The organism is uncultured Ellagibacter sp., assembly GCF_934617235.1.
GTDB lineage: Bacteria > Actinomycetota > Coriobacteriia > Coriobacteriales > Eggerthellaceae > Ellagibacter.
On sequence record NZ_CAKTTZ010000022.1, the window covers coordinates 1 to 40,539 of the forward strand.

General features: G+C 53.0%; 33 protein-coding genes. 25 read left to right on the forward strand and 8 right to left on the reverse strand.

The features are described 5' to 3' along the window. Positions 1-826: 826 nt before the first annotated feature. From Q0G85_RS05625 to Q0G85_RS05670, 10 genes are all read left to right on the forward strand, one after another. Positions 827-1,465 (forward strand): TetR/AcrR family transcriptional regulator, encoded by a 639-nt coding sequence (locus tag Q0G85_RS05625; RefSeq protein ID WP_297155551.1) that lies wholly within the window; start codon positions 827-829, stop codon positions 1,463-1,465. A gap of 408 nt (positions 1,466-1,873) precedes the next feature. Next, positions 1,874-2,020, forward strand: coding sequence for a hypothetical protein (locus Q0G85_RS05630; protein ID WP_297155553.1), 147 nt, complete (start codon positions 1,874-1,876; stop codon positions 2,018-2,020). Between the two features lie 146 nt (positions 2,021-2,166). Further along, complete coding sequence (locus Q0G85_RS05635) at positions 2,167-4,851, forward strand: molybdopterin-dependent oxidoreductase (protein WP_297155555.1); 2,685 nt, start codon at positions 2,167-2,169, stop codon at positions 4,849-4,851. A gap of 11 nt (positions 4,852-4,862) precedes the next feature. Next, on the forward strand, positions 4,863-5,657 hold the full coding sequence (locus Q0G85_RS05640; RefSeq protein WP_297155557.1) for a carboxypeptidase regulatory-like domain-containing protein: 795 nt from the start codon (positions 4,863-4,865) through the stop codon (positions 5,655-5,657). Between the two features lie 87 nt (positions 5,658-5,744). Further along, positions 5,745-8,030 (forward strand): molybdopterin-dependent oxidoreductase, encoded by a 2,286-nt coding sequence (locus Q0G85_RS05645; RefSeq protein WP_297155559.1) that lies wholly within the window; start codon positions 5,745-5,747, stop codon positions 8,028-8,030. 11 nt (positions 8,031-8,041) lie between these two features. Next, positions 8,042-8,380 (forward strand): 4Fe-4S dicluster domain-containing protein, encoded by a 339-nt coding sequence (locus Q0G85_RS05650; RefSeq protein WP_297155561.1) that lies wholly within the window; start codon positions 8,042-8,044, stop codon positions 8,378-8,380. A gap of 287 nt (positions 8,381-8,667) precedes the next feature. After that, complete coding sequence (locus tag Q0G85_RS05655) at positions 8,668-9,891, forward strand: MFS transporter (RefSeq protein WP_297155563.1); 1,224 nt, start codon at positions 8,668-8,670, stop codon at positions 9,889-9,891. A 310-nt stretch (positions 9,892-10,201) separates the two neighbouring features. Next, positions 10,202-12,421: a molybdopterin-dependent oxidoreductase gene (locus Q0G85_RS05660; RefSeq protein ID WP_297155617.1), complete on the forward strand. Its 2,220-nt coding sequence runs from the start codon at positions 10,202-10,204 to the stop codon at positions 12,419-12,421. 111 nt (positions 12,422-12,532) lie between these two features. Continuing rightward, positions 12,533-12,766: a 4Fe-4S dicluster domain-containing protein gene (locus Q0G85_RS05665; RefSeq protein WP_367116871.1), complete on the forward strand. Its 234-nt coding sequence runs from the start codon at positions 12,533-12,535 to the stop codon at positions 12,764-12,766. Between the two features lie 235 nt (positions 12,767-13,001). After that, on the forward strand, positions 13,002-14,807 hold the full coding sequence (locus tag Q0G85_RS05670) for a helix-turn-helix domain-containing protein (RefSeq protein ID WP_297155566.1): 1,806 nt from the start codon (positions 13,002-13,004) through the stop codon (positions 14,805-14,807). Between the two features lie 135 nt (positions 14,808-14,942). Here Q0G85_RS05670 and Q0G85_RS05675 read toward each other — a convergent pair whose 3' ends face one another. Then, complete coding sequence (locus tag Q0G85_RS05675) at positions 14,943-15,278, reverse strand: oxidoreductase (RefSeq protein WP_297155568.1); 336 nt, start codon at positions 15,276-15,278, stop codon at positions 14,943-14,945. A 15-nt stretch (positions 15,279-15,293) separates the two neighbouring features. Then, complete coding sequence (locus Q0G85_RS05680) at positions 15,294-17,579, reverse strand: molybdopterin-dependent oxidoreductase (RefSeq protein ID WP_297155572.1); 2,286 nt, start codon at positions 17,577-17,579, stop codon at positions 15,294-15,296. 417 nt (positions 17,580-17,996) lie between these two features. Here Q0G85_RS05680 and Q0G85_RS05685 point away from each other — a divergent pair, with 417 nt between their 5' ends. The 4 genes from Q0G85_RS05685 (at position 17,997) to Q0G85_RS05700 (ending at position 22,505) form a co-directional block, all read left to right on the forward strand. Continuing rightward, on the forward strand, positions 17,997-20,405 hold the full coding sequence (locus tag Q0G85_RS05685) for a molybdopterin-dependent oxidoreductase (protein WP_297155575.1): 2,409 nt from the start codon (positions 17,997-17,999) through the stop codon (positions 20,403-20,405). After that, a complete protein-coding gene (locus Q0G85_RS05690) occupies positions 20,406-20,765 on the forward strand; it encodes an oxidoreductase (RefSeq protein WP_297155577.1) in 360 nt (119 codons plus the stop codon). Between the two features lie 109 nt (positions 20,766-20,874). Beyond that, positions 20,875-22,077 (forward strand): MFS transporter, encoded by a 1,203-nt coding sequence (locus Q0G85_RS05695; protein ID WP_297155579.1) that lies wholly within the window; start codon positions 20,875-20,877, stop codon positions 22,075-22,077. Between the two features lie 2 nt (positions 22,078-22,079). Continuing rightward, positions 22,080-22,505 carry a peptidylprolyl isomerase gene (locus tag Q0G85_RS05700; RefSeq protein WP_297155581.1) on the forward strand — a complete coding sequence of 142 codons (426 nt, stop codon included), beginning with the start codon at positions 22,080-22,082 and terminating at the stop codon, positions 22,503-22,505. A gap of 135 nt (positions 22,506-22,640) precedes the next feature. Here Q0G85_RS05700 and Q0G85_RS05705 read toward each other — a convergent pair whose 3' ends face one another. Both Q0G85_RS05705 and Q0G85_RS05710 read right to left on the reverse strand, forming a co-directional pair. Beyond that, positions 22,641-23,252: a YbjQ family protein gene (locus tag Q0G85_RS05705; RefSeq protein WP_297155583.1), complete on the reverse strand. Its 612-nt coding sequence runs from the start codon at positions 23,250-23,252 to the stop codon at positions 22,641-22,643. A gap of 22 nt (positions 23,253-23,274) precedes the next feature. Beyond that, positions 23,275-23,535, reverse strand: a complete 261-nt coding sequence (locus tag Q0G85_RS05710) for a hypothetical protein (RefSeq protein WP_297155585.1) — start codon at positions 23,533-23,535, stop codon at positions 23,275-23,277. A gap of 215 nt (positions 23,536-23,750) precedes the next feature. On the opposite strand from Q0G85_RS05710, the gene Q0G85_RS05715 reads away from it, so the two are divergent. Further along, the gene (locus Q0G85_RS05715) at positions 23,751-24,023 is read left to right on the forward strand and encodes a type II toxin-antitoxin system RelB/DinJ family antitoxin (RefSeq protein WP_297155588.1); all 273 of its coding nucleotides are present in this window, start codon (positions 23,751-23,753) and stop codon (positions 24,021-24,023) included. Continuing rightward, positions 24,023-24,322 (forward strand): type II toxin-antitoxin system YafQ family toxin, encoded by a 300-nt coding sequence (locus Q0G85_RS05720; RefSeq protein WP_297155590.1) that lies wholly within the window; start codon positions 24,023-24,025, stop codon positions 24,320-24,322. The genes Q0G85_RS05715 and Q0G85_RS05720 overlap by 1 nt, the downstream gene beginning before the upstream one ends. A 575-nt stretch (positions 24,323-24,897) precedes the next feature. Here Q0G85_RS05720 and Q0G85_RS05725 read toward each other — a convergent pair. The 4 genes from Q0G85_RS05725 to Q0G85_RS05740 form a co-directional block, all read right to left on the reverse strand. After that, on the reverse strand, positions 24,898-25,248 hold the full coding sequence (locus Q0G85_RS05725; RefSeq protein WP_297155592.1) for an oxidoreductase: 351 nt from the start codon (positions 25,246-25,248) through the stop codon (positions 24,898-24,900). A 13-nt stretch (positions 25,249-25,261) separates the two neighbouring features. Beyond that, positions 25,262-27,553 (reverse strand): molybdopterin-dependent oxidoreductase, encoded by a 2,292-nt coding sequence (locus tag Q0G85_RS05730; protein WP_297155594.1) that lies wholly within the window; start codon positions 27,551-27,553, stop codon positions 25,262-25,264. A gap of 77 nt (positions 27,554-27,630) precedes the next feature. Then, positions 27,631-28,062, reverse strand: a complete 432-nt coding sequence (locus Q0G85_RS05735; RefSeq protein ID WP_297155596.1) for a peptidylprolyl isomerase — start codon at positions 28,060-28,062, stop codon at positions 27,631-27,633. 62 nt (positions 28,063-28,124) lie between these two features. Then, a complete protein-coding gene (locus tag Q0G85_RS05740; RefSeq protein ID WP_297155598.1) occupies positions 28,125-28,304 on the reverse strand; it encodes a hypothetical protein in 180 nt (59 codons plus the stop codon). A 231-nt stretch (positions 28,305-28,535) separates the two neighbouring features. Between Q0G85_RS05740 and Q0G85_RS05745 the strand changes: the two genes are divergently transcribed. The 9 genes from Q0G85_RS05745 to Q0G85_RS05785 form a co-directional block, all read left to right on the forward strand. Further along, positions 28,536-29,759 carry a CynX/NimT family MFS transporter gene (locus Q0G85_RS05745; protein ID WP_297155600.1) on the forward strand — a complete coding sequence of 408 codons (1,224 nt, stop codon included), beginning with the start codon at positions 28,536-28,538 and terminating at the stop codon, positions 29,757-29,759. A gap of 315 nt (positions 29,760-30,074) precedes the next feature. Then, positions 30,075-31,547 carry a helix-turn-helix transcriptional regulator gene (locus tag Q0G85_RS05750; RefSeq protein ID WP_297155602.1) on the forward strand — a complete coding sequence of 491 codons (1,473 nt, stop codon included), beginning with the start codon at positions 30,075-30,077 and terminating at the stop codon, positions 31,545-31,547. Between the two features lie 554 nt (positions 31,548-32,101). Continuing rightward, the gene (locus Q0G85_RS05755; protein WP_297155604.1) at positions 32,102-34,441 is read left to right on the forward strand and encodes a molybdopterin dinucleotide binding domain-containing protein; all 2,340 of its coding nucleotides are present in this window, start codon (positions 32,102-32,104) and stop codon (positions 34,439-34,441) included. Continuing rightward, positions 34,442-34,789 carry a 4Fe-4S dicluster domain-containing protein gene (locus tag Q0G85_RS05760; RefSeq protein ID WP_297155607.1) on the forward strand — a complete coding sequence of 116 codons (348 nt, stop codon included), beginning with the start codon at positions 34,442-34,444 and terminating at the stop codon, positions 34,787-34,789. A 71-nt stretch (positions 34,790-34,860) separates the two neighbouring features. Beyond that, positions 34,861-35,568 (forward strand): molecular chaperone, encoded by a 708-nt coding sequence (locus Q0G85_RS05765; protein WP_297155609.1) that lies wholly within the window; start codon positions 34,861-34,863, stop codon positions 35,566-35,568. Then, positions 35,561-35,881 (forward strand): DUF1883 domain-containing protein, encoded by a 321-nt coding sequence (locus Q0G85_RS05770; protein ID WP_297155610.1) that lies wholly within the window; start codon positions 35,561-35,563, stop codon positions 35,879-35,881. Before Q0G85_RS05765 ends, Q0G85_RS05770 begins: the two co-directional genes overlap by 8 nt. A 51-nt stretch (positions 35,882-35,932) precedes the next feature. Further along, on the forward strand, positions 35,933-38,302 hold the full coding sequence (locus Q0G85_RS05775; protein ID WP_297155612.1) for a molybdopterin-dependent oxidoreductase: 2,370 nt from the start codon (positions 35,933-35,935) through the stop codon (positions 38,300-38,302). A 3-nt stretch (positions 38,303-38,305) separates the two neighbouring features. Continuing rightward, entirely contained in the window at positions 38,306-38,797 is a 492-nt protein-coding gene (locus Q0G85_RS05780; RefSeq protein ID WP_330033304.1) for an oxidoreductase, read from the forward strand. A 193-nt stretch (positions 38,798-38,990) separates the two neighbouring features. Beyond that, positions 38,991-40,539 (forward strand): FAD-dependent oxidoreductase (locus tag Q0G85_RS05785; RefSeq protein ID WP_297155614.1); only part of this gene is annotated, 1,549 nt, incomplete at its 3' end.

Sequence of the window (40,539 nt, forward strand, 5' to 3'; positions counted from 1 at the left end):
GCCTTGCAGGTATATGGTCCGGGGACGAAGAGCACCTGGTTGGGCTTCTTGTCAAGCTCTTCGACGAGCTGGTCGATGGGCCTGTACTTCATGATACCAGCGAGTAAGTGGGTATTGTGAAATCATGCGGTAAGGCAAACCAAATCGTTGGCTACGAGATGCTTGAAAACTCCTTATAATTCAGAAATCTACGGTGCTACAATACTCCGATATGCGAGAGGGGAGGATAAAGTGTGCTGCCCATGTATTCACTGCGGTAAATGCATTGAAAGACAAGGTCGTTGTATTGTCTGTCATGCGAAATTGCCTAATCTTTTTTCTCCTGTTTGCGTCGAATGCGGCGCATCTCAACCTCCTGCGCCAGGAGTTTCCGCAAAGTCTCTAACTGAAAAACGGAATAGGGGAAAGTGGGGGTGTGCATGAGTGGCCAATCGATCGCCATGCTTGTTGACTATGAGTATTGCCTTGGTTGTCTAGACTGCGAAATTGCGTGCATGAACGAACACGGCGTCGGCCCTGAAAAGGTTGGAATCAAAGTAATGAAACTTGGCCCACTTCGCACTGAGGATGGGTCGTGGCAGTATGATTTCGTTCCTGTACCAACCGATTGGTGTGACGCGTGTTTCACTCGAGTAAGAGGGGGAGGACAAGCAGCATGCGTTCGTCATTGCTCGTACAATATCATTTCTTGCGGAGGGATCGAAGATCTGGCTGACGCGATTAAAGCAAAGCCAAAAATGTCAATGTTTTCGTTGAAGCCACGGTAATTGAATTCATATTCGACGGGGGAGTTTTTGTGGGTAGTCGCGACGATAATAGACGCGCAATGGAACAGCGGATTTACGATGCGGCGTTGTCTTTGTTTTGCGAATTGGGTTATAAGCAAACGACGCTTTCGGATATTGCCGCAGAAGCCGATGTTTCAACTCGAACGCTCTATAATTATTTTCCGACAAAAGAGTCTATTCTTCGAAAATTTGGTCGAGAGAACATTACTGAACTTAAGGTGTTTGCAAGTTCGCTTCCTACAGATATGCCATTAAAAGATAAAGTTCTTGAGACGATGGTCCACGATTACAAGCAGATGTTTGGCCTTTTCGACGTTAGCTACATCCTCCATACTGCTCGTGATGATTCTGGCATGTTTAATCGATTCGAGCTTGAGAATATAATGATTGTCGAATCTCTCTACTGCATGCTCTTTAAGCGTGAGCAGTTGAAGCATGGAATTGAGCCAAATGATATGGTTGCCTTGTGCTCGTCAGTAGTTGTAGGGCTGTACCGTAACTGCACCGATCTCTACCGTTTTCGCAGAAAAGGAGTTTTGGACGAAAAGAGCCTTCGCCAGTTCTACTTGAGCCATCTTGATGTCGTATGGGATTCCCTTGAGGAGTCTTTGCTGTCTCAGCCAAAGGGAAGTTCAAAACTGTTTAGTGCAGATAAACACTTATTCGGTCAGCTTTAATCGTACAGGATGTTGTTGAAGAACTTGCTTCCCCACGTCCTGTTTGCCTATGTCGGCAATGGCCTGGCCCGGCTTTCTGGGCACAGGCCTGCCGCATGATGGACATATGATTACGCCCGAGGGCAAAAGAGCCCGACATATTGGGCAATGACCTGCAAGCTGCCGCGATAGTTCGTGACACTTTCCGCAGTTGTTGCAGCTGTAGCATGCGCCCATTCCTCAAGCTCCCTTCTTTCTTCTAAAATAGCAGAAAAAGAGTAAGTTCAAGCGGCGGTTTCTTTAGGGAGAGATGCCTCGACAAGCACCGGGGTTGATTGAAAGAAAGTCAATCACGTACGCTTCTAAAAAGCAAAACTTACTTTTTGCCTGATAAGCTAAGCCGCAGACGTTTGGACGAGAGGGGGAGAAATGGTTCGTTTTGAAGGGGCTGCTATTAGCGATTATGCAAATCTCGATCGTGCTATCCCGTTCTCATGGCGTGCGGTCGAGCGCGATTTCCACAACGATAACCGGCTTTCCTGGTGGCTCGCTCATCTCTCTTTGCCGCTTAAATAGCGGATTCAGAAAATTAGCCAACTAATCAAATAAGTAGTGAACTATTCACTGGTTCGTTTTAGCGCACCGTTCAAGGAGTAGTCGCTAGTTGATTTGAGCTTCTTTGCGTCAAGAGGTTTAGGCAATCATATCTGAATGAGGAAATCATGAGCGAAATTAAACGTGGGGAAATTACCACAACTATCAAAACCATGGGTTTTTGCGGCCCATGCACCGCGTCGGACTCTGCAGAAATCGATGTTCGTGACGGCCGTATCCTGCGCACGCGCCCGTTCAGCTACGTTAAGCACCAAAGCAAAGACGGACTGAATCCGTGGAGCATCAAGGCGCGCGGTAAGGAATTCAAGGCAAAGGAGAAAACCGAGCTATCGCCGTTTGCCCTGGCGTACAAAGAACGCGTTTACTCACCGAATCGCATTCTGCATCCGATGAAGCGCGTTGACTGGGACCCCGAAGGTGAACGCAACCCGCAAAACCGTGGTAAAAGCAAATACATACGCATCACCTGGGACGAAGCAACTGAGATTATCGCGAAGGAAATCAGGCGCGTAAAGGATCGGTATGGCTTGAATTCCATCTTGGTTCAGTCCGACGGCCATCACTTGATCAAGACCATTCATGGACCGCGTGGTACAGAGGGCTTCTTGCTCGATCAAATTGCCGCGAAGGAAACCGGCATCGAGCTAGTGAATGACTTCTGGATGCACGAGGATGAGCAAGGCGCTGTGCAGACCGGTCGAGCCAAAGGCGGCGGATATACGATGCAGGCCCGCAATCCCGATAGCTGGGAAGGCTGGTACTGGGGTGCCAAGCATATTTGGGGACAGGACCCAGTTGGCGAAGGCGATCAGTACAACCTGTTTTACGATGTGGCGAACAACAGCGATTCGGTTCTGTTCTGGGGATGCGATGTTGAAACTACTCCTTGGGGCTGGGGCGGATGCTTCCCGAGTCGCTACTGCTTTTTCTTAACTGATATTGGTGTTCAACAAATATACATCTGCCCTGACGTGAATTACGGCGCTGCGGTTCATGCTGATAAGTGGATTCCTATCTTGCCGAACACAGATTCCGCACTTCAACTTGCTATTGCGTACGTATGGTTGCAAGAGGATTTGTACGACAAGGAATATATCGACACCCATTCCATTGGCTTCGATTGGTTTGTTTATCATATCAATGGCGGCGATGATGGTATTGTGAAAACACCCGAATGGGCTGAAAGCATTTGCGGAATTCCTGCTCGCATCATCAAAGCGCTTGCTCGGCATTGGGCTAAGCACAATGTCTCTATTGCACACTGCAATGGTGGCTCGATGATCCGTTCGACTTACAGTCATGAGCCTGCGCGTTTGGAGGTTGCGCTTCTTGGCATGCAGGCGCTTGGTAAGCCAGGCCGCAATCAGGTGAAAATGATGGAATGGCAGTTGTTCGGACTGACAAGCCAGATGCCAGCGCCCCGTTCGGAGATTATTCCGACCCTGAATGATATTCTGTGGCCTTATGCCGCAGATCAGCGCGAATCATTCGTTCCGGAAACTCTCATCCCCGAAGCACTAGCGGGCGACTACGATCATGAACATCCATTGGAGTGGTACGGAGTGACATGCGCTGGTCTTCCGACGGAAGATCAGTTCGTCAAGTACCAATATCCGGTTCCTGGAAGCGAGCGCATCCATATGGTATGGACCGACTCGCCGAAATGGACGAGTTCTTGGAACGGCGGAAACGAATTCATGGATGCCATTCGTTCCGATTATATCGAGACGGTTATTGCGCAGCATATTTGGATGGAGGACGATTGCCTTTTGGCCGACATCCTGCTTCCTATCAATACCAAGTTCGAAGAGCGTGATATTAACTGCGATATCTCGTCAGGAAACTACAATGTGCTCATGATCGAAGGACAGTCGATCGATCCACTAGGTGAATCGAAATCCGACTATGAGAGTACGCTCGAAATCGCGAAAAGACTGGGCATGTACGACGACATCACCGGCGGGGAGACGGTTGATGACAAAATTAAACGTGGTTTCATGGGGTCGGGTATTCAGGATCGTATTTCCTACGAGGAATTCGTCGAAAAGGAGTGCTATGTCGTTCCGACGGCGAAGGACTGGGAAGGCGATAAGGCGGGTTTCCAGCGCTTCTACGAAGATCCCGAAGCATATCCTTTGACAACGCCTTCTGGCAAGATCGAATACTATTCGCCTCGCTTGGCAGAGAACTTTCCCGACGACAAAGAGCGTATGCCTTATCCGCGCTGGATCGAAAAGGGCGAAACTCATCCTGATGAGCGTCTCACCACTCCTCGCGCTCAGAAATATCCCTTCTTGCTTGTTTCGAACCATCCCCATTGGCGTTTGCATTCGCAGATGGATGATTGTACGTGGCTGCGAGAGATTGAAACATGCAAGGTTATGGGTCCTGACGGGTATCGTTATGAGCCGCTGTGGATTAATCCTGTTGACGCAAAGGAACTTGGAATCGAACACGGCGACATCGTAAAAATCTACAATGAACGCGGTTGGACCATGGGAGGTGCGTATGTAACCGAGCGCATCATGCCTCATTCGGTGCTGCAGGACCATGGTGCTCGAATCGATCCTATTGAGCCAGGTGTATCTGATCGTGGCGGCACGAACAATCTTATCGCCCCGAAGGCTATTGCGTCGAAGAACTGTGCAGGCGAGGTGACCAGTGGCTATTTAGTTGGCGTCGAAAAAGTCGACGTGTTCGAACTTGCCAAGCAGTACCCCGAGGCATTCAGCAAACCCTACGATCCCGACTATGGCGTTATGCAGGACGCTTGGTTTGTCGAGGGTGAATAAAGGAGGATAAGATGAAAGTTTTCATGGTCGATGTAGCGAAATGCAGCGGCTGCTATAACTGCCAAATTGCGTGCAAGGACGAGCATTGCGAGAACGATTGGGCCCCATATGCCGCGCCGCAGCCACATTCTGGGCAATTTTGGTGCCAGATGAACCAAAAAGAGCACGGGCAAATACCAAAGGTTCGTGTGGAGTATTGGCCAATCTTCGGTGGGCAAAATCCAGCAATTGCCGATTATGCGCCAGAGGTTTTGATGGATCGGGAAGACGGTCTGCAGGTAATTATGCCTGAGAAGGCAAAAGGCCGTCGCGATATAGCCGAGAAATTTGCAGGTGTGTATTTCAACGAAGAGCTCGATATTCCCCAAGCTTGCACAGGCTGTGCTCACTTGGTTGATGAGGGGAAACTGCCCCATTGTGTCGATCTGTGTGCAACGGGGGCCTTGCGTTTTGGTGAAAGAGAAGAGTTCACAGACGAGATTGAAAAAGCTGAGACTCTGTGCGCTGATGGAGAGGGAATCCCTCGTGTGTACTATTTGAATCGTCCCCACTTGTTTATTGCGGGGGATGTTTGGGATCCGGTAGACAACGAGATTGTCGAGGGAGCGGAAGTCGTGCTTACGATGCCGAATGGCGAGATTCGCAAGACCGAAACCGATGATTTCGGGGATTTCTATTTTTATCGCATTGACGAGGGAACATACGATATTGCCATCAAGGCAGAAGGCTTTAAGTCGATAGAGCGTAAAGGCTTCGAATTATCCGAAAGCTTGAATCTTGGCGACTTCCCGCTTGAACGGGTTTAGCTGACTGAAAGACTTGCTTATTGCAATTCTCCAGATGGAAAGTGGTTTGGACGGAATAGTTCAAACTCGACGAAACGGAGAGAGGAAATGCCGACACTTCATTACAACGAATCAGCATCGCCTGTGGTGACGAAGCTGCCCGATGGGACTACGGTGCACCGTACTTGCTCTGCGGGCATCGGGTGTCACAATCTGGGCTGCGGTCTTAAAGTCTATGTAAAGGACGGCAAGCTGGTCAAAGTCGAAGGCGACGAAGAGAATCCCATCAGTAAGGGGCGTCTGTGCGTTCGCTGCTTAACTGCGAAAGAATACTATTACCACAAAGATCGTTTGCTTTATCCCATGAAACGTGCTCGAGAGGATCGGGGCAAGGATAAATGGGAGCGCATTACTTGGGACGAAGCGCTTGACACCATTGTCTCAAAGTACAAGGAAACGGTGGAGAATTATGGCATCGGGGCGGTAAGCGTATGGTGCGGTACTGGGCGCGAGGCAAGTCAGATTCACTTTCAGATGGCTAACGACGTGTTCGGTACCGTAAACGCTATTCACCCGAATAGTGGCTGGTCATGTATCGTGCCTCGTATGGCGGCAATGCTTTGGACCATGGGCAGCTCCTACATTGAAGCTGATAATTCCATTGGCTTCCCCGATCGCTATGAAGATCCGCGCTGGGAATGCCCGAAATATATGCTTGTTTGGGGTCGCGATCCCTTGCGCTCGAACCCAGATGGTCTCTTCGGGCACTCCATCGTCGAGATGATGAAGCTTGGGATGAAGCTCATCGTGTGCGATCCTCGAGTGAACTGGCTCGCGACGCGCGCAGATGTTCATCTGCAGTTGCGTCCGGGAACCGATGGGGCACTCGCCCTCGGTCTTCTTAATGTGGTTATAGAGGAAGGGCTTTATGACCGCGATTTTGTTGAGCGCTGGACATACGGTTTCGAGGCGCTTGCGGAGCGCGTAAAAGAATACCCAGTAGATAAAGTCTCCAATATTACTGAAGTCGATGCGGAGGATATTCGCGCAGCAGCACGATGCATAGCCCAGCGCCCTTCGACCCTTTCGATGGGCTTAGCGGTTGATCAAAACCCCAATACGCTTCAAATCGGTCATGCTCTCCTATCGCTTTTCGCCATCACGGGGAATATGGACATTCCTGGTGGTTGCTTTATGGGCTTGCCTCCAATTTTTGCAGGTATGGCGGAAAATGCTCCTGTGGCTGAAGAAGAGGGGGAGCCTGAAGGCCTCGCAAAGTTCGGCAACATCGGTGTCGAACCACTCGGACATGATCGTTATCCGGCGATGAGCGCTATTGTCAACACAACGCATCCAGATGCGACGCTTGATGTACTTGAGACGAATGTGCCCTATAAAATCCGATTTGCCTACGCATTCGGGCACAACTCCATTTCCTGCATGGTTCCTCAGCCGAAGCGTTGGTACGAAGCTATGCGCAAGATTGATTTCGTGGCTTTTGCCGATCTGTTCATGACGCCAACTATCATGGGTGTTGCCGATATCGTGCTCCCTGCTGCGACTTTCTTTGAGAAGAAAGGCTACGTTTCCAACAATAACGCTTCGCAGCCAGGCCAGATGGGCGCAATTATTCCTATATTGGAACCAGAAGGCGAGTGCCGAGCCGACTTGGACATCATGCTTGAATTACACAGGCGGTTATATCCGAACAGCAAAAAGCCGGGTTGGGCTGACTCTGAAGATTTTATCAACAGCCAACTTTCGAAAATGCGTGATGTTGACGCGACGTATGCCGACCTCGAGCAGTACGTTATTGCGCAGTATGAGATTGAATACAAGAAGTATGAGAAGGGGTTGCTTCGCTCCGATGGGCAGCCCGGTTTCAATACGCCGACGGGTCGCATAGAGTTGTATTCGACGGTGCTTGAACGGCTAGGTGACGATCCTTTGCCGTATTACATAGAGCCAAAGTATAGCGCCGTCTCTCGCCCAGATTTAGCTGAGGAATATCCGCTTACGGTGACAACCGGCGCACGCAGATTCACGTCTTTTCACTCCGAGAATCGACAGATTGAAACATTGCGCGAGATTCATAAATGGCCCACTGTGCAAATCAATCCCGAAACAGCAGCAAGATATGGCATCACGGAGGGTTCGTGGGTGTATGTGGAAAGCCCTCTCGGAAAGGTGAAGATGAGCGCACATCTTACCCCGATTGTAAAAGAGTCCGTGGTGTCTTGTGACCATGGTTGGTGGTTGCCGGAATCTGATTCGGAAAACCTATTCGATGTATTCGACTATAACGTCAACCAGCTAATTCCGCACGAAGAGAATGGCCCGCTTGGCTTCGGCACGCATTATAAAAGCATGCCCTGCAAGATATACCTAGCGTAGGAGAGACGACGATGAGTAGATTTGGCTTATTAATCGATAATCAGTATTGTACTGGCTGCCACTCGTGCGAAGTTGCCTGCAAAAACGAGCGTAATTTGCCACACGGACAATGGGGTATCAAAGTTCTCGAGCTGGGGCCTTGGAAACGCGCCGACGGGAAGCGCTGGGAGTATCGATACGTCCCCGTTCCAACAGCGGACTGTGATTTATGCGCTAATCGCATTAGCGAAGGGAAGGATCCGGCCTGCGTTCACCATTGCCTGGCAAGTGCTATGGAGTTCGGAACGCTCGAAGAACTGGCTGAGAAAATGGAAGCCAAAGAGAAAATGGCCTCGATTTTTATTCCGTAAACGGGAAAAACTCACTTCTCCCAGGCGTGTAAAACTTACCTTTCCCCTTCTACACTTTGTAGAAGGGGATTGGGCTATACGCGATGACGCCTCGCCCTATCTTCCGTAATCGAGCTGTTTTTGCAAAGGAATAAATAGCTTGCGAGCAGCTTTTGCAAAGACTTTCGCCAAGCATAGGCGATTGCGAATGACGGAAGAAGACGGGGCCTCAATCGGAAGGAGGTGGTATTCCTAGTCGTATAGCCTGAATAGATTTCGCAATCGAAACCATCCGAAAGGGGAAAGAAATGTCCGAAAAGACGAAAATCAGTGCTGGTCAGATTGGTGTATTTGTGGCGTTGATGTGCATGTACTTCATCGGCCCTATGCACAGTGCCGTTAATGTTGCTTCTCAAGACTTGATGAATGTTTATGGCGTCGACGCAAGTGCTGTGTCCTATATGGTGTCGATCACCAACCTCCTAGAAATCCCAGCAGCACTTGTTATCGGCCTCGTTGCTGGTCGAAAGCTAAGCTATCGCGTGTGCGCATTGCTCGCTACGGCACTCGTTGTCGTTGGTGGTTTGCCGACAATTCTCGGCTCGGCTCTTCCTTGGTGGGGCATTATGGCGACTCGCTGCATCCTCGGACTTGGTCTGGGCTGCTTTATGCCGATTGTCATGGGCGTTATCTCGCTGATGTTCCAAAAGGAATCCGTCCGCGCGACCATGATGTCCATCGCGAGCGTTTGCTTTAATGTCGGTATGATTTTGCTCACTTCGCTCGCCGGCATTCTTGGCGCCATCTCCTGGAATCTTGCTTGGGGCATTTATCTCATCGCGCTTGTTCCGTTTGCGATGTGCATCTTCCTTCTGAATCCGAAGAACGTTCCTGCTGTTCCCCAGGAAAACGAGAAGGGCGAAAAAGTTAAGATTCAGCTTCCTGTTTCCGGCTGGGCGCTTCTTGTCCTGTTCCTCGGCACCATTATCATGAGCCAGTCTCTGTTCAATTTGGGTGGCGTTTCTATTGGCGCTGTTGCTGGCAATCCTGCTGTCATCGGCACGGTGTTCTCTCTGTTCTCAGTCGGCGCAATTGCTGCCGCTGTGCTCTTCGGGCCTGCTTATAAGTTCCTGAGCGCATATACCATTCCAGTATTTTGGATTGTTGGCCTCATTGGTTATGCTTTGTGGTTTGTCGCCCATGCGACTGGTAACGTGGTGCTGTTCTACGTTGCTATCATCCTCGCGGGATTTGGCACGAACACTATGACCGTCGGCGTGCCTATGCTTCTTTCCACCTTCGTTGCCCCAGCTATTGTCGGCGCCGTCATGGGATTCAGCTACGTTTTTCAAAACGGTGGCGGTTTTCTTGCTTCGCCAATCGACCAGGTTGTTCTCTCCATTTTTGGTGCCGATGCTATTTTGAGCTCGGTTTGGATCTTTAACGTTGTGCTCGGCATCATCCTTCTTCTTGGCTTGTTCTGGGTTGCAAAGAAGGCCAATGCTATGAAAAAGGAAGAAGCTGCTGAATAGTTGCTTCACCTGACTCTCGCTTAATTCCCTCCATAGAAAACGAGCCGCATTTTTGCGGCTCGTTTTTTAGACTGGTACAGTTGATTATTCTGGAGAAACCTCCAGCAGAGTCGGGTAATTTCAGGCAGAATACGTGAGTCTCGGCTTCTTATTGCTCATAAGATTTTCTTAGTTAGGGGGGAGATGAATTTAGCATAGACCCTCATTTTGAGAGAGAAATTTGAGTGGGGGAGGAGTGGAGATAGTGGCACAACTACATTGGAACGAGAGCGCCGAGCCTGCAAAGATTGACTTAGCCGATGGTACGAAGGTGTTTCGTACGAGCGCATGGGCGCCTCCGGGATGCCATGGGGTTGGCTGTGGTCTTAAGGTCTTCGTGAAAGATAGCAAGCTCGTTAAGGTAGAGGGTGACCCTGATCAGCCAATTACAAAGGGGCGTTTGTGTCCGAGATGCATGGCTATTAAAGATTATGTCGAGCATCCGGATCGTCTGAAGTATCCTATGAAGCGTGCTCGGGAGTTTCGCGGTCGCGCTGATAAATGGGAGCGCATCAGCTGGGACGAGGCATACGATATCATCATTGATAATTGGCGGTCTGTCCGTGAGCGTTACGGGAAGAACGCTGTTAGTGTTTTTGCCGGGACGGGTAGAGAGGCTAGTCGTTATCATTTTACGATGGCTCAAGATGTGTTCGGTTCAAACACGGCAATTCAGTCCATTAGCGGTTGGTCTTGCATTATTCCGCGTATGGCGGGCATGGCTTGGGTTATTGGCGCGCCATACCTCGAGGTCGATAATGCTATCGGATTTCCCGAGCGATACGATTCAGATAAGTGGCAATGCCCAAAATACATCTTGAACTGGGGTCGCGATCCGCTGCGCTCGAATCCTGACGGATTGTGGGGCCATTCGATTATCGACATGATGAAGTGCGGTGCTAGGCTCATCAACGTCGATCCGCGTGTGAATTGGATGTCAACTCGCGCTGAGTATTATTTGCAGTTGCGTCCTGGTACCGATGCGGCGCTTGCGCTGGGCATTCTGAACGAGATCATTCAGTCAGGCGAGTACGACAAGGAATTTGTGGATTCATGGACGTATGGGTTTGACGAGCTCGCTGCTCGTGCAGCCGAGTATCCAGTTGAGCGTGTCGCTGAAATTTGCGAAGTTGACCCTGATCACATTCGAGCTGTTGCGAGGTGCTTGCTGGAGCGTCCGTCTACACATTCCATGGGGCTTGCAGTTGACCAAAACCCCAACAGCATCCAGATAGCTCACGCCTTGCTTGCTATTTTCGCAATTACGGGCAATATTGATGTGCCGGGCGGTGTTTTTTTGGGACAACCTCTTCTTATGTTCCAGGCTCTTCAAGGTGAGTCGGCCGTTGAAGAGAACCCCAGCGAACCTGAAATCGGTATTGGTCATGATGTGTACCCAGCGCTTCCCGCCGTTGCTAATACGCCCCATCCCGACATCGTCCTGGAATGCCTTGAAACTGGTCGTCCGCAGCGCATTGAGTTTGCATACATCTTGAACACGAATCCTCTTGCTTGCATGCCGGCTCAACCGCAGCGCTGGTACGAGGCCCTCCGTAAAATAGAGTTTATCGCTTGCGCTGATATTTTTATGACTCCTACGATGGCTGCCCTTGCCGACGTTGCTTTGCCAGTGTGCACCTCTCTCGAACGCGATGGCATTGTTACCAACAACCAAGCTTCTATGCATGGCCAGCTTGGCGCTATGATTAACGTCATCGACCGAATTGGGGACACTAAAAGCGACTTGGAGATTGCGATTGACTTGCATAAGCGCACTCATCCTAATTGTGCAGATGAAAAATGGCGTGATGTTGAGTCTTTCTTGACAAGCGATCTGAAGCCTGTTCGAGACTGCGATGTTACTTTCCCTGAGCTTAAAGAGCATGTATTTGGCCAATATGAGCTTGAATACAAGAAGTACGAAAAAGGATTGCTTCGCGATGACGGGCAGCCAGGGTTCCGCACACCCACAGGGCGTATTGAGCTGTATTGCTCGATGTTGGCGGCTGTAGGGGAAGACCCGCTACCGTATTATCTCGAGCCGCCTTTGGGCCATATCGCTCGCCCCGAATTCGCTAAGGATTATCCGCTTACTATGACTTCGGGTGCGCGACGTTTCACCTCCTTCCATTCTGAGCATCGCCAAATAGAGCGGCTTCGCGAGATCCACCCCTGGCCAACGGTGCAGATTAATCCAAAAACTGCGGAAAAGCTTGGCATTGCCCAAGGGGCATGGGTGTACGTTGAAACGCCCTGGGGAAAAGTTAAAGAAGTCGCCGATATAACGCCAATCGTTAAAGAAGATGTCGTTTCATGTGATCATGGCTGGTGGTATCCCGAGCGTAAAGAAGAAGACTTGTTCGATATCTGGGAAACGAGTTTTAACCAGGTTATGCCCCATCGCGTTGTGGGCAAGACGGGATTCGGCGCTCCGTACAAGTGCTTACCCTGCAAGGTCTATGTGGCCGATCAGATTATAAAAGGGGCGTAGGATATGACGCAGCAGTATGGAATCATGATAGATAACGAATTTTGCACGGGGTGCCATACCTGTGAGCTAGCGTGTAAAAATGAACATAATCTGCCCAAGGGACAGTGGGGTGTGAAGTTGCTTGAATTGGGACCTTGGCAACTTGAAGACGGGTATCATTGGGAATACCGTTTTGTTCCAGTGCTCACGAGTACGTGTGATTTGTGCGCCGATCGTGTGGCGGCTGGTGGTGTCCCCAACTGCGTACAGCATTGCCCTGCAGCGGTAATGGAATTCGGTACGCTTGAAGAGCTTTCGACTAAGATGGCGGAAAAGGGAAAGATGGCTTCCATCTTTATCCCCTAAAGACTGCTTCTCCTCGTTAGATCCTCGCTGTTCCTCTCCCTCCGAATTACAAGCGAGGACATTTCTTCACAAATAAGGGTAAGTCAATCTGACTTACCCCTATTATTTTGCATGAGCGTCAACCCCGTTTTCTTCTTTGCAGGTAGGCTTATGAACAGGATTCCTGCTGGAAAACTTACTTTACTGCTAGTAGGTTTGAGTTTGATTGGAGAAGTCTACAGTAGGAGGGGTCGAAATGGGTGGCGTACAAAGGGGGGATTGCCTGTGGGAGGCTCCTTCGTTCACACTTGAAATGCTGTTCGATTATCTTTCTGGGCACGGTTTCGTCGTTGCTCAAAGGCCGACGCGAGTAATTCGATTTTGCGACGCCGTGTCATTGGATGAGTTTGCTGCAATGATGTCGAGTGAAGAAGGCGAAGTGAGCCAACAGGCAGTTGCCCCCTCGGTTCCCCAGACGCACCTGGTTGTTTTTGAGAGTAATTCCGATGATTCTTACCAAGAAGGTGCTCTCGATGCGTTGCGCAAGGCGTGCGAGATGGGCTTGCCCGTTCTGGCTTCCGCTTCTGAGAATTATCCGATGGGTTACTTTGAAGACTCTCTTGATAATCTATCTTCTGCCTTTAGCCTTGTTCTTTTCAAGCAAGTAGAAGATCAAGCTGCTCCATGTAGGGACACTCTTCTTCATCTCGTTTTACGATTCCTCCTCGATAAGCGATCGCTTGTCAATCGCTTATCAATGGCTGCGGGAGAAAGAGGATCGTTTCAGAGCCTCGTTAATGTGGCGGAAGACCTCTTCGGATGCTTCGTGAACATCACAGACGCCCATTATCGCCTGCTTGCCTGCGCGAAACGACATCAGCCTGATGATGAAATCAATAAGTCACTCGTTGATTTGGGCTATCATTGCGAAGAGCATCTTCGCAGACAGCATACGATGGGCTATTTGCTGAAAAGCGTCGCAGGCCAGCACGATGCGAAGGTATGGCCCCCTGATGAAACTTTTCCCTATTATTTGATGACAGGTGTCATGCACGTTTCAGGCCAGTATGCAGGCCATGTACTTGTTGCGCATCCGGAGCGTCCAACTCGAGGTGAAGTCGATGAGTTTCGTATCTTCTTGGCGCATTGCAAACGATTTGCGCGTCGAAGCCGGGGAAGTATCTCGTTAAGGGAGTCTCCTCGGCAGGCATTTGTCTCGCAGCTTGCATCGGCGAGAGACGTTGACGGCGCTTTTGTTCGGGAACGGGCTGAACTTTTAGATTTGCCGGCAACAGGGGTATTCGCGTTAGCTCGATTGACTTGCAACGATGTTTTCGGTGGGCAAGTCGGCCATATAGCGGAAGATCTCGATAGTAGGTTGAGCTTAGAGCACACCACCTTCATTCGCGGAGGGAAAGCAAACGTCTTGCTGTGCGCATCGTCGGCAGAGGAGCTATGGGACGCACTTGTTTCAGCAGGAAAAGTGGAATACGGGCTGACTCAAGCGACCCTCCTTGTCTCTGATCCTTTTTACCGTTTATCGGGCTTGTTCTATGCTTCGCAGGAAGTCGACATTCTTGCACGCTATGAGGGCGAAATCATGCTTAGCCTAAGAGCTGCAGGATCTGAGGGCGTCCGAACGTTTTCGAATGGGCGAACGCGCATCCTTTCATTTCGTGACGCGTTTAGCTTTTATTGGCAATCGTCGCGCGAGGACGAGGGGCTTATTAGTTTTGTTCTCTCGCATCTCCTTGTTACTTCAATTGCGGATGCCGATAAAAAAATACCGGCATCTGGAACTTCGGAAAAGATGGAGAGCCTTGCGCTTCTCCTTGTCTTTCTATCAAATGAGCGAAAGGCGACATGCGTTGGAAGGATGTGCGGATTGCATAGAAACGGAGTTCTGTATCGCATTCAGAAAATGGAGAAAGACTTTGGGATTAGTCTTGAAGACGCACTGACGCGCGAGTATCTCCTTGCAAGTATTCGCGCGAAGCTTGCTTCTTCGCGCGACTTTCGCGAGCGATTCGACTGCGCTCTTTCGAGCTTGCTGGGCAAATGACATCTCAGACTTCTTGGTGATTATCCGCTACGGAAAATCACCGAAATCGGAGCGCCTCCGCAGGAGGGGTTGCGGAGGCGCTCTGGTCGGTGCGTGTCGGGAAACGATTAGCGATTATGTGCTCATTCGATATCTCTATGGCAGGAAGATAACCGCTTTAGAGCCTTTCTGATCGAGCTTTTTAGACAGCTCATCAACGGGACCCCATTCAATTACGTTCGCCAAACAATGCAAGGCGCACGTCGGAATACCTCCTGCAGCTACGCGCTCTTCGCACATATCGCAGAAACTTGTGGGGAAGGGCAAATAGTTCCATTCTATTTTGCCTTTCTCCATTTCGAAGGGACCGAATTCAGTGACCTTGATACCCCACTTATCCATGGGGAACCCATGCTCATTTTTGCAAGCAAGTTCGCAGCTTTGGCATCCGCTGCAGTATTCGTAATCGATGAGCAGTCCGTTGTTTGCCATGATTCGCCTCCTTTCTTAGAGAATGCACTCTTCATTCGGGGTTTTGTAAACTTTCACGGGTATCTGCTTGTATGGTGCGCCGAATCCCATCTTGCCAAGCACGCGATGGGGAATGAGGCTGTTCACGTTCGATTTCCAAACGCCGAACAGATGCGGCTCTTCTGCGTCTTCTTCAGGGAACCACCATCCGTGGGCCGCGGCAACTACATCTTTGCGAACAATCGGGGTGAGCTTGGCGATTTCGTGCGCGATACCCCAGGGGTTTTCGATGGTGACTTCGTCCCCGTCCTTGATTCCAAGCTCTGCTGCCGTTTCGGGATGTATCTCCAGATAAGGTTCAGGCGTGAGCTGGCGAAGGCTCGGGATTTGGCGATGCTCAGAATGGAACGACGCGAAATAACGTGCTCCCGTCGTGCACATGAGCGGGTATTCTTTTGCCAGGTCGGGACGCGCCTCTGCGCCGAGTTTGGGCGGGAAGTAATAAGGCAGGGGATCGTCACCAAGAGCTTGGTACCCAGTCGACCACAGTTCGACTCGTCCCGTGGCGGTTTGGAAGCCTGGCTGGCCGTCGGCTCGGATAAGGCCGCGCTCTGCTTTGTGATATCCACCGATGTCGTTGGTTGCTACGACTTTCTCGGAAAGCTCTTCCCAGGTGGTGTCCATTTTACCCACGTCGTCAGTCAAGTACTCCTCAACCGTCTTGAACGGGTATTCCTCATGGTAAGCTTTCTCGTAGAATGCGTTACCAAAGTGAATGAGCATTTCCAGGTCAGACTTGCACTCGCCGACTTGCAGTCCCTTATTGATGGCTCCTGCGATGCCCATCTGACATCCCTGGTTGGTCATGACGATTCCGTCATGCTCGGCCCAGGTTGCAAGCGGCAGCACTACGTCCGCCAATGCCATGACGGTTGGTGTCATAAACATTTCTTTGGCCACGACGAACTCCATTTTCATGAGCGCGTCATGCCAGCGCTTCGGTTGCGCCGAGCAAGTGGGCGACAGGAGGTTTGTCGAGTCAAACCATGCCATCTTGAGCTCGTAAGGGCGTCCAGTCTCCAGGCACTCAAGCGTGATATCGGGGTGAGTGGTGTTCAGAAGAACTTTGACGATGGGATAGGTGTCCCACCCGATGCACTTGTTTTTGAGCTCTTCGCTCATGAAGTCAGTTGCGCCCGTCATTTCAAATTGCATTTGAACGCCGACGACGGTTCCTCCCGGAACATCGAGATTGCCAGTGATGGCGGCCATTGCAATAAGGCATTGCGTGACTTGGCAGCCGTTGGGGTTCTGGTCAACGGCAACGCCCATGAGGAGGCTCCAGTGATGCTCGCCGTCGTAGCCAAGCTTGCGCGCTGCTGTGACGATCTCTTCCTCAGTAAGGCCGCATTCCTTTGCCGCATATGCGGGTGTGTACTCTTGGACGCGCTCTTTTAAGTCGTCGAAACCGAAGCACCAACGATCGATGTAGTCATGGTCGACCAAATCTTCGTTAATGAGCACATTCAAAATGGCCAAACACAGTGCTGCGTCCGTGCCGGGGATAAGCTGCAACACTTGGTCGGCGCGACTGGCAAGCCAATTTACGCGCGGGTCGGCCATGATAAGTTTCGTTCCCCGCTTCATGAGCTCAATGAGCGCATGACCCCAAAGACCGTCGGGGTTTGACTTCAGAGGCTCTTTGCCGAGGCAGAAGACGTAATCGGGGCGTTTCCAGTTGGGATCGTCCCAGGCTTCGAGAGAGCCGCCGTTGTAGTCGAGCTCGATGTATGCGCTTCCAAGCATCATGGTCATTGCAGTTTGTCGCGGACCCATGCACGACCAGCCCGACTGGGCGTAGCAGTTATTTGGCGTACGGAGGACCTTCGAAGAAAGAGTGAAGCCGTAACGAACAGCCTCGCGGCCGGTTCCCATGTATACGCAGATGGATTCCGAACCGTACTTTGCGCGAATTTCCTCGGTCTTGCTTACAATAAGCTCGGTCGCCTCGTCCCAGCTGATTCGTTCCCATTTATCGAGGCCGCGGTCTTTCGGGTCTCGCTTCATGGGGTACAGCAAACGATCGGGATGGTATACCGCTTCTTTCAAAGCAAGGCAGCGAGGGCACAGGCGTCCACGGGTGAGTTGATGGTCCGGGTCTCCCTCGACCTTAACGAGCTCACCGTCTTTCACGAATAAGCGAATGCCGCATCCAACTGCATGGCATCCCGGGGGCGACCATGCACATGTGCGGATTACCTCGGTGCCATCATCGAGGACTGTTTTCTTTGGGGCGGGATGCTCTTTGAAATGAAAAGCCATCCATCTCTCCTTTCCGAATCTGATGCACGTCAATAGCCAAAATCGATTCACGGGGTATCCGTGTATCTGGCATGGGGGAGGTTGAAATCGGATTTGGATCTTTTGGGGACTGGCTGCATCTTACGCGCGGGTAAGTAAGTTTGACACCTTTTCGCAAGTGCCGCTTCTCAATGGGCTTGGCCGTTCGCCATGGAATCTAATCCGCTTACCAACTTACTTTTTCTCCTCCATACTTTTTAGTGCGCAAGGAACGCGTGAGAGCGCTTGCTTGCAAAGGGGGATGGGTCTTTCAAGGATAAAAGCGGTAATCGTACCAAGAAGAATCAATCAGTTGCTTAAGGTCTCGGCTGGGAGTATCGAAGCCTTTCGCATTCGATTGGAGAAAGCTTAATTGAAAGCTTTAGAGAGGAGTGAGGTATGACCAAACGCATTGATATGGAAGTTGAGCAGGGCGGAACTAATGAGGTGCGCCCAGACTTTTTCCGTGAGCCTCCAGTGAAATATACGGGTGGTGATCTGCCGTGGCAATGGGAGGAAGACGGCATGATTTGCACGCGCACTGGTGCATGGGCGGCTCCCGGCTGCCATGACGGTTGCGGTGTCATCGTGTTTACCGATAAAGAAACCGGCAAATTCATTAAAGTTGAAGGCGATGAGGAAAGCCCCTATTATCAGGGAAGATTGTGTGCGCGTTGCATCGCATTGAAAGAAGCAGTGTACCATCCGGATCGCGTTCTGTATCCCATGAAGCGAGATCCGAAGGATCGCGGTAAGGCGGATAAATGGGAGCGCATCACGTGGGATGAAGCCTACGCGATGATTAAAGAGAAGTTCGATACTATCAAGAAGGAATCCGGCGCGAAGGCGGTCGTGTTCCATTTGGGAACGGGTCGCGGCACTGCTCCGTATATGACGCGTCTTCAGTACGCTTTCGGATCGGTCCAGTATGCGTATATGCTTTCGGGCAATAGCTGCTACGTTCCTCGCGTTGCCGCTTGCAATGTTCTTATGGGAACGTATGCTGTGCCAGATTGCTCGCAAAATCATTACGATCGCTACGAGCATGAAGGCTGGATGCCGCCTAAGAATATCTTCGTATGGGGCAACAACCCTCTCGTATCAAACGCTGATGGCAATTTGGGGCATTGGGTTGTCGATTGCATGAAACGCGGGTCGAAGCTAGTTGTTGTTGATCCTAAACTTACTTGGCTCGCCGCAAAGGCGGATCTGTGGTTGCAGGTTCGTTGCGGAACCGACGCTGCGCTTGCGCTTGCCATGGGGAAATACATCATCGAGCATGATCTTTACGATCATGAGTTTGTCGATTGCTGGTGCTATGGCTCCGACGAGTATTATGAGGCGACTAAGGAATGGTCGCTTGAGAAGGCCTCCGAAGTCACTTGGATTCCGAAGGAAAAGATTGCTCGCGCTGCTGAAATGATGGCGGAGAAGCCGACATCTGTGCAATGGGGTCTTGCGCTCGATATGACCATGGAATGCCTTGCTGGCTCGGCTGCGGTTGTCGATTTGTGGTCCATCACTGGGCAGATTGACATTCCGGGAGGTATGGTTACGGTTCACCAGCCCTTCAACATCCAGACGTGGAATCCCCCCGACCCCGCCGAATGCCTGACGCTCGAAGAGCAGGCGCAGCGAATTGGCGGCGAAGACTTCCCAGCACTCAAGTATTCGGGCGTTGTGCTTACCCAAGCGGATATGACCGTCGACCAGATGCTCACGAATCGCCCGTATAAGATTCGCGCAAACTGGATTCAGTCGACCAATCCGCTTTCTTGCACGGCCCAAGAGCCAAACACTCGCATGGAGCGTGCCTATTGTAATGCGGAGTTCAACGTGTACGTTGACCCGTTCATGACGCCGACAGCTCAGGCGTGCTGCGACGTGTTCCTCCCGGTGTGCATGTATCCTGAGCGCAATGGTATTCGTTCTATCTACTACCATGTTCAGACTACCAACCAGGCATGCAAGCCTCTTGGGGAAAGCAAGTCCGACATGGAGATTTGCTGGGAGCTCGGGCGGCAATGGAACGATAAATTGTGGCCAGGAGAGACGCTCGAGGAATTCTTTACGTTCACGATGAAGGAAACGGGCATGACCTTCGAGGAGGCTCGTGAAGAGAACTGGATCTATCCCGAGTATCACTACGAGAAGTTCCGCACTGGAGAGCAGCGTCCCGATGGTAATGTTGGCTTCAATACTCCGACTGGCAGAATTGAGCTGTACTCAACATTGTTCGGACGCTGGGGCCAGAAGCCCGTTCCGCATTATGCCGAACCACCTTATAGCCCCAATCAGGTTCCTGATCGCTTTGACAAGGAAGAGTATCTGGAGAAGTACCCTCTGATTATGACAACTGGTGCACGTCAGTGGGCATCATTCCATTCAGAGCATCGTCAGATTCCTCATCTTCGCGCTTTGCATCCGAATCCGGAATTTGAAATCGCACCTGAAACTGCAGAAAAGTATGGCATCGATCATGGTGATTGGTGCTGGATTGAGAACCATCTTGGTCGTGTTCAGCTGAAGGCGAACGTATCACCCATCCTTGATCCATCCACTATATCGCTTGATCATGCGTGGTGGTTCCCCGAGCGCAATCCTGAAGATGCTGGTAACGGTTGTTACGACACTTACATTTCGAATCCAAATGTTGTTGTTGAGGCTGGGTGTGGCGAAAGCGGCTTCGGGAACAATTGCAAGTCCCACATGTGCCGCGTGTACAAGTGCGAGCCTGAAGATGTTATCGGCGATACCGATATGCAGATGATTTCCGAGCGTTTCGCAATGAATGAGGAGCTGATGTAGATGTCTAATGATGTTGCATACGGCCTTTTGATTAACTATGAGTTCTGCACGGGCTGCCATTCGTGCGAGGTGTCGTGCCAGATGGAGCATGACCTTCCGGTTGATCGATGGGGAATCAAACTGCAGAAAATAGGTCCATGGAAAATTTCCGAGGACAAATACCAGTATGATTTTGTGCCCATCCCAACTGATCAGTGCGATTTGTGCGCGGAGCGGACGAGCAAAGGAAAAAAACCTCTCTGCGTAAAGCATTGCCAAAGTTTGGTCATGCAGTACGGCCCAGTGAAGGAGCTTATCGAAAAGGCTGGCGGTAAAACCAAGTATACCGTATTTGTGCCTAAGGCCGGCACAATTGACTAGATAGAAGATTATCATGCATAGTTCGCGGGATGCGCTTTCTCGTATTCCGCGAACTAGCAGTGCATTCAGTTTTTTGAAACTACAATCGTCCGGGGAAAAGGGGATTTCCATGGGGACTGAACTAAAAACTCGCGATGGAGCGACGTTTGGGGTGTACGCCGTGATCCTCGCAGTGTATTTCGTTATACCCGATATGGGCTATATCTCGCCAAGCCTGTCGGCAATTGGCGAACGGTATGGCGTTGATGCTGGCACGGCATCGTATCTTTCCACCATCGTCTCGCTTACGCAGATCGTCTCAGCGCTCGTATGCGGAGTTATTGCTGGAAAGTACGTTAGTCGAAAGGTGCTTTTATCCATTGCTGTGACGGGAATGGCTGTATTTGGTGTCTTACCCGTTTTCTTCTCTCCCGAAACGGTGCCATTCGAGATTCTTATGGCGGATCGTGCTGTGTTCGGATTATTCTTGGGCTTTCTGCAGCCTGTAATATTCGCCTTTGTTGCAAATGTCTTCCGTGACGAAGATAGGCGTGCGACGGCTTATGGGATAGGCAATGTTTCTTTTAACGTTGGCGCAGTCTTTGCCTCATCGGTTGGCGGAATATGCGTTGGTATTGGGTGGAATACTGCTTTTTGGCTGTACTTGATTGGTTTAGTTGTTCTCGTTTTCGTCCTAGTCTTTTACAAAGAGCCCCTTTCGGAAATCCCTCAAGAAGAAAAGGCGGAAAAAACCAAGATTACGCCCCTTGCTTGGTTTTACATGTCGGTAATTTTCATCGCGATGGTTTTCGATTATCCGTTTTTTACCGTATTCATTAGCGCTCTTATCGATCATGGTATTACCAATGGTGTCGTTGGTGGTCAGTTGCTCTCGTTGTTTACTCTGGTTGGGATATTCGTCTCAGCTGGGTTTGGCTTTCTTTTCAAGCACCTTCGGTTTAAGGTGCTGCCTCTGGCCTGCCTCATGTGCGCGCTTGGCATGCTCCTCATTTTTGTAGGGATTGGTTTTTTGGAATCGTTGCCGCTAGTAATCATTGCGGTCGTGATTTTGGCAGCAGGTCATATGGCGATTACTGTGGGGGCGCCGCATCATGTAAGCATTAGCTGTACGCAGGCTGTTGCTTCGGCGGCACTGGCATATACCGCTGTGGCGATGAATCTGGGCGGCTTTGTCTCTAGCCCGTATGTCCAGGCTGTAGCTTCATTCTCGGGAACTGGCGACTACGAGCTTGTGTTCCTCGTCAGCGCTATTGCGATGGCGGTATTTGCATTCATCGTTAATGCCGTGGCGAGAAAAAAGAGGAGTGAATAGCTATGTGGAATTATGGTAGCACGGCCGTTGTCCGGTATGTTGGAACGCTCTCTGACGGCTCTGTCTTCGACAGCACAGAGGGGCTTGATCCTCTAGAATTTCAGCTAGGGTCAGGCAGTGTGATTCATGGATTCGATAACGCTGTTCGGAATATGGAAATTGGCGAGTGCTCGACTATAACGATTCCCTGCAAAGATGCTTTTGGGGAGTATAGCGCTGAGCGGGTTGAACATGGTCCCATGTATGCTATCCCCAATGCAAAAGATATTGAAGTTGGTAAGCTATTCTACTTTGTCACTGAAGAGGGGCTAAAGTTCCCGGCGCGGGTTACTTCGATTGACGAAGGTATGGCGACGATTGATTTTAATCACCCTCTTGCCGGAGAAGACCTCACTTTCGAAATCGAGCTACTTGATGTGAGAGGGTAGCAGGCGATTTTTTCATTGCGCTCTTAGCGGGGCCATGCCGTTATTCTCGCTGTACGGCATGGCCCCGCTTTTTTGGAGTGTGCCAAGCGAATGCACGACTCGCATTTCGGCCCATTGTCTTGCTGCGGTTGCCCGTCACTCCTTTTCGATGATCACGGCGTTTCCGTTTGCGGTAACACAGAAGACGTAGGGGAGATAAAGCGTTCCACCGCTGGCGTTGACCGTTTCGGGCTCCAGCGTTATGTAGTCGAAGTCTACGCCGATGACGGCATTGCAACCAAGATCGTAAGCTGCCTCCTTGAGCTCTTTCAACGCTTGGCGGCGTATCTTTACGAGGGATGCGCTTAAGGCATCGCCGACGTTCGTGGCAGTTGCGAAGATGCCCTCGCGCCCACGGGGGATTTCGATTACATCGTCGCCTGAGATATACCCAGAGTATTTCGTAATTCGGTATCCGTCGAAGCTGAACCCGGAGGTAATGAGCATCTGAGCCATGGCGGCATTCTTCTCAGCATTTTCTCGCTCTTCCGCCTGCTTCTTCTCTGCCGCCGCTCTCTCTTTCGCTTTCCTCAACTCTTCGCGCTCGGCACAGTCTTCCTTGAATACCCTTATCAAATCGTCGAAATCGTAATCATCATCGATGTCGATGTCCAAGAATCCTTTGTACGATATGTCGTTCCTCTTCACGAACTCCTTCAGGTCTCCCTCGGGCACATGATAACGCCATGCAATTTGACTTAGCTTCATGCTGATCTCCTTTGTCTCAGTGTTAGAGGTACTTCAGCGCTTGTGTATTGCTGGGGTCGATGTCAAGCACCAGGTTGGCGTATTTGCGGGCGCGCGCGGGCTCCGCTTCGCACTTGGCGAGCAGTCTGGCCACGTCATCATCTAAAGCGATGTGAGTGCTAGCTTGTCTTGCCATGTCATCTTTCTCGAGAGCATATTTTGACCCACAGTAGCGGCATATGGCGGTCTTTCCCGTGTAGTCGAACTCGTTTCCGCCGCATCTTTCGCAAGTGATTAGCTTCATTATGATCCCTCTCGTGGGTAATTGACCTAGTAGTGACGAGCATCGTATCAGGCTAGAGATAATGTATCACAAGCGAAGAGCGCAGCGATCGGCGTTTGAAGGGGCAAAGTGCTCTGAAAAACTCGTTCTTAACACGTGATTCGTCGGTTCTTGAACTATAAAGTGTTCGTGCATTACAATATAGTTGTACATACGGAAAGTTGATTGGAGCGCTTATGGCAAGCTCGACTTTGACCATTCGCATCGACGAGGATTTGAAACGAGAAGCCTCCGAGGTGGCCGATTATTACGGTCTCGACCTGTCTTCCGTAACGCGCGCGTTTTACAAGCAGATGGTGAACACTCGCCGCATCCCCCTCACCTTCGCCCCTGAAGAGCCAAATGCCGAAAGCCTTGAGGCGATTCGCGAGGGCGATGCCTTCCTCTCTTCCGGCAAAGAGGGCCGCTACGATAACGGCGCGGATCTTATCGCAGCGGCGATGCGCTGATGGGGAGGTTAACGGCGGAATTCTCCGCCGCGTTCTCGCGCGACCTCAAAAAGAAGGCTCGTCGCCGCAATTGGAATCTCGCCGAGCTTCAGAACATCATCGATCTTATTCTTGAGAACTCGCCCGAGTCCATTGAGGCTCTTAAGCACCGGCACAATATGCACCGGCTTTCGGGCAGTTGGGCAGGCAGAAGCGAATGCCATGTCGCAAACTCGGGCGACTGGCTTGTTATCTGGTCGTCAAATGACAGCGTCGCCTTTTTCGAGCGCACCGGTAGCCACGACGAACTGTTTAGATGAGCCTTGGCGGCTTTATTTCGGACCGCGGGCCTTTTCTGCGCAGGACCATTCCCCAGCTGAGCCAGCTGGGGAATGGTCCTGCTTTGCGGAGCGCATTTTCAAGGGGGGGGGACCTGCCAGTATTTGGGCGGTTTTCATCAACTTGGGCGGTGCGCGCGGGAGGGAAGGGAAGGCGGCACGCGATCAGGCTTCATTGACCTGGCCTTATGTTTTGCGTTCCCCGTGGCCGTCTCCCTCGAAGGGCAGATGACCCTCTCTAGGGGCCTCCCGTTGATGAAAACCATTCGATTTCTGGCAGGTCTCCCTGAGATTTGTGCTCATCCAGGAAGTGGGAGAGCGCGAGACAAATCGCCCGACCCCCGTCTCAGAGATTACGCTTGTTTTGCTCGCTATATCTGGCTAGCGCAGCATCTCGGTTTAGGCGTTGTGGCTGTAGTACTGTTTGGCGAAGCTGAAGCTTGCTAGCTGCTCATGAAACGGCCCGGGGCAATCAATACTCCGGGCCCTTGTGGAGTGTCGCCTGGTGCACGAAGGGGGATACTTTCCCAGGCGATATGAGGGGAGCTATGCTCGTGCTATGCCTTGCAGGTATATGGTCCGGGGACGAAGAGCACCTGGTTGGGCTTCTTGTCAAGCTCTTCGACGAGCTGGTCGATAGGCCCGTACTTCATGACGCCGGCGAGGCAATGATGCACGCATGTCGGCAGCTTTCCTCCCGCCGCTCGCTCTGCACAGAGATCGCACAGGGAAGTCGGGGTCGGGATCTTATTCCAATTGACCGTCTTCTCGTCAATTTCCCAAGGTCCCTCATCAAGCACGCGGATGCCCCATTTTCCGGTGCCGAACCCGTGCTCTTGCTTGCAGGCGATCTCGCAGGACTGGCATCCGGTGCAGAACTCGTAGTCAATCAGAAGTCCGTTTCTCATATCTCGGCGCTCCTTACTTCGCGATCTTTTCAACTTTGCAGATAAGGCACTTGAACGGCGCACCAAAGCCAAGCTTGCCGACATTTTTGTGCGGGACAAGCTCATTGATGTTGGAGCGCCACACGCCGAACAGGTGCGGCTCCTCCCCATCTTCTTCGGGGAACCAGAAGCCGTGCTGCGCATGGACGACGCCCGGCTTCACGACAGGAACAACCCTGGCCTTCAGCTCGCATTTGCCAAACTGGTTCTCAACGTTGACCCACTCGCCATCGGCGATGCCGAGCTTGGCGGCATCCTTCGGGTGAATCTCGAGCAGCGGATCGGGATTGAGCTCGCGAAGCAGGGGAATCTGCTTGCCCTCGGAATGGAAGTAGGCGTAAGTGCGCGCGCCCGTGGTGAGAACGAACGGGTACTCATCCATAAGCTCCGGTGTCGACACGGGTGACTGCTGCGGCTCTTCGTAATAAGGCAGCGGATCTTCGCCGAACTGGCGGAACATCGTGGAATACAGCTCGATGCGGCCCGTCGGCGTGTTGAAGCCAGGCTGTCCGTCGGGGCGCAGGCGTCCGGTCTCGTACTTGCGGTAGTTGACCTCGCGCTGGAAAACGACCTTCTCTTTGAGCTCATCGTAGGTCATGCCGCAGTTGCCCATGCGGAACTCGGCCCTGAACTCCTCGAAGTTGGCGAAACGCGTATAGGTGCTAGGGTTAAGTCGGGTACCGAGCTCATATTGAATCTCAAGGTCGCCCTTCGTTTCGCCAACTTTAACCGCGTCAACCACGGAGCCGAGCATGTTCGGCGAGGCGCCGTAATGGGTTCCGACCATGGACTGGCGCTCTGCGAACGAGGCGATGGGGAGAATGACGTCGGCGCAGCACTGGACTGTTGGCGTAATCCAGCAATCGGCCGCAAAGACGAAGTCGAGCTTCTGCATCGCATCGTGCCAGCGCTTCGGTTGCGCGGCACACGTGCCTGCAAGGAGGTTCGTTGAGGCGATGAAGCCGCCGTGGATTTCGTACGGCACGCCCGTCTCCATGGCTTCAAGCGTCAGGTCTGCGTGCGAGTTCAGCACCATACCGACATAGGCGGGGTATTCCTTAAGGCCGATGATCTTGTTTTGCAGCTCTGCTCCGAGCTCCTTCCAGCCGAAGCCGAGGTCGCCGAGGGAGTCGTTTACGTCTCCAAGAAGCTGGCCGCCGGGAATGTCCATGTTTCCAGTGATGGCCTCAAGGGACAGGATGCAGTGTCCTGCCTGGGCTCCGTTGGCCTTCTGGTCGATCGCAAGGCCCCAAAGGATTGCGGCATTGCTCGCGTTCGCATACATGCGTGTTGCGCCATAGATGTCCTCGACATCGATTCCGCAGATTTCCGCTGCTTTCTCGGCAGGCATGGTGGCGACTCGCTCCGCCAGCTGTTCGAAGCCGTAGCAGAAACGATCGACGAAGTCGTGGTCGTACAAGTCTTCCTGGATGATGATGTTGAGCATCGCCATGCCGAGCGCCGCGTCGGTGCCGGGGCGAAGGGCAAGGTGGTACGTTGCGCGTGTTGCAAGCCAATTGGTTCTCGGGTCGATAGAGATGAGCTTGCTTCCGCGCTTCATGCAGTCGATTACGGAGTGCCCGAAGAATCCGTCACCGTTCGACGGCAAGGGCTCTTTGCCCCACGCAACCATAACCTCGGGAACTTTATAGGCGGGATCTTCGTAGCGCCCTGCCAAGCCGCCTGCATAATCCATCTCGGGATACGTGACGCCGGCAACGTAGGTTGCAGCCGCGACGCGTGGGATATAGCATGCATAGCCCGACTGGGTATAGCAGGCATTGGGGGTGCCGATCATCGCCATGCCGTAAGGTCCGCACATAGGTCCGCCTTCTCGGCCGGTTCCGCCGAACACGACGATGGACTCAGGACCGTGCTCCTTCTTGATTCGGCTGATATTCTCCTCGATGATGTTGTAGGCATCTTCCCATGTGGTGCGTTCCCACTTGTTCTTTCCGCGGTTTTCCTTCGCGCGCTTCATCGGGTAGATGACGCGGTCGGGATGATAGGTGAAGTCAGGCAGCGTCAGGCAGCGCACGCAAAGGCGGCCTTGCGTGATGGGCTGGTTCTCGTCGCCTTCAACCTTTTCGAGGATGCCGTCTTTATTCACGTAGAATTTGACTCCGCATCCAACGGGGTGACATCCAGGCGCCGACCAAGCGCACCCGCGGGTGACGGTGTATCCATCCTCTTCCCATTGCCACGGCTTGCCTAGGTCGTTGGCGAACCCTTCGATTCCACTGTCGATTTTTGGTCTTGCTGTCATTTTGTTCTCCGATCCTCTCGTCTGAACAGCAAAATGGCAATTCGGGTTGCGGTTCATCCCCGAATTTCTTTCATGGGTTAATCTCGGTCGCGGACCTCAAGAAGATTGACCCAATACACGATGTCTTTTCCAGCGAGCGGATGGTTGAAATCAAGCGTCACGATTTGATTCTCGATGCTCACGACCTTTGCTGGAATCGGTTCGACATTCCGAGGGGATGTCCATCCGATCGTTTCTCCGACGGGAAGGTTCTCCCCGTTCGGGACTTTGTATGCAGGAAACTTTTGCACGGCATCCTCGTTGTATTCGCCGTACGCCTCCTTGGCGGGAAGCTTGATCGTTCGCTCTTCGCCGGGATTCATATCGAGAAGGGCATCGTCGAGAGCTCTCATTACCTGATGCCTTCCCAGCACGATCTCATACGGTTCCCCGTTGCAGTCGTCGAAGACCTCCCCATCAGGAAAGCTGCCCTTATAAAGGAAGCGCGCAATTTGTCCCTTTTGAGCCATGGTGTTCCTCCTCCTTTAGAAGGAAACGGACCTCTTTGGGTCCGTTTCCAGCAATGCGGTCTTTAGTGCCAACGTTGCGAGGTGAGGAAAAATCCCTCAACCGGTTTAACCTCGCTGTCGTCGTCGACGAGCGAAGCGGCAAGCTCTTCCGCGTTTCCGCAGATTTCGCTTACGGGGGCTTTGATCTCGTCAGCTTTCTCCGTCGTGGCTTTTTCCTCGGGGGCTTTAATCTCGTCTGCCATAGCGTCCTCCTTGTGTGTGCTAGGTTCGGGAACGACTATTTCCCTTGCCGGCATCCCGAAGGTTTTGCCCTTGGGTCCCTTCACCGGCTGATTCGATAGTAGTCTCAACTCAGCCCTGCGCCCATCGTATATGAGGTATGAGTTGGACGAGGGAATATCGGTCTTCACGAGCGATGGCTCGCCTCATCTCGCTTTTCCTATAGTGAAATCACGCTAAGAGAGGGGAGTGCGATGCAGCCAGGCGAAAATGCGAACCGAGAAGAATCAAGGTCGTACCAAAATCCAATTTTGATAGGAGTTGTGCTCCTTATAGCTGGAATCTCCGTTGCGATGATTCAATATAAGGTGCCAACGATTCTCACTGAGTTGATGGCACTATTCGCGATGGACGCGAAGGCTGCTTCTTGGCTTATGTCGATTTTCACGCTCATGAGCATCTTTGTGGCGTTGCCTGCGGGGTGGCTTGCTCAGAAATTCGGCGCCAAACGGATGATGATCGTTGCGTGCGGAATCGCCGTTGTCGGGTCGCTTATAGGCGTCGCATCGGGCTCGAGCGCGATCCTCATTTTCTCCCGTGCTGTCGAGGGTATTGCGCTTACGGTGTTGACGACCTGCGGTCCTATTGTCGTGCAGAAATGCGTGAAGCCCGAAAAAATCGGCACGTCGATGGGCATTTGGGGAATCTGGGGTTGCCTGGGCTCGACCATTGCTGCGGTGATGACGCCAACGGTTTTCGAGGCGGTGGGTTTCAGCGGTCTTTGGATTCTGTTCGCTGCGATTTCGGCATGTGCGGCGATCTTGGTTGCAGTGATGATTCGCGTTCCGAAGGATGGGCAGGAGCGGGAGCCTGAAGTGTTGGAAAGCGGCAGCTCTCTTGTCGAAAAGCCTCGATACCGAGAGATTGTTACCAAGGATATTGCCCTCTTCTTTGTTGGCTTCGCCATCTTCAATATCTGTCTTTTGGCTATCCTTGCATTCGTTCCGACTATTCTGCAGATGCAGGGGTTCGATCCGACGCTCTCGGGACTTATCAGTACGGCTCCTATGCTTCTGTCCGTAATATCCTCCCCGCTGTTCGGGGTGATATCCGACAAGATCGGCCGCTGCAAGCCCCTTCTCGTCGCCGCGATGCTCGTTATGGGCCCGTGCACGTTCGTTCTCTATACGCAAACGGAGGCCTTGCTTTGGGTGGCGGTCGCCATCATGGGCCTGGTGGGAATGGGCGGCGTTGGGATGTTCCTGTCGGGCTATACCAAACTGCTGCCTCGTCCCGAGCTGGCCTCCATCGGCATGGGCGTGATGGTTCTCGTTCAAGGGCTCGGGCAGTTCCTCGGCACGTTCTTGGTGCAGATTCTCCTTGGCCCAACGCTTGAGAATTGGATGTTTGCCGGAATGGTTCTCATGGTTATGGGTCTTGTTGGCACGGTCTCGCTGCTGCTTTGCCGCTTGAGGTAACTGAAATATATACTCGCTTTTCTTTTCCCCCGCCGGCCGCATGTTCTCGTGCGGCTGGTTTTGTTTTTTGCGAAGAATGCCGCCTCGGTGCGATTTTGCGAAAAGTATGAGAGATTTCATCAGAGAGAATATGACCCTCATACTACTCGTACGATGGTTTTCGAGCTCTTTGCGGGCGTAAAGTCGAGTTGGGGATAGCATTTGAGAGGGAAAGGAGCGCTCTCATACCGGCGTCGATGAAGGGTCGTACTCATCGCCGACGCGAGGTGAATTGTTTGGAGTGGAGAATTATCGCTAGGGGGCAGGGGGGAAATCATGAGAGACGAGATTGTCGATGAGCATGAAATCAAGGAGAAGCCGATCGGTGCAGCCGAAGCAGACTTCGAGACGGTTCTTGTCGATGGGATTTTAGGCTTCGGCCTTTCAATGGGAAATGCAGTGCTCGTTTTGATCATGGTGTTCGTTCATGCACCATCTGCGATTGAGAGCAATATCGTTGCGATGTGCGTGGCGGCATTAACATGTCTGCTGCTTTTCGTCGGTTTAAAGCTCACCGATGCGTTCCAGCGAGCAGTTGGCAGAAAGATAATCCTCGTGTCGTACATGGTGAGCTTCCTCGGCGCTGCTGCATGCCTGATTCTTCGACTGCCGTACTTGTCGGTTGCGCTTGCTTCCCTAGGAACAGTTGCCGCTTCCTTTTTATATGGAAGGTATCTTGCCTCGCTGGCGAGAAATGCGCTCATGTTCGTCGTTGATTCGATTTTCATCTATGTCGGCATCATGATGCTCGTGGCTTCGCAGGCGGAGTTCTTGCTTTCTTCGGCGCTTCTCGGAACGCTGTGCGTGGTGTCGACAATTGTCTCGGTGGCTTTCACTAAGAAGAATCATCCTTATGCCGACTTCGTCTCAGCGGAAGATTCGAAGCGTCGGAGCATAAAGCTTAAAGGAAACAACCATACGCTTCTGCTGATCGGGTTCATGCTCTCTGCAGTTCTCATTGCGTTTTCGCTTGATTATCCGAAAGAAATAATCACGTTGGCGATTGGCATTTCGATTGGCGTCGCCGGTTTTTTGTCCTTGCTCACGCGGCAACTTGACGAGAGGGTGTACAAGGAGTGGCTGAAGAAAAGCATGGCATTCTCGGCTGTGTTGCTGCTTCTTCCCTTCCCCGTTGTCCCTGAAGCGGTTTGCCTTGGTCTTATCTGCCTCTATACTTGCTTTGTCTGCCTTAACATCATCGTCCTTGTGAACGCTGTCGTCGAGACGACCCGATTCGATATGATTTCTCCGATTTGGCTTTTCGGAAAGCACGGAGCTACCTTTTTTGGTGGAATCGCCATTGGCGCCGCGGTTTGCGTGCTGGGAGCCCTTGCCGGCAGTTATGTCGATCCGCAGATTGCTCTGTATGGGTCGATTGTCGTTGTCGTCGTGTTCTGCTCGTGGATGCAGATTTCCGTGAACTATCAGATTTACCCGTTCGAGCCCGTCATCGAAGAGAGCGAGGACGAGGAAACGAGCGTGCAAATCGAGCAGGAGGGAAAGCGCAAGCTTGTGTGGCAGCGCAAGATCGAGGCGGCATGCGAACGATACAAGCTCTCCCCACGCGAAAGAGAGGTTTTGCGCATTCTCCTGAAAGGGCGCGATGCGAAGTACATCATGGACCAGTTCTATATCTCTCAGTCCACAGCCAAGACCCATATCTACAATATCTATCGGAAGTTTGGGATTCACTCCCGACAAGACCTCTACGATTTCATCGAGGACATTGAATTGACCGAAGATGAGTAGATAGCGTTCATTGCATCTCGACGCTTCTCGGGCCCTTCGCTTTGTTGCGGAGGGCCTTTCTGTTTGTGCGAGAACCCTTCTAGACCGCTTGTCGTAATCTGGCTGGGCGAAAGCATCGGGACTCTTTGGCTCGCTTGCTGATACTCTGAATTATGAGGTTCTGACCTGGGAAAACATTCATATGAAACCATCGAACTTCCTCGTCTCGGACATAAAGTATGAGGGTATTTCGCGGTTTAGAGCGATTTCCTCACTTGCGTACGATTCCTCGCCACCGCCTTTGAAGCGTACTTTCTCGGTAGACGTTATGTTCCCGTCGAAATGTGCGTGTTGGAGGCTTGGAGGGAGCCTTCTTCCGACCTACGAGCGCGGTCTTTCTCGCACAGCAATCTTGGTTTTGCGTGGCTCGGATTGCGAAAGGCAGCGTGCGAAGCCCCAGAAAGGAGTCTTACGCAATCAACGGTCGCTCACTTTGCTTGAGGGGAGCTTCGAACTTGCTGAAAGGCGAAGCGGAGCGAAATGGCGAAAGCCGAAGACAAGAAAGAGGAGAGGGCATGAAGATTTTCAAAGGTCAAGGCACTGCCGATCTGGGCAAGCCGTGGCGCTTCGAAGAAGACGGATTGACCGTCACCCGTGGATGCGCATGGTCGCCTCCCGGATGCCATCCTACTGGTTGCGGCATCAAGACCTATGTGAATGATGCTGGCGAATTGGTGAAAATCGAAGGTGATGAGAACCATCCCATCACGAACGGTCGACTTTGCGTGCGTTGCCTGACTATGCGCGACTTCGTTTACAACCCCGATCGAGTGCTCTATCCGATGAAGCGTGCTCGCGAAGATCGTGGCAAGAACAAATGGGAGCGCATCACGTGGGATGAAGCCTTTGATCTGCTTGCCGAGAAGGTTGACTATTACAAGAAGACCTACGGTGCGGAATCTATCCTTATCATGGGCGGAACCGGTCGCGAGGGCGGCCCGATGCTTCCCGCGTATGCTCATTCCGCGATCGGCACCCCGAACGATTGCTACACTCAGTCGGGTTATTCTTGCTATATTCCGCGCGTTGCGGGTACCACGTATGTCCTTGGCGCCACGTATCCCGAGATGGATTATGCAGGCGGCTTGCCCGGCCGCTACGACGACCCCATGTTCAAGCTTCCTGAGCTCATCGTCTTTTGGGGTAAAGAGCCGCTGCCGTCGAACGGCGACGGTCTGTTCGGTCACGCCGCCATCGACATGATGCGCCGCGGTTCGAAGCTCATGAGCATCGACCCTCGCGTCAACTGGGTGTCGACGCGCGCCGATTGGCACCTTCGCCTGCGTCCTGGTACAGATGCGGCGCTCGGTATGGCGATGCTGAACGTCATCATCTCCGAAGATCTCTACGATCATGACTTCGTTGAGCGTTGGACGTATGGCTTTGACGAGCTCGCCGAGCGCGTGAAGGACATGCCCGTCGAGAAGGCGGCTGAAATCACCGGCGTGGATGCCGATCTCATTCGCGAGGCTGCTCGCGTGTACGCAAACGCGAAGCCTGCCCAAATCGCTTGGGGCCTTGCTATCGACCAGAAGTCTAACGGCGTTCAGGCTGGTCATTGCATCCTTGCTCTCGAAGCTATCACGGGCAATATCGATGTTCCCGGCGGTCAGCTGATCGGCGATGTCAACGATGGCCTCGAGCTTGGCTTCGGTTGGCAGAACCTCGGGCCTGAGCTGCAGAGCAAGATTCTCGGCATCAAAGAATATCCGGCTTACGTCGGTCTTGTTCTCGCGTCCCAATGCGACATGGTCCTCGATGCTCTCGAGGCGGGCGACGATGCCCAGTACTATCCGTTCAAGATGGGCGGTTTCGAGGATACGAACTTCCTTGCAGGCACGTGCGCGGCTCAGCCGAAGCGTTGGCACGACGCGATGGTGAAGAACCTTGAGTGGTGCTTCGGCATCGACGTGTGGATGACTCCGACGATCCAGGCGTGCTGCGAGCTGTTCCTTCCCCTGTCGACCACTGTCGAGCACGACACCGTCGTCTATACGCATTACGGCGCATCGCCCATCATGGCAGGTGCCGTCAACAAGGCGATCACGGTTGGAGAAGGCAAGGGCGATTGCGAGATCATGTACGAGATCGGCAAGCGTTGCATGCCTATCAACTACGATAAGTTCGAGAACTACTATGAGTTCCTCAACTACTATCGCCTCAACAACAAGCAGACCTTCGAGGAGCTTCGCGAGGAAGTCGTCCACCAGAAGATCGAGACGCTTTCTTATAAGAAGTACGAGACGGGCAAGCTTCGTCCCGACGGGCAGCCTGGCTTCAATACGCCGACGGGCCGCGTCGAGCTGTACTCCACAATGTTCCGCCAGTTCGGCGAGGATCCCCTTCCGTACTACATGGAGCCCCAGCTCTCGCCTGTATCGACGCCCGAAATCGCTGAGAAGTATCCGCTCGTCCTCACAACGGGCGCGCGCACGTACTGCTACTTCCACTCCGAGGGCAAACAGATTCCCTATCTGCGCGAGATGAACCCCGATCCGCTGATCGAAATCAACCCCGAGGATGCGCTGAAGTTCGGTGTCACCGATGGCCAGTGGGTTGAAGTCGAGAATCCGTTCGGAAAGGTTGTGCTGAAGGCGAAGGTCAGTCAAATCGTGAAGCCGGGCGTCGTCCATGCGCAGCACGGCTTCTGGTTCCCCGAGAAGGACGCGGAAGAGCCGAGCCTGTACGAGGTGTGGCGCTCGAACATCAACGAGCTTGTCCCACACAAGTACATCGGCAAGCTGGGCTTCGGTGCACCGTTCAAGTGCCTGCTCTGCAGCGTGAAGCCGATTGCTGAGAATTACGACACGGACATGATGGAAGTTTGGGATCGTTTTGGAAAGCTGGTGATCTAGATGGCGGCGTACGGATTGCTCATCGATTACGAATTCTGCACGGGCTGCCAGTCTTGCGAGGTCGCCTGCAAGGAAGAGCACAAGATCCCCGTGGGGCAGTGGGGCATCCGCGTTCTCGACGATGGACCATGGGAGTGCGAGGACGGCAAGTTCAACTGGAATAAGATTCCGACCCCGTCCCGCCTTTGCGACCTTTGCGCGGAGCGAACCGCGAAGGGCAAGCAGCCGACCTGTGTGCACCATTGCCTCGCTGGGGTAATGCAGTACGGAACCGTTGCTGAGCTCGCTAAGGAACTTGAAGAGAAGCCTAACCAAGTGCTCTTCGTTCCGAAGCCCTACAAGTATTAGTTCGGCAAGCTTCTGAGGACATGACCATGGCGGGCTTGCGATTGCTGGCCCGCCAGAGGAATGGGGGAGTCATGGGGAATGCAGACGGAAAGCGGCAGCTGGAGGATTGCATTGAGAACTACGGGATGCTATCGAGGCTTTTCCGGCTCGAAGCGGACAAGGGCCTTCTTCAGGATATGATCGACAGTCCTTGCGTGGATGAGACGGGAAACACCATGTTCGATAACGGGTATGGGAAGATGCGCTCGTTTCTCAATTCGATTACCGATGTTGCCCGCGCAAAGTCCGATTTGGCCATTGACTTCTCCCTCGTGTTCCTTGGGTACGGCGTCGACCCCGATAGTGCTGGTGCCGCCCGTGCCCGTGCAGCATATCCCTATGAGTCGTTCTTCCGGACGGGAAGCAAGGTTCTTGGCGGGGAGCACTGCTCGGAGGTTTCGAGTGCATACAGAGCCCGCGCATTTATGCCGACCAAGACAAGGATCATTGCAGAAGATCACATAGCCTGCGAACTCGAATTTCTGCAGTACCTGGCAAGTTTGGAGAGGGACGCCGTGCAAGACGGGGACGAGGTTTCGGCGGCCAAGGCCCGCAGGGACAGCCTCGCTTTTCTTCGGTCCCATCTCCTTTCGTGGATTGGTGACTTTCGCAACGAGATTGAAAAACATGCGGATACCTCGTTCTACCTGGGCCTTTGCGAGATGACGCAAGGGTGGCTCGAAATCGATGAGGAGGCGCTGCAAGAATCTTTGGATAGGGAAGGGGGATGCGATGACTAGCGGTATGGGGCCAGACGGCCGCGGATGGGGCGCCAAGGAGGTCGAGTACGATCTCGGCTTCGGCGGCCCAGGTAAAAGCGTCGTGATCAACATCACCCGTTCGATCGACGTCCGGATTATGGATGAGGAGAACTACTGCAAGTACAAAGCCGGCGAAAGCTGTGCTGCTTTTGCGGGGCGTCTTCATTCATCGCCGTATCGGTTCCCGCTTCCCCGCGATTCGAAGTGGCATGTCGTCATCGACCCTTCGACCTATTCGGGGATAGCGGAATTCAACGTTCGGCTAATGAACGATGAATTGTTGGACAACTAAGAAGGCAAGGCTAGATGACTGGCCTTGAAAAAGAAAGAGGGAGAGTGAACCATGGAATTAAGTGATTACAAAACAGCTCCCGTCGTAAAGCTGGATAGTCTTTCCGACGTGAACGACATCGGCAAGCCTTGGCGCTATGAAGACGACAACATGATCGTTACCCGTACCTGCCCCTGGTCTCCTCCGGGATGCCATCCGGTCGGCTGCGGCCTCAAGCTTTATGTTGATGAGAACGGCAAGCTCGTTCACGTCGAGGGCGACGAAAACCATCCTGTCACCCAGGGCCGTCTCTGCCCGAGGTGCATCACGCTTAAGGATTACGTGTACAGCCCTGCTCGTATCATCAAGCCGATGAAGCGCGATCGCGCGGACCGCGGCAAAGAAGATGCATGGGTCGAGTGCTCTTGGGACGAGGCGTTCGCAATCGTCAAGGAGAACTACGAGCGCATCTGCGAGCAGTATGGTCCCGAATCGATCATCGGCATGTCCGGCACCGGCCGCGAGGGCGGCACGATGTCGCTGTATCCGACGATGGTGTTCGGCACTCCGAACTATTGCTACATGCAGTCGGGCTACGCATGCTATACTCCCCGCCTTGCGGCGGCGGCCTATATCACGGGCACGACGTACTCCGAGTGGGATTACTCTGGTGCTCTGCCGGGCCGCTGGGACGACGAGCGCTACGAGCTGACCGAGGTCATCGTCATGTGGGGCAAGGCTCCTCTTGAGTCGAACCCTGACGGCTTCTTCGGCCATGCCGTTGTCGACGCGATGCGCCGCGGAACCCGTCTTATCCAGATTGACCCGCGCATCAATTGGCTTTCTGCCCGCGCCGATATCCATCTCCAGCTGCGTGCCGGTACGGACACCGCCCTTGCGATGGCAATGCTCGACGTCATCATCAAGGAAGACCTTTACGACCACGACTTCGTCGAGTACTGGTGCTATGGCTTCAACGAGCTGGCTGAGCGCGTTGCGACCATGCCGGCGGAGAAGGCTGCAGAGATTTGCCAGGTTCCTGTCGAGAAGATCTACGCGGCAGCGCGCATGTACGCGAAGGCGAAGCCCGCAGCGATCATGTGGGGCCTTGCTGTCGACCAGAAGACCGACGGCATGCAGAACAGCCAGTGCATCATCGCTTTGCAGGCGATTACCGGCAACCTCGATCGTCCCGGCGGTCAGTTGATGCCCGGCTCCGATTCCGGCCACAACGAGCTTGGTTTCGGGTACAAGGAGTGCATCCCTGACGAGGTCTTCCAGAAGATGATCGGCCTCGATCAGTATCCTGCTTACTGCAACATGATCCTCAACTCGCAGGTTGACTTGATGCTCGAGTGCTTGGAAACCGACAAGCCGTATCCCATTCGCATGGGCTTCTACATGGGCGACAACGCGCTTTCCAACTGCGCGATGGAGCCGAAGCGCTGGCATGACGCGCTTATCAGGGCGCTCGAGTTCTGCATCGGCATCGACACGTTCATGAACGCGTCGATTCAGGCCACGTGCGATCTGTTCCTCCCCATCGCGACGGTTGCCGAGCGCGAGGGCACGGTCTTCACCCACTATGCTCCTTGCACGGTGACGGCTGGCTTCATGCACAAGGCTGTCGACTGCGGAAACCTCCCCTCCGACATGGAGCTCGCCTACCGTCTGGGCAAGTACCTGCATCCGGAGCGCTTCTCGAAGTGGGCCAACGAGCATGAGCTCGTCGAGGCGTTCCGTCTTGGCGTCGAGGACCATGGCGAGACCTTCGACCGTGTTTCCCAGTGCGTCGTCGCTCAGGTTCCTATTGAGTACTACAAGTACGAGAAGGGCCTCATGCGTCCCGATGGTCAGCCCGGCTTCGCAACTCCGACCGGCCGCGTCGAGCTGTGGTCGACCGCTTACAACCAGTTCGGCGACGATCCCCTGCCGTACTACATCGAGCCTGAGTTCAGTCCGATCGACGAGCATCCCGAGATTAAGGAAGAGTACCCGCTCGTCCTCACCACGGGTGCGCGCGTCACGGCGTTCTTCCACTCTGAGGGTCGCCAGATTCCCTATCTGCGCGAGCTCAACCCCGATCCGCTGCTCGAGATCAACCCGGTGACGGCTCAGGAACGCAATATCGCTGACGGCCAATGGGTGCGTGTTTGGAACATGTTCGGCGAAGCGCTCATGAAGGCGAAGGTGACCGAAGCGGTGGACGAGAAGACCGTCCACGGCCAGCATGGATGGTGGTTCCCCGAGGAGAGCGGCGACGAGCCCAATCTGTACGGTACCTTCCGTTCGCAGATCAACAACCTTTGCCCCAATGGCCATATGGGCAAGCTCGGCTTCGGCGCGCCCAACAAGTGCATGTGCTGCAATGTTGAGCCCATCGCTGAGTCGTACGACACGGACATGAATCTCATCTGGGAGAAATTCGGAAAGCTGGTGTAGAAGATGACGACTTACGGACTTTTGATCGATTACGAATACTGCACTAACTGCGGCTCTTGCCAGGTCTCTTGCAAAGAGGAGCATGGCTACCCGGTGGGTAAGACGGGCATCTCCGTCCATGCCGACGGGCCGTGGCGCATCGACGACGACAACATCAACTTCAACTACTTCCCGCTGCCGACCGATCTGTGCGACCTGTGCGCAGAGCGCACGGGAAAGGGCAAGGAGCCGCTGTGCGTGCACCATTGCCTCGCGAACGTTCTTTACTATGGGCCTGTTGAGGAGCTCGCGAAGAAGCTCGAGGATAAGCCCAAGCAGATGCTGATCGTTCCCCAGTTCATGCCTCGTGAGGCAAAGGGCGAGTTCGTCCACGTCGAGAACGAGCTTGACCACCGCAAGGCTGCTCATATCGAGGTTGAGGGCACGGGGTCGTCGACGTTCGGCGCGCATCGCCATGACGCGAAGGTTGGCGAGTACAGCGAGGACGCCGTCTAATCGCGATACAGTTTTAAGATGGCTGTGAGTCTGGCAATGCTCGCAGCTAAGGGGAGGCGCGAAACATGGAGTCAACCTCGTGCGGAGGATGGCCTGTGAAGTAGCGCCTCTTTTTATGTTCCTGCAGGTGATTGCTTGCGATGGAGCAAAGCGTGGCAACGCAATCGCATTCTCGATTTGAAGGAGGCAGCATATGCCCGCTTTCAATGATTACGAGCACGTGTACAAATCTCTGTCATTGGGCAGAACAACTCTTAGGAACCGTATTATCTTTTCGCCGATGGTCTGCGATTATGCTGACAGCATCGGTCAGCCGACCCAAGGCTATATCGACTTTATCGAAGAGCAGGCGAGAACCGGTGTGGCGCTTGTCAACGTCGGCGCGACGCCGGTCAATTGGGATACCGCTCCCGACTATCCCGCCGAGCTGGACGTTACTCAGGACAATAAGACCAACGGGCTCGTCCTTCTTGCTGATGCGGCACATAGGCACGGCGCAAAGATATCAATCGAACTTGTTCATGCGGGTCGAGGCGTTCATCCCGAGCTTATTAAGAGCAAGTGGGCCCTAGCACCGTCGAATTTCCCCATCCCCGGGCAGTATCCCTATATCAAAGAAATGGATCAGCACGATATCGAGGAGACGATAGCGTGCTACGTCGATTGCGCCAAGCGTTTGAAGCGCGCGCAGTTCGACGGTGTTCTCGTCCATGCCGCGCACGGCAATCTTCTCGGGCAGTTTCTCTCCCCGTTGACCAACCGCCGAAGCGACTGCTATGGCGGATCTCTTGAGAACCGAAGCCGGTTTCCCCTGATGATTCTCAAGGCGGTCAGGGAGGCGGTCGGCGATGATTTCTTCTTGGACATGCGCATAAGCGGAGACGAAATGGTCGAAAGCGGCATGAAGATCGACGAGGTCATCGAGTTCATCAAGATGGCGCAGGAATACATCGATATGGTGAACATCTCGGCTGGCCTTATCGTCGACTGGCGCGCCCAATTCTTCACGATGCCCCCGTATTACCAGCCTCACTGTCTCAACGTTTCGCTTTCTCGGGCGGTTAAAGCGTGTCCTGATGTAACGATTCCCGTTACCGTTGTCGGTTGCATCACCACTATCGATGAGGCTGAGGAGATTATCGGAAGCGGCGCGGCTGATGCTTGCTATATGGCGCGCGCCCTGCTCGCCGATCCCGAGATGATCAAGAAGTCCTATCGAGGCGAGCCAGAGACCGTGCGCCCCTGTTTGCGCTGCTATTCGTGCGCAGATGGAGGGGGGAACCATATCTCGTGCGCAGTGAACCCGCAGCTTGGTCGCGGGCATCGCTATTGGGAGATTCGCCCTGCGCTTGAAAGGAAGAAGGTCGTTGTCATTGGCGGAGGCCCGGCTGGCATGATGGCAGCCCAGACTGCTGTCAGGCGTGGACATGACGTCGTTCTCTTCGAGAAAGAGGAGTCGCTCGGCGGGACTCTCAACGACATCAACAAGCTTTCTTTTAAGGAAGACCTGTTGAAGTACACCAATTGGATGGTGAATAGCACGCTAACTTGCGGTGCTGACATTCGCCTTGGTGTTGAGGCAACTCCCGAGGTGGTCATGCGGGAAAGCCCCGATGCGATAGTTGTTGCAACGGGTGCCGATCCCGTTCAAGTTTCGATTCCCGGCTTCGATCGCGAGAATGTTGTTTGGACGTTCAAGCGCATCGAGCAGCACGGCGTCGGCACCGCAGACGGCGAGCGCA

Coding starts and splice junctions, on each gene's coding strand:
- Q0G85_RS05625 (WP_297155551.1), top strand. CDS start 827: ATGGAACAGCGGATTTACGATGCGGCGTTGTCTTTGTTTTGCGAATTG.
- Q0G85_RS05710 (WP_297155585.1), bottom strand. CDS start 23,535: ATGAAGCTAATCACTTGCGAAAGATGCGGCGGAAACGAGTTCGACTAC.
- Q0G85_RS05675 (WP_297155568.1), bottom strand. CDS start 15,278: ATGGCAAACAACGGACTGCTCATCGATTACGAATACTGCAGCGGATGC.
- Q0G85_RS05700 (WP_297155581.1), top strand. CDS start 22,080: ATGTGGAATTATGGTAGCACGGCCGTTGTCCGGTATGTTGGAACGCTC.
- Q0G85_RS05680 (WP_297155572.1), bottom strand. CDS start 17,579: ATGGCTTTTCATTTCAAAGAGCATCCCGCCCCAAAGAAAACAGTCCTC.
- Q0G85_RS05655 (WP_297155563.1), top strand. CDS start 8,668: ATGTCCGAAAAGACGAAAATCAGTGCTGGTCAGATTGGTGTATTTGTG.
- Q0G85_RS05695 (WP_297155579.1), top strand. CDS start 20,875: ATGGGGACTGAACTAAAAACTCGCGATGGAGCGACGTTTGGGGTGTAC.
- Q0G85_RS05735 (WP_297155596.1), bottom strand. CDS start 28,062: ATGGCTCAAAAGGGACAAATTGCGCGCTTCCTTTATAAGGGCAGCTTT.
- Q0G85_RS05670 (WP_297155566.1), top strand. CDS start 13,002: ATGGGTGGCGTACAAAGGGGGGATTGCCTGTGGGAGGCTCCTTCGTTC.
- Q0G85_RS05770 (WP_297155610.1), top strand. CDS start 35,561: ATGACTAGCGGTATGGGGCCAGACGGCCGCGGATGGGGCGCCAAGGAG.
- Q0G85_RS05730 (WP_297155594.1), bottom strand. CDS start 27,553: ATGACAGCAAGACCAAAAATCGACAGTGGAATCGAAGGGTTCGCCAAC.
- Q0G85_RS05630 (WP_297155553.1), top strand. CDS start 1,874: ATGGTTCGTTTTGAAGGGGCTGCTATTAGCGATTATGCAAATCTCGAT.
- Q0G85_RS05760 (WP_297155607.1), top strand. CDS start 34,442: ATGGCGGCGTACGGATTGCTCATCGATTACGAATTCTGCACGGGCTGC.
- Q0G85_RS05685 (WP_297155575.1), top strand. CDS start 17,997: ATGACCAAACGCATTGATATGGAAGTTGAGCAGGGCGGAACTAATGAG.
- Q0G85_RS05750 (WP_297155602.1), top strand. CDS start 30,075: ATGAGAGACGAGATTGTCGATGAGCATGAAATCAAGGAGAAGCCGATC.
- Q0G85_RS05765 (WP_297155609.1), top strand. CDS start 34,861: ATGGGGAATGCAGACGGAAAGCGGCAGCTGGAGGATTGCATTGAGAAC.
- Q0G85_RS05725 (WP_297155592.1), bottom strand. CDS start 25,248: ATGAGAAACGGACTTCTGATTGACTACGAGTTCTGCACCGGATGCCAG.
- Q0G85_RS05705 (WP_297155583.1), bottom strand. CDS start 23,252: ATGAAGCTAAGTCAAATTGCATGGCGTTATCATGTGCCCGAGGGAGAC.
- Q0G85_RS05740 (WP_297155598.1), bottom strand. CDS start 28,304: ATGGCAGACGAGATTAAAGCCCCCGAGGAAAAAGCCACGACGGAGAAA.
- Q0G85_RS05755 (WP_297155604.1), top strand. CDS start 32,102: ATGAAGATTTTCAAAGGTCAAGGCACTGCCGATCTGGGCAAGCCGTGG.
- Q0G85_RS05640 (WP_297155557.1), top strand. CDS start 4,863: ATGAAAGTTTTCATGGTCGATGTAGCGAAATGCAGCGGCTGCTATAAC.
- Q0G85_RS05745 (WP_297155600.1), top strand. CDS start 28,536: ATGCAGCCAGGCGAAAATGCGAACCGAGAAGAATCAAGGTCGTACCAA.
- Q0G85_RS05645 (WP_297155559.1), top strand. CDS start 5,745: ATGCCGACACTTCATTACAACGAATCAGCATCGCCTGTGGTGACGAAG.
- Q0G85_RS05775 (WP_297155612.1), top strand. CDS start 35,933: ATGGAATTAAGTGATTACAAAACAGCTCCCGTCGTAAAGCTGGATAGT.
- Q0G85_RS05635 (WP_297155555.1), top strand. CDS start 2,167: ATGAGCGAAATTAAACGTGGGGAAATTACCACAACTATCAAAACCATG.
- Q0G85_RS05720 (WP_297155590.1), top strand. CDS start 24,023: ATGGGGAGGTTAACGGCGGAATTCTCCGCCGCGTTCTCGCGCGACCTC.
- Q0G85_RS05715 (WP_297155588.1), top strand. CDS start 23,751: ATGGCAAGCTCGACTTTGACCATTCGCATCGACGAGGATTTGAAACGA.
- Q0G85_RS05780 (WP_330033304.1), top strand. CDS start 38,306: ATGACGACTTACGGACTTTTGATCGATTACGAATACTGCACTAACTGC.
- Q0G85_RS05650 (WP_297155561.1), top strand. CDS start 8,042: ATGAGTAGATTTGGCTTATTAATCGATAATCAGTATTGTACTGGCTGC.
- Q0G85_RS05690 (WP_297155577.1), top strand. CDS start 20,406: ATGTCTAATGATGTTGCATACGGCCTTTTGATTAACTATGAGTTCTGC.